Raw genomic sequence first — 57,671 nt, 5'->3', positions numbered from 1 at the left:
GTAGTCAGACTGAAACTTAGTGTGAATATGGAGCGCAAAAGCCGAAGAACTACGCTCATCAGAGGCGCTGGTGGCTTCGCTTTGAGCACATCTTGTTGGACATCGGTTGAAAATTGATTAATGGCATTATTGTAGATTTTTTCGATTTTATCTCTTTTGGTATCATCGCTCGCATCCGGAAAGATTTCTTCGACATCACTTATTTCTTCTAATTTATTTTTTAGCCGGTAAGCTGACTCAATGGGGTTATCCAGTGCTGGAACCTTGGTATCGTTCGGGATGTTATGTTCTTGTCTGTATTGTGCTGCCGCATCTTTGAGTTCCTTAATGGCAGCATCTACCAGACCTTCCAGCGCTGCTACTTTTTGTTTCACTTCTTCCAAAGAGGGTTTAGGCGCAGGTTCTTCCAATGTTTTCATAGTGAATAGAGTTGCCATAATATCCAGAGGAGCAATAATTGTAGAAGTAAACTCCTGAGTTTGGTGATCAATTTCTAATTTACCCGCTTGTCTTAATGATTCACACTGCTTGTATAAATTGAGCAGTGCTGATGAGTCAGTATCACTTTGTATGGCGCTCTCGTGTGTTTTAATCAGCATATCAGCTGCTTTAGGGTCAAATGTAACAGGGTCAATTCTTAATCCTTCCAGTTGTTGAGATGCTAAAGTGGATTTTAACCGATTTCCTGCTTGGAAGAGGTCGTCGCATTGCTTTTGCATGGCTTTCGCTTCGTCCGAAAGAACATAATCTGAAACACGTAACGAGTAACTAACAATTATTGAGGCGGTCATTAATCGTGCAACTTCAGCTTCTTCTTGAGCAAAGCGTTCTTCATCTCCACTTTTGGGAACAACCTTCCCATCAGCGTTAACTTCACCTCCGACAATTTCAGCATAATCTTTAGTTCCAATGGCAGCAATAACATTATCTTGCACACGTGTTTTATCGGGATTCAGCAGTACTTGCGTTATATCGTTTAAAATTGGGCGCATAAATGCATCGATATTTCCTGCTTCGCTAATAGCTTGTCTAAAACTGGTATCATCAAGAACAGGTAGAGGCAATTGATCAAATATTCGTGATAGTTTGGCTATATTGCCTTTTGCTTGCTCTATTAATTCTCTTGGTTGATTTTCTGTGCCTGGAGCAAAATTTGTATTTTTTAAATGAGCGATAAAATTGTTTTTAAACGCTTCAGTATAAGCCGGGTCATAGTTTTTTTGGGTAGGCATAATAGTTAACCATCAAATAATTTAAGAAAATTCTCAGAATACAGTTGTGGTATTAGTGAGCGATTAATTATTCTTTATATATTTATGTATAGACTATGTATCGGTTGTTTATAAATTATTTATTAGTTTTGATTCAATTGAATTCATTATTATTTGTCGCATTAGCCGGTAAGTACTAACACGGTTTGTTGTAATGTAACCAAGTCATAGGGTAGTCTTTATGCTTTACCTTTACTAAAGAAATCAGATCTGTTTATGACACAACTCAGTATATTCTCCGAACTTATCGCTTCAAAATCATGGTTTATTGAAAAGCATGTGTCGAATGTGAATCATCCATTAAAAGATAGTGTAGAACAATTGCTCCTTATTAGTGATTACTCCTGCAGACACATAAAGTTACTTGAACAGTTACTACAAGAAGATGACTGCCATTCGTTACTAGTCCGCGAGGATTACTTTAGTGCCATCAATAAATTAAATATAGAGGCTGCTCAGACAGTCTATTTCAGGGATTTACGTCAGTTTCGTAATACTCATTTTTTACGGTTATTGCTACTTGAGGTGGCTGGAATAGCCAATACTGAAGAGGTAATGCGATCCTGGTCTGATTGTGCTGATGCAATAATTTTACATGCTTTACATTATTGCAGGTACTCATTATCTCTGCGTTATGGTACCCCGCGTAATGAAGGGGGCGATGAAGTTGATTTATTTGCGCTGGCTATGGGAAAACTCGGTGGACGGGAACTGAACTATTCATCGGACATCGATTTAATTTTTGCGTTTGGTGAAGCCGGTTCTACAGATGGTGAAGAGGTCTTATCGAATCAGCAGTTTTTTAGCAAAGTGGTACAACAATTTATTCATATTTTGCAAAATGTCACTGCAGATGGTTTTGTATTCAGGGTCGATTTAAGACTTCGTCCTAATGGGGATAGTGGACCTTTGGTTTCAAGCCTTGCTGCAATGGAAACCTATTATCAGGAGCAGGGTCGGGATTGGGAGCGATACGCTATGGTCAAGGCTCGAGTCATCTCTGAATCCATCAATGAAACTGTTCCCTGGTTTGACCGATTAATCCTTCCTTTTGTTTATAGACGCTATGTTGATTTTAGTGTCATTGAATCCTTGCGTAGTATGAAGTCAATGATAGAGCGAGAGGTGCAGCTTAATCCTCGACTTGATGATATTAAACGAGGGAAGGGCGGCATTAGAGAGGTTGAGTTTATTATACAGAATTTTCAATTGATTCGTGGGGGAAGATTACCCCGTTTACAAGTTCAAAATGCGATGGCGGCCCTTGAGGTATTAAAACAGGAAAAACTGTTGCCGCGGAGTGAAGCGTTAAAACAAGCCTATCTTTTTTTAAGAAAATTGGAAAATGCGCTGCAAAGTCTTGGTGATCAGCAGACTCATTCTCTACCTGATGAACCGATGAAACAAACACAGATTATATTGGCTATGGGGTATGCTCAATGGGATGATTTATTAGCCAAATTACAACAATATCAACGCATCATCTCCAATTCGTTTCATTCAGTCCTGGGGAAGGTAGATGATTATGAAGATGAAAAAAGAGTGTTGGCAAATCAGCTATCCAGTGTTTGGCAGGGACATGTAGAACAGAGTATGGCAATTAATCTGTTGACCAGTTTGGGGTTTGAAAACGCGCAGCATTGCTACCAAATGATTCATGCATTCAGACATGGGCCACGCTGCAGAAGATTATCGCAGGGGGCGCGTATCAGGCTGGATCGATTTATGGTGATGTTGTTGACTGAACTGACTCATTTTATCAATACGGATGAAGTATTATTACAGGTAATGCATTTGCTGGAAAATATTGTAGGCCGTAGCGCTTACCTGGCTTTATTGACAGAAAATCCATTAGCCTTACGTGAGTTATTGTTTTGGTTTGCTAACAGTCCATTCATTACTTCATTATTTGTAAATCAACCGTTTTTGTTGGAAGTTTTGTTGGATCAAGGGGAACATTGGCGTCCAAACTCCCGTCAACAATTAGAGTTGATAATCACTGAACAATTGTCTCACGCAGATGATATTGAACTTCAGGAAGAAATTTTACGGCAATTTAAATTAACGAATTGGTTATTGGCCGCACGTGCAGAGCTTTATGGTTCAAGTAATGCGGTTCGGATTGGCAAGTTTTTGGCTGATGTCGCTCAAGTGATCGTAACTCAGGTGATGAATATTGCCTGTCAGCAATTAAGTCTTCGTAATCCGGAGATGTCTGAAATAAAATCGTCCTTTGCCATTATTGCTTATGGAAAATTAGGCAGTCGGGAAATGAATTACTCTTCTGACCTGGATCTGGTTTTTCTTCATACTGCCAAACCTGCCGAGGAGGCCTTAATCACTCGATTAACTCAGAAAATATTACATATGTTAACTACTCGAACTCAATCCGGTGTTTTGTATTCTGTTGACACGCGGCTTAGACCGTCAGGTTCTGCCGGTTTATTGGTAAGTCCTATCGATGCCTTCGTTGAATATCAAAAATCCCAGGCATGGACCTGGGAGCATCAGGCTTTATTAAGAGCGCGAATTGTGTCTGGAAATCGCAAAATAAAGCACGATTTTATGCAATTAAAAAAAGTGATTTTAATGTTCTCTCGAAAAAAGGCTGCCTTACAGGAAGAGGTATTGGCTATGAGGGCTAAAATTGATCAACATCAAGACCTCGATCCTGTCAAACATGCGCGAGGTGGTTTGTTAGACTTGGAGTTTTTAATTCAGTTTTTAGTGCTCAATGTGGGGGATTCACGATTTGCTCGATATACCCATACCTTGAGTCAACTGGAACAGTTATTTCTTATTCATGTGTTAACAAAGGAACAATTGACCATTTTGAAGAACGCTTATCGACAGTTTCATCATATACAGCATCAAAAAATACTCCAGCCTGGAGTTGATAATAGTGAGGAGATTAATAAATCAGTGATGGCTGTTTGTAAGGAAATTTATAATTAATTGAGCACGTATTAGGGTAGTGATATCCGAGAGCAGGATATAAAACTCTTAATGCATTAATCACTCATTAATCCATTCCTAATGTTCCTCGATACAGCTTCCCCTTACGCTAACTTTTAATGCCATTAAGTTTAGGATTAGCTATTTTCGTAGCCCGTATTAGCGAAGCGTAATACGAGGAAATAATGGAGTGTATTGCCACATCGCTCCTGTATTACGCTTCGCTAATACAGGCTACTAAGATTGTAGAATAATTATTTTCGTAGCCCGTATTAGCGAAGCGTAATACGGGGAAATGTTTGTGTACTGGAATTTAAGCAATTAAGTTAGTCAGGTACCACACAATAGGCATGACTCTGCTTCAATGACGTAGCCCGTATTAGGCGCAGCCGTAATACGGGAGGTTCAAAGCTTCATAGTTCCTGTATTACGTCTGCGCCTAATACAGGGTACGATCCTATACTTGTTATTGTATTTATTTACTGGATCAAATGTGATCTTTTTGGACATAATGTCAACTTAGTGTTATACTGCTGTCCGTTTATAATTTGTCCACCACGGTTGTATTATGCCCAACAAAATTAAAATTTTATCTAAAAGAACTCGAAAATTTCCTAGTAAATTTGAAGATTTTCAGCTTTCATCAACTTTTGATAGAAAAGAAGTTCAAACCAGGACCATAAAAGCTAGCAAAAGAAAGTACACCTCTCAAATGGATGGGCAGACCTTGTTCTCTCATTCTAAAAGAATAACTGCCGTAAAAAAACGAGCTAAGAAGGACGATAAAAAATTATTGAAGATTAAACAATATTTGAGCAATATTGGTATTGATAATATGACTGTGGATGAATATATACCTTCTCCGGCTGATTTATCAGACACCGTTGCAGTTAAAATCGTTGATTTACTTAAAGATATTCCAGGGCGAGGCCTTTTTGCTCATATCGATATCGAAAAAGGTACTTGTATTGGTTTTTACACTGGTGAAGAGTATGCAAGTAATGCAGAGTTTGAGAGATATCTTAGCGAAAATCCAGGCGCAGATAACAGTTATGCTATGACTGTTGGACGTCGAATTATAGATGCTGCAACCAAAGGCAATTTTACCCGATATATTAATTTTTCTGATAGTCAGGATAATGTTGAGTTCAGGGAAACAACACGTAATGGGGTAAAAGTAGTTGAGGTAGTTGCATTAAAAGATATTCGTCAAGGACAACAAATATTGGTTAATTACAATACCTATAATGAAAATGCATCCAAATTGTATTATTTCCTTAATCCTGGCGATGGGTGGCTCTCTGCAAATGAGTTGTATGAGCAAAATAAAGCCAGTTATCATTTATGGACAATGTCTGGTGAGTGTGAAGCATTCAATATTAATAATAATGAAGAGTTTCTTATCAATCGAGTTGCTTCGGCAGTATTTGCAAATCAGTTACTAACTCATTTAAAGGATGTGAATAGAACGGAAATCGATCTTCCTATACTCAAAATGAACTCATTTAAAGAGATTCTTGATTTTAAAGATGCTGACACGTTTACTTCATTAATGATGGCTTGCTATTTGGGTCAGTCAGAAAACGTCAATTGGTTGATACGCCGGGGAGCTAATGTAGATCAACAGCAAAACCTTTCGGGAAAATGTCCCTTGTTCTTTGCCTTATCAGGATACAGTTCGGAACAAGATAATAAAAGTAATTATTTAAGCATCATGAGTTCATTAATTAAAAACAGGGCAAATTTAAGAGTACATGATAGAGCTGATAGAACTTTTTTACATAAGGCTATTGAAATACTCTCTGACAATGATTTTCAAAAAATACTGATTACTATCAAGACTCAAACTGGATCACAGTTTAATGAATTATATAATTATATTGATGAAAATAACTTTGATATCGTTTTGTTTGGTCTTAAAACAAAACAATTGGATAAAGTGCAACTTTTATTAGAGGCTAACCCAGAATATTTTAATCAATATGTTAGTCAGGGAAAAGCCTATCTACGAAATGAAATTGAGTTATTTAAAGCAGCGATACAGGATTATGATCAGGAGGAATTAACTATTCTATATCAAATGCTTGGAGAAGAAGGACTGAATTTACCTAATGATCTGTTGGAACGCTTGATTAACAACTTGCAACTCAACAGGTTTTGCTTGATGTGCTAGATTGGGTTATGAGGTATGGTGGGTGTTGACCATGCCGATAGCGACGTCAAGGTTTGTCTAAGTTTAGGTGTTGCCAGTTTTTAACTGGTTTCACCATAGCCACTTAATTGATTTGGTGGGTCGTGTAGGGATCGAACCTACGACCAAGAGATTAAGAGTCTCCTGCTCTACCAGCTGAGCTAACGACCCGCTTTGGAACCAAGTGCTCTAATAATAGCTATCCTATCAGCTTTTGTCGAGATATGGACCTGAAAATTGTTTCTGCCTGAATCGTTCAATTTGAAATGCATCACATCAGTCTATAGATCCTCGCACTAATTGAACAAGCCCATTGTGCTTTAAGAGATAGAATCAAATGGATTTCTTTATTGAATCAAATGGATAGTTCGCCTGATATTCTTTCCAGGTAATCATGTGGCCTTTGCTTTCGTCGTAGAGTTTTAATGATATTAAAGAATTCATATCCTTAAGTCCAAATTGAGGAGCGGTTTGAAAAATGGGGTTTTCGATATGGCATTTGGGCAAATTATAAAAGGGGATACGGGGTAATAATGTGTGGACGTGATGATACCCAATATTTCCTGTGAGCCATTTGAATGGTTGTGGTAAGGCATAAAAGGTACTGCCTAATAACGCCGAATTTTTTAAAGTCCATTCTTTACCCGGAACAAAATAGCGAGTTTTAAAATTATGCTGGACGTAGAATAAATAAATTCCGATAGCGCCTCCAATCCATTGTGGTACCAGGATGGCTAACAAATAAAATTTTATTCCACATAATGTAATTATCAACCCATAAAGTATCAGAATTCCTATATTGGTCATAATGATACTTCGATGTTCCTTTTTACCAAAACCTGGTCGTTTAATAAAAAATCGCTGTTCAATCATAAAGACATAGATACTTCCTAAAAAGAACATGACCAGGCTATTGCGGTAAAATTTATAGACAATTTGCCGCAGCTTATTTTTTGCCCTGTATTCGTTGACAGTAAGAAGTTGAATGTCTCCTTTCCAGGGACGTTTGTCCGTATTACCTCCACTGGAATGGTGAATGATATGGGCTTTTTTCCAAAAATAGAAAGGCGTTAACAGGAGAATACCGATGAAGATACCTACCCTGTCATTGTATCTTTTGGGTTTAAAAAGATTCCCATGTGCCAAATCATGCAAGATGATGAACAAGCGTGTAAAAAGTAGTCCAAGTGGCAGCGTGAGGAGATATAAAGGCCAATAATTATTGCTTGTGGCCACATACATAATATAAATGCCCAAAATAAGTGGAGTCAGGGTCATTGCCATTTCGACAATGCCACGCCAATTGTTGATTGAATTGTATTTGTAGATATCGAATTGAAGACTTTTCAAGGGATACTTCTTGCTAAACAGAACTCTATATTATTAATTATAGAGGGTATTTTATAACTTACTATAAATAAGAAGAATATAACCGTATTCCTATGGGAATAATGCACCCAGTTCCTTCAATTCGCCATAAGTGCTCTATAATTAGTCAAATGAAGTTGATTTGAGAACGGGAATGAGTTTAATTATTAGAATTAAATGGATATTATTCATATTTTTGTTCATCCTTATGGGACAAAAGGATTTAAATGCCTGTCAATGTTTTAACTCCTATTTTCTTAATTCCATTTTTTACTCGAGTGCAGAAGTGAATTGTTATATTTCACGAGATCATGGTGTAATCATCAATGCCAGAATTTCTGATGGCAGGAATAATGCGGGTTCCTTTTTTTATGGGTGTTCTTTGAATTCCGTAAACAGTAACATTAGCAGGGAATATTTTGACTTATATTCCAACGATAATGAATTATGTATCGATGAAATTATGCATGCCTGCATGATGCTCAAAGCAGAACTTTATTCAGAATGATAAGCAAGGCGCTTATAAAGTCAATGCATCATCCCATGATATAGACCCATATGCTATGCTTTAGTTATGTCTGATAAACCCTTTGAATTCTTCTATGAAAGTGACATTATTCAGAGATGATTACGAATCCATTTCAGAAATAGTAAGAGAGCAACTTCGGCAATTAATGCCTGATAATGAATTTGCTCAAACAGAGTATTTACTTTTTGGGCCTGAGTTCATGGCTCAGCCTTTGCGTATTTCTACTCCATCAACTCGTTTTGATTTTGATCCGGTGCACACAGGGTATATAAACATCCTTAAGGATGAAATTAATTCGAGTGATGACAGCCCAGAAGAGAAGCAATTAAAACAACAACAACTCGAAAGCATTATCCTTTTTGGTCAAATACTTTTTTCTCAGTCCGCAAGTCTTCATTTTTTACAAAAATCTGCGATAGACGCTTCGCTGGAAGAGGATAATCCTATTGCAATTACGATAGAAAGATTAAGATCTTTGGTTCAAAAAGAAGGCATTCAATTTGAGTCTTCCAAATTAGAGGCTTTATCAAGACGAAAGGAGTTTAATGATGAGCTTAATGATCTCAAGCGTACCATAAAGGATTCACCATTAGATGAAGAAAATAAAGCACAATTACTGGATAACTTATCGAAAACTAAAGATTTTTATTATCAAGCGAATGATTTTAATTTTAAGTTTGCAAATAAACCTTCAAGAAGTTATTCAAATTTTGTAAACAACTGTGAGCGTATTGGATCAAAAATAGCACTGGTTGCATCACTTGTAGCAATTGGAGCAACAGCTCTTTCTTTAATTCCGCCTTTTGCCCCAGTGATGATACCTTTAGCGCTCGCAGCCAGTACTATTTCAGTGGTTATAGGATTGCCCTTGGCACTGAAAAAAGTAGGTACAATGTTGTATAACTTAATTAGATTTGGTGCTGCTCCAACCACAGGAGAGTTAATTACAACTGCTTTATTGGGTACCAGTCTGATTATGGCTGGAGTTACTAATGTAATAGGTCAAGCAGTGAATGCAGGTGTTTTATCAAAAACAGCTCAATTGATATCGCAAGCAGTTGCTGCTGTGAGTAATCTGGGAAAAGCCGCAGTGGGAATAGCTGGTCAAAATATGAGTGAAGTGCATTTGGATAAAGTGGAATTCTATAAGTCAGAGCTGGTTCGACTTAAACCCCAAGAGCAAGGTTTAGCACTCAATATGCACAATAGTGAAGTAGTTGACGAAGGTGAAAAAGCTGAACAAGTTGAAGAGGCTGGAGAGATTGAAGAAGTAAACGAATTTAATAAAGTTGAAGAAGTTGAAGATGCTGATTCTGATTTAGATTCTGATGCTCCTGGCATGCAATTGGGTTAATTCGACTGCTGGTAATCACCGGTTTATTAAGGACAAGTCAATCAGTGTTCGCATCTCATTCTATAGTTTTTCTGCTTTGGCAAGCACGCTTTGGGGTTTAATAAATACCTGAACTCTGCATTGTTAATACTCAACTCTCGTGATTATGTTCTTGTTCGTGATCCTGTAATTTATTTCTGCAACAGTTTTATTCATAGAGCAAAATTAATGTTTGAATTTTGTAAGATAAATATGTACTGTAATAAAGCAGGACATTGTTACTAACATACATCAAGAGTTGGTACGTATTCCATGCCAATTCCTTGATTGAGCAATCGAGTCTGTTTAAGGATACAGGACTCTTAATGCGTTTAGTACAACATTGGGACTAATGGCGATTCAAGGAGAGAACCATGATGGGACGAATTAAGTTTGTTAGAATACCCTTGGCAAGAACGAATCCTGATATTTCTGTAACTCCTCGCGCAATTGCTTCAAAATTTCCATCGTCAGCTCTTCCACCTCAGGTCATTCACAACACGTCACAAACGATTAAAACGGAACACCATAACGCGCAAATTGGTGTCGACCGAAAAGCTAAAGTTCCCGACTCGAAATTTTTTAACCAATTAAAATCTGAAGAACATAAACAGTTTTTTAACAGAAGACGGGCTCGTTATAATTATTATGAAAACTACAGCGCCGCTCTTGCGTTACCTTGTTCGAAATATGAATTGGTAAAAAAACGGAATGATCGAAGCGCGCTGCTTGCGCTCTCCAGAAACAGTATCATCGAACACGCAAATCGGCGTGTTGATTTATTTTTTTATACTTTAATTGCTTATTACAAAACAGGCATACTTCCTACAAATGGTCATACCAGTCTACAACATGGACGAGGAAGGACTTTGTTCAGAGAAGATAACGATTCAAATTTAACTCAGGCATGCCATAGTAGTTTTACTCCAGCATTACTCGATAAAACACTTTATCAAAAAAGCCGATTTGGAACACAACATAAATGCTTGCTCTCTGGCACTCACTTGATGGATAGTCTCAACTCAACTGTAGAGTTACCTCCGTTTGTAAATGAGCTGGATGATGTGCTAGAGCATAGGTGCAGACAAAAAACTTTGGAATTAATAGGGCAGGTTTCGCTTGGAATATTAAATCCAATCGAAGGATTGGTAGTTTTTCTTAAAATGATGAGGGACGTACTGACTGAACTCAAACAGTCAGCAGAACAGCGGGAACAATCTGCCTTATTACAGGGTTCTTTTTCAGGGCAGAAAAATATAAATCCAAAATTGATAGATCTGGTTATGAGAGGGACGCTACGTACTACTTTTTTTACTGCCACAGATACTGTTTCTGATGAGTACATTCAATTATTACTCAGGATGAACCCAGAGGAAAAAGCGTTATCTGAACAAAATAATGAGACCAGACAAAAAGTCTATCTGGATAAAATTGCAGACCTGCAAAAAGAAATTCTGGAGACTAAGAGCGAATTAAATTACTCTACTTCCAGATCTAACTGGAACAGATGACAGGGAGTTGACTCATTAACTTGACTGACCCCCATGGAGCTCACTTGATGAATAAAACTTTTCGATTTTCGTATAGGCCTGTTGAACCAGCACAAAAAAAATGGGTATGTGATGGGATAGTACAAAAACATATCAGCGAATGGCTGCATGGTGATGGTTTAAAAAATACGTTTAGAGACTTGGAACAATTTCCAGATGGTGGCTCATGGGGCGTTCATTGGATAGCATATGATAATGAAATTCCCTTTGCCTATTTAATAACGTCGGGGCTTGAAAAACGCTCTCCAGATGATAAAGACACGATTACTCTTGATTTATTTATATGTAATCTGGATTACCTTGGTAAAGGACTTGCAGTTCAGATGATACATGAGTTTTTACTCAGTCAATACGCTTATGTTGACAGGGTGCTTATTGATCCTGAAATAGCAAATAAACGAGCCGTTCATGTTTATGAGAAAGCAGGATTTCGGATTATTGAAGAATTTATTGCTGAATGGCATCCCGTCCCTCATTACAGAATGCAATTAAACATGGAGCATTTAAGAGGCTCGAAAGTAATCCAGGAGCCTGGTAATTGATTTGACTAGTGGTCTTTCATACTCTGTGAAAGAAATCAGGAAGCAAGGATACCCTCTGACTTCAGTAATTTAAGACGTGGGATCAGGGTTTTTCCTGGAAATCATCATTAACGTATGGTCATTGGGTTTTCTTGATATAAAACAAAGAGCAAGAGTAGCCTGGCTAAAAATCAGCAGGTACAATAAATCCCAATAAACTGGTATCAAATGCGCTCCGCCATAATTTCCATAATAGGCAAACAGGCCGAGACCCACAAGATAAATCATAAGCCAGGCCGCATTTGATGCGTCAATGTCATGGCTTGATTTTTTTAAGATACGAGAATAAATCAGGTAAAAAATCAAACAGAGAAAAGTCAGAACCAATACTTTTTCAATACTCAACAGACCAGACCAGTAAACTCCAACAGTACAAATATAAAATCCTGCCGATCCAATGATTCCGCTGAATCGCAGGCGAAAAGGTCTCGGGTGGGACGGTAGTTGTTTACGCAAACAGACCAGACTGATAGGACCAACTGCATAGCTAATCATGAGTACTGCAACTAAAAAAGCAGAAATTTCTTGCCACCCATGCAATAAAAAGGACATTACTGCGGCAAGGCAGAAATTTATTATTAAACTGACCCATGGAACTTGATACTTATTCATTTTGTTCGTGATAGGTGGCGCTGCGCCTGTCGTTCCCATACTGGCTAACATATGTGCTGCAGTGGTGCTGTATACTAAACCGGTTGAAAAGGGCGATATAAAGGCATCAAAATACAGTAAAAAACTCAGCCATATTAATCCCGCAAGTGTCACCAATGCTGCAAAAGGACCAGCATCTCCAGCAAAGGAGAGCTTTGCCCACCCGTGAGTAAGGGCCTGTCCGTTTAAACTGCCAATAAATGACCATTGTAAACCGGTATAGAGTAACGTGGTAAGCACGATGGAACTTACAATAACTAAGGGCACGTACTTACCCGGGTTATCAATTTCTCCCATCAAAATAATGATTTGCCTGAAACCTAAAAGAGAGAACAGTACACCACCACTTGACATTGCAGCCATCACACCTTCCCAACCGTAGGGCATGAACCCTCCGTATTGAGTAAAATTTTCACTATGATAGTTCGTATACACCAATGCAATTATGGTAAGACAAGGGATAAAGAGCTTCCAGAACGTAAAGCCAGCATTGATCCGAGCAAATAATTTAAGCCCAAAATAGTTAAATAAAACGAAACTCATTAACAACACGAGATTAACCAGAGCTCCTATAGAGGTATTATGGTAATGAGTGCCAAAAGGTGTTACCAGACCAGGTATGTAATTACTGGCATACTGGACTAACCCTTGTGTTTCTATAACAGGAATAATTGCCAGGGAAATCCAGCCCATGCCACTAATCATGACGCTGGTTAATCGACCATGTGTATAAAGAGGTAGACTCGCGAGTGCATCTGACTGAGGGAGCATGGTACCAATTTCGGCGTAGGATAAAGAAAGTACCAGTAGTAAAAAGCCTCCAATTGGCCAGGCCAAAATTGCAGCTGGTCCTGCAAATTGCGCAGAATATAAGGTACCAAATAACCATCCAGAACCAATGATGCTGGTAAAGGATATCCATAATAAACCTAAGGGACTCAGTTTTTTATTCATGTATGCGTTCTTGTTGTTTTTAGTTATTGAGTGTTGTTATAAGTTTAGTCTAGCATTGTCCTATCTAATGAAAAACCCCATTTTTTTGTTATTTATAAAGAAGCGTGTTTCAATTCTAAAAGACTCCTGCTCATTGGACTTGATGGAAGCCTCTTATTGTTGTAGATATTCGATCAGGGTATGCTTAATCTAATCTTAAATTCAGAAAGCAGAAACCAATGAACTATGTCCGATTTAATTTACTGTTGATTAGTTTGATTATTGTATTTCCTTTTTCAACGAATTGTTTTTCCCAACCAATGACTCAGGCAGAATCAGATGCCGCCCGAATTTCAATGTTGGAACGCGCTTTGGCTCCTGAAACACCAGATGCGCTGGCAGCGCTCTTTGCTTCAGCGAATAAAAACAGGAACGCAGCGGTGCAGTTTATGTTGTTTTCTGAACCGTTAAAAAATAAATATAAAGACAACTGGCCTTATTGGGTTTCAGGTACTTCAAGTCCATGGATTACTTCGTTCACGATTAAAAAATCAGTGTTAAATAAGCATCAATGGCAATTTCAAATCACTTATCAATGGGCAACTGCTGATGGTCCATTTCAACCTCCAATGGTCCAAAAGATTCTAGTAGAACCCGTTCCAAAAAGTTTGAGTTCTTCACAAAAATTTTGGATTACTCAATTGAGTGAACAATAAAATAAAATAAAAAATAGTTTAAAAACAGATTTGTTCCTAAATTCAGCCTATACTTTAGTTAATTAAATTTAAAGTGTAACTGTATAGGTTGTCACTCCGATGAATAATTTAAAAACTGATCTGATTGTAGTGAGTAAATTGGATTTATTTAACTATTATGGGGACTTTTTTTTATTGCCATTGGTTTGGTGTGGTGATGTATATTATATTTTTCAGTATTCTCAATTTGATGTGTCAGTAGTAATTGCCTTTATCATTGGTTTTATTGTATATGGTGGGGTACTTGAATATGGGTTTCATCGATTTATATATCATGGAAAACTAAAAAGTATTAAAAAAATGCATTTAATACATCATAAATTTCCTAAAGCTTTAGTTTCTTCTCCTCCTTACGTTACTGCAATTTTATTATTGATTTTACATGTGATTTTTTTGAGTATATTGGGATATCAATTAGGTTGCGCCTTTGTAGGAGGAATAGTCTTTGGCTATTTTTGGTATATTACTATCCATCACATGATTCATCATGTAGATAATGATCGTTCAGTAATTTTAAATTACTTCAAAGCGGAACATCTGATTCATCATGAGCATGCAAAAGAGAACTATTGTGTCAGTCAACCATACTGGAATAGCATTTACAGAAAATTCAAATAAATTCAAAATTCATAAAATCTTATAAATTAAGTGATTTTGCATATTTTTGTATCATCTCAATAAACGCCTGAAAACCGTCATCCCGAGTGAAACGAAGGATCTTCTGAATGTGGCAGAAAGTCGAGTTCAATGCCCGTATATGGAGATCCCTCACTGTGTTCGGGATGACGATAAAACCAACCGTCATCCTGAGTGAAACGAAGGATCTTCTGAATGTGGCAGAAAGTCGTGTTCAATGCCCGTATATGGAGATCCCTCACTGTGTTCGGGATGACGATAAAACGTGCAATTTAGTCATGGATGTTATCCGTAAATATTTAATGAATGATGTGTGATCCCCCTCATCCGCCTGTCGGCACCTTCTCCCTGAGGGAGAAGGCGATTCTAGCGAGATCTGGATAACATATGAGATGAAGCATTGCATTCAGGATTGACACAACTCACAGAACTATCGAAAAATGACTCCTGGAATTTACATAAAAACATATCTAACTGCCGCTAGCTTTAAACAGTACTATTCGTAAATTCCGAACAAAGCTGATTCGTATGAGTCAGAATTCTTTTGACTTCATGTAATCGATTTAAAATCATTTCCCCACTATCTGCATAATCAGAATGCAGAATCACCATTTTAGATAGTATTGCCCTATTCACATAGTCAATTGGCGATTTCTTTGTAATATCCCATACTGAAGGATCTGCCCCATTATCCAGCAGCCATTGGACAATTTTAGGCAGAGTCCTTCGGGAAGCTGTATGAAGAGGATAATACTGAGCTTTATCATTTGATGGCTTATTCAAGTCAATTTTCGCTTCAAATAGTTCCTTAATAATCAGCAGCATATCATCCTGTGTATATTCAAGGCATTTAAGTATTGCCCAGTGCAACAAAGTGACTCTTCTAATGGTATGAACATTAAGATCAATTCTTTTCGCTTTTGCTTCCAATACAATCGAGCGCACATGTTCTACATTAATGTCCTGAATTGCACAAAGAAGCTCTTCAATAACAGAATTAGCATCAAAAAACATAATAGTTCAAAAGTTATCCCAATGGGTTCATAATTACATAGTAACATAACAAATTATACCGCAATTCTCTATAGCTATAATTGATACAAAACAACAAGTTAAACTCAAATTAATATTCAATTAAATAATTCTGTTTATTGATTTAATACCCTAGTCATATGATACTCAACCTGAGTCCAATCAAAATTAACTACTCAATAATTATCCGGGAAGATAATTAATTCAGGGGAAAAGCATGTCCATTAAAATAATACAAAAATTTTGGTTATTAACACTTTGTTCGCTGCTATCCTTATACGCCACATCATCAAGTGCATGTACCCGCATACTTATTGCGGATAAAAATACTGCGGTTATGGTAGGTCGTAGCATGGACTGGAATGAAGACATGGGTACTAATTTGATAGTTTACCCAAAAAAAATCAGCCGTTCCGGTCGTGATCCCGACAGTAGTCACCAAGGTAACTGGATGTCATGGATTTCTCAATATGGAAGTATCGTCGCAACTGGTTATGAAGATCTTACTACAGATGGGTTTAATGAAATGGGGCTTGCTGCTCATGTCCTTTGGCTGGAGGAAACCGATTATGGTATTCGTGATCAAGCAAAACCTGGTTTATCCATTACCCAATGGATGCAATACTATCTTGATAACTTTAAAAATGTTGAAGAGGCGGTTCGATTTACCCAATTGAATCCAATCCAGATAACCCCATATTTTCATCCAGCTACGAAACAGTGGGGAAAATTACATCTGGTTCTGGATGATGCATCAGGTGATTCAGCGATTTTCGAATACATCAACGGGATATTACACATCTATCATGATCGGAATAATATTACTGTAACCAATGATCCAACTTATGATAAACAGTTACATAACTTAACTCGATATAAAGTATTTGGTGGAACCAAGCCTTTACCCGGCACTACCAGTTCCACGCATCGATTTGTTCGCGCGCACTTCTATACACAAGTCTTGCCGGAATTCACCTCAACAAAGAAAGAACTGGCGGGGATATTGGGAATACTGAATAATGTGGCTTATCCTTACTCTACTCAAAATACATCATTAACTGTTTGGCGAGTCGTTTCGGACTTAACAAACAAAATTTATTACTTCCAATCTTCTGAAAACCAAAATTTAATCTCTGTACATTTGGATCATTTTGATTTGAACCAAAACGTAATTAAAAAACTGGATCTGGTGAATCATCCTGAATATGCGGGTGATGTATCTGATAAATTTCAGATAATTGGCTAAGGCGTGTTGGCAATTTATCAAATTACTCCTAACGTCCCGCGACGTGTTCGCGGGATCCAGAAAATCAGAATCATAAACGAACATAATGTATTCATCAAGATCGAAATGGATCCCGTGAACACGTCGCGGGACGTCGAAATCGGAATTGTCAACACAACCTAATAACAAATAATTTGAGCATTAAAAAATTCCAGACTTGATTATCTATAGCGCTCCTATGGTTCAATCCATTTTAAACTATTCAGCGGTTGATATAACTGACAAATTATATCAATCATTCTAAAATAATAAAAATTACTGCTGGTAGAAATCCGCTATGACTTTAAATCTTATCCAACTCAGAAATGATACGCCAGGATGTCAAAATGTTCTTCATTTTAATAATGCCGGTGCGTCTCTTCCAACCTTATCGGTCACGGAATCCATTAAAAAACATCTCGATCTTGAAGCCAATATTGGTGGTTATGAAGCGGCTCATTTAGCAGAACAAAAAATCAATAAATTCTATAACAGCGCAGCTCAATTAATTAATTGCAGTGCTGATGAAATTGCCTTTATGGAAAATGCGACCCGGGCCTGGGATATGGCGTTTTATAGCCTGCGTTTAAAAAAAGGAGACAGGATTCTAACGGCCGTTTGTGAATACGCCAGCAATTTTATTGCCCTATTACATAAAGCCCAAACCACAGGAGTGATTATCGATGTGATACCCAATGATGATATGGGTCAATTAGACGTTACTCAATTGGAATCCAAAATAGATGATAAAGTGAAGCTTATTGCAATTACCCATATTCCTACCAATGGGGGATTGATTAACCCCGCTGAACACATTGGAACAATTGCCAGGAAATACGACATACCCTATCTTCTGGACACGACCCAATCCATTGGTCAGATGCCCATTGATGTAAAAGCTATTGGTTGCGACTTTCTTTGTGCAACCGGACGAAAATATTTAAGAGGCCCAAGGGGTACTGGATTTCTATATGCCGGAACCCAGATTATTGATCGCTGTGATCCGCCCTTTCTGGATTTACATTCAGCAAAATGGGTAAATAATAATTCATATGAAATCCTCAAAAATGCGCAACGATTTGAAACCTGGGAACAATACATCGCAGGAAAAATTGGACTCACCGCCGCGATTGATTATGCGTTAAATCTGGATATTAACCTGTGCTGGCAGCGAATTTTAGATTTAGCTGCTTTATTAAGATCGAGGCTTGCCTCCATTCCGGGTATTCAACTGCATGATTTAGGATCGCATCAATGCGGCATCGTAACGTTTACCCATAATACAAAATCAGCTCAGGAAGTTCAGCATTATTTGTCATCACGTAAAATCAATACCTCTGTTTCATTATTGGAATATACCCGTCTGGATATGGCAGGGAGAAATTTATCCGCCCTCGTACGCGCATCAGTACATTATTACAATACCGAAGATGAAATAGAACGGTTTTGTGAAGAAATAGTGCATTTAAAATAATCAGATCTTACGAACTGAACTTAAGATTTATTTTTACCCAGGGTGTGTTGACCATCACAATTTCGACGTTCCACGACGTGTTACTGAGAGAACATCACCTTTTAAAAATGTCTATTAATTAACTCTAATTTGCATATTTTATAAGCTCGTCATCCTCACGAAAGCGGGGATGACGTATAAGAAGATAGGGGCAGTGAGGACTTGTTTACAGGATCCAGAGATTAAGAATCACTAACGAACATAATGTCTTCATCAAGTTCGAACAGGATCCCACGAACGCGTCACGGGATGTAGAGAATAATTTGATGAATTATCAAAACACCCTAAATTTATTCAATTTTAATTTGATTATAATAATGCGGCAGTGTTTCCGCTATCAAAGAATCAATCGCGCGTGCATAGGGAATATTATCCGCGGCTGTTCTTGGATACACCCTGTCATTTACCCAATAACCGGACCAGTGTGTTGTTTTTGTAATGCATTCTTTCGCAAATTGGTGAAGATGATATTTTTTTTCAAGCTCAAAACACCCGGATAAAAAGATATCTATATAAGATTGAGCCAACGGATACTGTGAAGAAGGCGCAGCGTCCCTGGCTAAGGTTGTATAGATCCAATACTGCCCCTGAGGTAGTTCTTCACTGATAAGCGACTGGATTGAATTCCTCGGTACACTCACCCTGCAATAAGTGTCTTCTCTTGAATCATACTTCAGGAGATCTTTGGGGTTGTTTAATTGAAAAACTACTGCATTTATTCGAGCACCCGATTTGGACTTGACGCCTAAATAAGTAGTACCAAATCGAGTATCAGAGCTATGCTCAATCCATCCACGCTCAAACCCGGCAAGATAAACAGGGAGATTCTTTCCTACATCAGCCCCTTCATCCTGCTTGGATTCCTCCTGCATTAATGATCCATAACCAATAATATATTGTGGAGAAGCAAAATCAGGATCAGGGCGACATTGTGTTTCCTCAAGATTTTTTTGAGCCTGAATAGGAACCATTAATGAAAAAAACAACAGGCCAACAATCAATTTGATACAGTTCAAATCATTACTCCACATTAAAGTGTGTTACCAAAATACAACATAAACAACAAGAATGGATAAAATCATAACAAAGTCTCTCACAAAGGCACAAGTTACTGATATAATTAAAACATTCATTCCTGCAAAACAGAATGCCAATTCATCAATCAAACAAAAGAGAGACAGGATTTGCCAAATCACGATAATGAGTTATTTCAACTGGATCAATTCCCTTTATTTGATAAAGAACTGGCTATAAAAAATTGTGGAAACGAATCCATATTACTTGAGCTTTTAACTCTAATGACCTCAAAACAAATACCCGATGATTTAAAACGAATTAAAACTGCATTTGAACATCAGGATTACCCTTTAGTAGAACGAATAGCTCATAAAATCAAAAGTGGCGCGATGTATCTGGGTACAACGCGTATGAAATTTGCCTGCCAATATGTTGAGAGGTATTGGAAATCAGGCGAACGGGAATTATTCAATCAACTCTATTCGCAAGCAGTCCAGGTGATTGAAGAGACCGGTCAATACATTTCTGATTGGTTATCGAAACAGATACCACAATAAATTCACTGTTCCTAAAATATATCAATACAGTTTCAATCTGTTCTGATTTATTCAAATAGGCACGATCAGAACGACAATAAATGCAGGCTAGCCATGAGTACACAGATAATTGAAATAATGAGAAACATTCTGAATTGAAGGTATCTTTGTGCTTTTTGAACGCCATAATTAGCCATTATTCTCAGATGTGCTAATCTCCTTTTTGACATTTTTTTAAAACTTTTTATTTTTAAAGGTCGCCCATTCGTTTTAAATCGGATTGGAGAATACTCTTTAAAATACAAAGTTCCATAATCAACAAGCAGTTGCTCTCCGGGCAAGATATCCCTTGTTGCCAGGTACACAATAAATGATAGACCGTTGATGAAATAGATACTGCCTTTTGAATTGGCAAAAAGTCGTTGTGACGAATCAGCAGATAATGAATTATTATCAAGATTTGGGGCATGATTAATAAATCGCGTAATATTTCCGAAGCCTCGTGCATTCAGAATCATGTTCAAACTATCCCCATCCGGTTTGTATGCAAAATTGAAGCTTTCTGGAGGATTGACTTGTTTCACTCCAGAATATATTCCCAAAACCTCCTCATTCTTTATGAGTGTTTTACTAAAGACACCAAATCCAATTATAGGATTGATATAGCGAAGTTCAAATCGCGATAAATCTACTGGATTTTCAAAAATTTGGAAAAATGGTTCTTCACTGGGATAAAATAAATCCCCATTGACTGATTCAGGAAGATCTTCAACAGTAAATGAATCATTTATGATTAAATCTTCGGAGTATTCATAAGGGTCTCTTAGCAATGCACTGACAATTCTATTGAGTTGATTAATAGAAATAAGTTCCGTGGCTGATTTATTCCCATCAATAGAAAAATACAGTCTTTCAGGCAGCTTATTGTGGTGAAAGTTCAAGGATGGATTTATTTTAAACACACAAAGCTTGGGATTATCTACGTGTAATAATGTTTTATAAACAAAAATAGCTGAATAGAATAATTCTCTGATGTTATTATACTCATAATGATATACATCATCAGATGACGATAAAAAGGGCTCTGATAATAAGGGATGAACAAAATCCACATGCTTGATAAATTGGTGCAGAGGCATTTCTCGGTTATCAGAAAAAAAACAGGCCCCTGTATTCAGGTTAATTGTCACCTTATCATCTTTAGAATCAAAATTATTATTAGTAAGAGTAATAGTAACCAATTTTTCTCCCTGATTATTTCTTTAAGTCCTGGAAACACGAAACAAGGATAAGACAGGACTAACCACAACCAAACAATAGAACCCTCAAATTGAATTTTAATAATCAAATGTCTATATTGATTAATATGAGCTCATAAAAAGCGACATTTGACCATGCCTGATACATCCATAACACTGGATAATGCACGATATGTGTTTACAGCCGGTCCAGATACTTTAAAAAAAATTAGTGGAAATCCATTATATGGAGACAATAACTGTCATGTAAACATCATTGACGACAAGATTTGCCTTGGCTTAAGCATTACTGAATTTGATAATTATTTTCCAAACATTCTCGATGAAGAAAATGTCAGCAGAGTGTATGTCTATGATACTCCTCTAAAAATGCGTCTTGAAGCGGATATCGAAATTATCAAATCCTTTGAATTGAAAAAAGTTCAGCAGGCTCTTATTGATGAAGGAACAATGTACTTTCAAATGAAAACAACGGTTCAACCCAATCGTGACAATCTACCGAAAGTCAGTGACAAAGAACATACAATAATCGCGGAACTATTAAAAAACAATGACGGATTATGTATCGGAGAGATCCATAAAAGCCTCGCATCAAAAAAGTTTCTAATCGATAATATGGCCGAATTAAAAAAACAAGGAGTAACCACTTTATTTCTTGAGCATTTATTTTCAGATACACAAACTTCTTTACTGAATGAGTATTTAGATCCTCTTTGTACTGAAATGCCCCTATTACTATCTCTACATCTGGATCATTTAGACAAAGGTCATGGATTACGAAACATCGTAGACGACAATCCCTACTCATTTAAAGGGTTAATCATGTCGGCCAAAAAACATGGGATGCGAATTATCCCTATTGATACGTCCATAAGTTATGAAAGAGATAAAAATCAAATAGATTCTCAGGATGAACACACCCCTCGTTGTGTGATGATGAATTACATTGCAGCTCAACAGTTTTCAAAATTTAAAATGCAAAGCCCTCATTGTAAGTACGTATTTTTTGTTGGTTCTGCTCATATTAACGCGGTTACCAGCACGATACCGGGAATTGGCGAAATTACGGGATGTCCTACAATTGTTGTTGAAGATGGAACCAGTTACCACTATACCATCGCGACAAAACAACATATTGCAGTACCTGATATTATAATCAAACTCAATGGAAACGAACTCTCTAAAGAAGCTAAAGTGATTCAACAGGAATTAGCAGAAAGTGCACCCAAAACCAGCGAATTAATGCAAAATAATGATACTTATGTTTCAACGAATATAATGGATCCCGCTAAAAGCGATGTAAGAAAATACGAGAATAAACCAAAAGAATCAGATTTTGAAATGATGTCCAAAAATACTTTTTCCAGCGAAAAATACATATCCGCTAAACCGGTAAAAAATGCACAGGTACCCTGTAAGCCTCCACCGGACTCTGATTCATCTGGAGAAGATGAAAACGAAAAGTTCTCATTGAAATCGTCGCGATTTTTTATATCAAGAAAAGACCATGAACAATCACTCAAAAAAGAATCGAAAGACAATAAAGAAAAACCGGAAGACTCTGAAAGTATGGACATGGGCAGTTAACAAACAAATTGGTATTGCTCTATAAAAAAGTCAATGGTTTTAGTGTGGGGACATCGCCTGCCAGAAAGTTAAGAATTATTTATTCGAATTGTTTCATAACTCGTTCCGGCTGTAGATTGGCTATTTTTGTAGCCCATATTAGCAAAGCGTAATACGGGAAAACAATAGAGTTTGTTGCTGCTTCGATCCTGTATTACGCTTCGCTAATACAGGCTACAAATACTTAACTTCATGGCAGGAAAAAATCCCCTCAAAATTAGAACAATGCCCTATTTTTTCCTGGATCCCCGCTTACGCGAGGATGACGTATAAAGTTCAGAAGCAAATTGTGGAACAACAAAATTCGAATGGTCAACAACTCCTAGTAATATCGGATATCACTTTAAACCTGTCAATAATCATGGGAAGAGAACACTACTCACTCTTTAGGCAAAGAAGCAATAAATTCAGTCACTTGTTTTGGTGTTAATTCATAAGTCTGACCTCGAGTCAGATATCTTGGCATAGATAGCATGCCATATCGAACACGAATCAATCGGCTGACCTCGACCCCTTGCGATTCCCATAATCGTCTGACTTCTCGATTTCTTCCTTCATTAAGCGTTACATGATACCAGCTGTTAGTACCCTCTCCACCACGAAATTCAATTTTGGTAAATTGAGCCAGACCATCATCCAGGTTAACGCCTTTTTGTAAATTAACCAATGCCTCAGGGCTTACTTGTCCATGCACTCTCACTGCATACTCTCGTTCCAAACCGTATTTTGGATGCATAAGCTGATTTGCTAATTCTCCATCGTTGGTAAAAATGAGTAAGCCTGAGGTATTTAGATCCAAACGCCCCACCTGAACCCAACGACCATGTCGAAGATGAGGTAAGTTATCAAATACTGTTTTTTCAAATTTAGGATCATGTCGACTGGAGATTTCTCCTACAGGCTTATGATAAAGGAGTATTCGTGTATTTTGCTTGATTTTTAAGGGATTAGGGATAAGTTTTCCCTTAACGGTAATTTTATCAAGTGGTCCAGCCGAGTCACCTAATTTGACGGGTTTCCCATTAACCTGAACCCAACCATTCTCTATCCAACGTTCCATTTCACGACGAGAACCAAGTCCTGCCTGGCTTAATATTTTTTGTAACCTTTCGTTGCTCATTCAGTAATACACTCTTCATTAGGTTGGTTTGCAGTATGCAAAGTCAATGTTTCCAAAACTTCTGGTAAGGATGGAAGTTCATGTAAATAAGTTAAATTAAAATAATTTAAAAATTCTTTAGTTGTAGTATATACGGCCGGCTTCCCAGCGACATCTTTATGACCGGCAATGCGAATCCATTCTCTTTCCATCAAGGTTTTCATAATATGACTGCTCACTGCCACTCCACGAATTTCCTCTATATCTGCTCGTGTCACAGGTTGCTTATAAGCAATTATTGCCAAAGTTTCAAGTAAAGCACGTGAGTATTTACTTGGTTTTTCAATTTGTAATCGAGCAATCCAGGTACTGTATGCGGATTTTGTTTGCACTTGATACCCACCAGCCACCTGAATGAGTTCAAATGAGCGAGTTTCATACTCTTTTTGTAACTGGGTGATCATATTTTTTAATTGAGGCAGAGATGGTCGTTCCCACTCATCAAAGACTTCCGACAATTGCTCGAGCGAAAGAGGCTCATTACAGCTCAACAACAGTGCTTCAATAATATTTTTTAGTTCATTTTCTTCCATATCATGCTGCCTGTAGATGAATGGGAGAAAAAGGTTGATTTTGAGTGATTACAATCAATGATTGTCTTGCCAACTCAAGAATGGCTAACAAAGATACAACTAATCCCATGCGCCCTTCTTCAAGACTAAACAACTGTGTAAATTCCACAACCTTCTGTTCCTGTAACTTAAATAAAACGATACTCATGCGCTCACGAACCGACATTGCTTCTCTCGCAATCTGGTGATGAGTCATTTGCTCTTCTCTCAGTAATAATCCTTTCATAGCCTCAATCAAATCAGCTAATTCCACATCAGGATGAACTTTTATCGTTTCAATTTCATCTGGAGTAATTTGAATGATAAAATTATCTCTGTCTTTTCGGGGAAGCGCATCAAGTAATTGAGCTGCTTCTTTGATCTGTTCATAAGCCTGTAACTTTCTCACCAGAGTCATGCGTGGATCTTCCTCTTCCTCATCTGCAGAATTGGCTGTAACGGGTAATAATAATCGTGATTTTATTTCCGCTAACATCGCTGCCATAAGTAAATAATCAGCGGCCAACTCCAGACGTCGGCATTCCATCAATTGAATGTATTGCAGATATTGTCTCGTAATGCTTACCATTGGAATATCCAATATATCTATATTTTGTTTGCGAATTAAATATAAAAGCAAATCCAAAGGCCCACTGAATGAATCCAGCAGTACCTCCAAAGCATCCGGAGGTATAAACAAGTCATCCGGAACCTGAGTAAGTTCCACGCCATCAACAATGGCTCTTATCTCAGGTTTATTTGATAACTCGACAGTCATTAGTAATCCAGTCCCATGACTTCCCGAACTGTATTTAGATTTTTAATGCCCTCTTCTCGAGCAGCTTCACTTCCTTCGGAGACAATGCGTTTAACAGAACCCAGATCGGATTCATAATCCGCTATGGATTCCTGTATGGGTTGCAATTCCTGATTAATTGCATCAATTACGGGTCGTTTGCAATCGACACACCCGATACCCGCAGTTCTACATCCTGTCTGAACCCAGTTCTTTACATCATCCTTGGAGTAAATTTTATGAAATTGCCATACTGGACATTTTTCAGGCTCACCCGGATCAGTACGTTTAATTCGTGCGGGATCCGTAGGCATGGTTAATACTTTCTTCTCCACTTGTGCCGGTTCTTCCCTCAACATAATCGTATTATGATAGGATTTAGACATCTTTTGACCATCGGTTCCAGGCATTTTGGAGGTTTCAGTCAGCAATGGTTGGGGTTCTGGTAATATTATTTTACCGCTTCCTTCCAGGTAACCCAATAAACGTTCTTTATCACCTATGGAAAGATTTGATTGATCCTCCAAAAGTGCCTGAGCAGTTTTTATTGCTTCATGTACTCCATTTTCCTGAAATTGTCGTCGTAACTCACTGTAAATCTTGCTATTTTTCTTGCCCATTTTCTTTATTGCTTCAATAGCCAATTCTTCAAAATTAGCTTCTTTACCATAAATATGATTAAAGCGGCGGGCAATCTCACGCGTTAATTCAATATGAGCCACCTGATCCTCACCTACAGGAACATAATCAGCGTGATACAATAACACATCGGCGCTTTGCAATAAGGGGTAGCCTAAAAACCCATAGGTAGCCAGATCTTTTTCTTTTAATTTCTCTTGTTGATCTTTATAACTGGGTACCCGTTCTAACCACCCAAGTGGCGTTATCATTGATAAAAGCAAATGAAGTTCGGCATGTTCTGGTACCCAGGATTGAATAAATATTTTAGACAAGCCGGGATTCACACCACAGGCCAACCAATCAATGATCATATCCCAAAGGTGTTTTTCGATAAAACTTGAATGTTCGTATTGTGTAGTCAAGCCATGCCAATCAGCAGCAAAAAAGAAGCAATCGTATTGATGTTGTAATTTAATCCAGTTTTTTAAAACACCATGATAATGTCCAAGATGTAATCTTCCACTGACACGCATTCCAGAAACAACTCGTTTGTTGGAAGTAAATAATGCTGACATCAATATCCTCTTTAGTTGTTGAAAATTATACAAAAACCTGAATTTTCTTAAAAATCTCTGGCATTTTTCGTCATCCTGAACGCAGTGAAGGATCTCCAAATGCAGGCACCGCACCACGTTCAGGAGATCCCTCGTTACACTCGGGATGACGATTGAGTTTCGTCATCCTGAAAGCAGTGAAGGATCTCCAAATGCAGGCACCGCACCACGTTCAAGAGATCCCTCGTTACACTCGGGATGACAATTGAGTTTCGTCATCCTGAACGCAGTGAAGGATCTCCAAATGCAGGCACCGCACCACGTTCAGGAGATTCCTCAGTGCATTCGGGATGACTTTTCTCGTTATTATTCAAACGTCACTTTATCTAAAAGGTTCTGGATCTCCCTTCCCTTCTCTTATAATTACCGGATAATCTCCAGTTAAATCGACTACAGTTGTAGGTTCATGTCCACAGTTACCACCATCAATTATCAAATCAGTCTGATCACCTAAAAGATCTTTGATTGCTTCCGGTTCACTAAGTGGCGCTTGAGCTCCGGGAAGAATCAGAGTAGTACTCATCAAGGGAGCCTCCAGACTCTCCAATAAAGACAAAGTAATTGTATTATCAGGCACTCGAAGACCTAAAGTTCTTCTTTTGGGATGAAGCATCAATCGAGGAACTTCATGTGTTGCGTTAAGAATAAACGTGTAGGATCCTGGTGTAAAAGCTTTTAAAAGTCTGAAAATAGAATTGGATACTTTGGCGTAAGTACCCAATTGAGACAGATCACGACAAACCAGTGTCATGTTGTGATTTTTATCTAACTGTCTCAAACGTCTGATCCGTTCAAGAGCCGATTTATTACCCAAGCTACAGCCTAAGGCATAACCGGAATCAGTTGGATAGACAATTAATCCACCATCTTCAATAATGGATACCGCTTTTCTAACCAAGCGAGCCTGTGGATTATCAGGATGTAATGCATAAAACTGACTCATAAAGTCCCCTGTTAAATGTTCCATTCTTGCCAAATAGGCGTACAGTTTACTGGTAGTTGCTGCTGACGTCCAAGATTTATCCGTGATAATGCATCACTATGAAAATCAGAGCCGGATGAAGCCAACAAATTAAAACGAAGGCATGTTGCTGCCATTTCTTTAATTTGAGTCACGTTCATTTCTCCGGACACTACTTCCATACCTTCTCCACCAGCATCTTTAAACTCATTGATTAACTCATGCAATTTTGAACGCGTCAATCCATATTTAAGCGGATGGGCTATAACAGCCTGTCCTCCTGAATCCGTAATTCCCTTTACTGCTTCTTGAATACTAATCCATGGTGTTGGAATATAAGCAGTTTTACCGCGTCCCAGAAATTGTTTAAACGCGGATTTCATATCCCGGGTCTTACCTTCATTTATTAAAATCTGGGCAAAATGAGGGCGTCCCACTCTTTTATGTCCAGCAAGTTGACACGCTTTTTCATAAGCATTATCTACACCAACCAATTGGAGGGAAGCACCAATTTGTTCAGCACGCGCCACTCGACTGTTGTTCTGATGAGTAATTAAGTGATTTAACTCATTAGTATGATTAATTTGATAACCAAGAATATGAATATCGTATTTTTTCCACCGGGTACTAAACTCAATACCATTGACTATTTTTATGCCAGTATGGAGTGCTGCCTGATTTAAAGCCACATATCCAGCAACTGTATCGTGATCAGTAAGAGACAGACATTTAATCTGATGATTTTGCGCTTTTTGAACTAATTCTTCCGGGCTCAACGCTCCATCAGAAAAATAACTGTGGCAATGAAGATCAATCATAGAGTGGTTAACTACTTTAAAAAACAAAAATTATAGCATATTTAAACGTTTAATTAGACAGAATATGGCTTTTTAATTCACGAAATACCCCACAGGATCCGTGAATTACTTGCAGATCATAGCACTTTTGCACTATTCTTAAAGTACGGTTAGTAATTAAATAAATCACATTGAGTAGTACACTGAACAGCGACATTGTAAAATTACCTATTCTCAGTAACCAGGAACTGGCCAATCTGTGCGGTGTTTTACATAGCAATCTGAAATTTCTTGAAGAACAATTTAATGTAATCATTAAAATCAAACAGCAATCACTTCAACTGTACGGTCAATCAGAACAGCAATTTGAAGAAATTAAAAACATTTTAACGTTACTCTACCCCTTAAGCAAAGAACCCATCAATATTACAACCATCCGTGGTTTAATTCATGAGGATTATCAGACAGCAATGACTCATCATATTAAATTAACTCGCAAATCCATATCGGCACGAAATAATAAACAGGCAACTTTTCTTGATTCCATCGATAGATGTGATATTACCTTTGCTGTTGGACCTGCAGGAACCGGAAAAACCTACCTTGCAGTTTCCAAAGCAATAGAGTGTTTTGAAAAAGGTGAAGTACAAAGACTGATTTTTGTAAGACCCGCAGTGGAAGCAGGAGAAAAGCTGGGATTCCTGCCGGGAGATCTGGTAGAAAAAGTACTTCCTTATCTAAGACCAATTTATGATGCTTTGTATGAGATGATTGGCTTTAAAGAAACCCAGAAAATGATTCAAAGCGATATCATTGAAGTATTGCCTCTCGCCTTTATGAGAGGACGTACCTTGAATGAGTCCTTTATAATTCTGGATGAAGCCCAAAATACAACTGTAATGCAGATGAAAATGTTTTTAACTCGAATGGGGTTTGGTTCTAAAACTGTCATTACTGGAGATATAACTCAGGTGGACCTGCCAAAAGGAATTGAATCAGGACTAGCTCATGCTATACATTTATTCAAATCAATTCCTGATATCAGTATTAATACATTTACCAGCCGTGAAGTTGTCCGCCATCCATTAGTATCCCAAATTATTGATTGTTATGACCACGAGCATTCAGGAAAAAAGAAATGACCTATCACATTGACATACAAAATGCGACAAACGAATCGTTGCCCATTCCAGAAACAGATCTAACTGCTCTGGCGAATTTGGCACTTAGAGATCACCAGAATGATGCCGAATTAACTATTCGACTGGTTGATACTGAAGAAATGACTTATCTGAATAGTACTTACAGAAAGCAAGACAAAACCACCAATGTTCTTGCTTTTCCATCTGTCTTACCCGACGCCATTGAATTAGAATGTCCATTATTAGGTGATATTATCATCTGTCCTCCGGTTTTATTAGAAGAAAGTAAACAATTTGATAAATCGCTGCATGAACACTGGGCCTTGATTGTCATTCATGGTGTCTTGCATTTATTAGGCTATGATCATATTAAAGAAGATGATGCACGGATAATGCAGGATCTTGAGATTAAATTATTAGCTGAATTAGGATATGGTAATCCTTATGACTTAGAGGGAAATGATCTTGAGTAAAGAGGAAGAAAGCGGATCGTGGTTTGTTCGATTGAAACACTTCATACAGGGCGAACCACAAAATCAGGAAGAATTGGTTAGTTTGTTACGAGATGCTCAGATTAGGTCACTAATCAATTCAGAAACCCTGGCGATGATTGAGGGCGCCATTTTGTTTTCGAAAATGCGTGTCCGGGATATCATGCTACCTAAAAATCAAATGGTTTATATTAATCAGGATGATGAATATGCTGAAATTATTAAGGTAGTTACCCAAACCGGTCACTCCCGATTTCCAGTAACCGGTGAAAATACCAATGAAGTCATAGGTATTCTTCATGCAAAAGATCTATTAAGATATCAAATGGAGAACATTGAATCGTTTGATCTGCTTGATATTTGCCGACAGGTTACGTTTGTTCCGGAAAGCAGACGACTCGACAGCTTGCTTAGCGAATTTCGCAGTAACCGGAATCATATGGCCATTGTTGTCGATGAATATGGAGAAGTTTCGGGATTTGTTACTATTGAGGATATAATAGAGCAAATTATCGGTGATATTGAAGATGAGTTCGATATTGATGAAGATGCCTATATCAAAGCACATGATGATCATTGCTACATCATCAAAGCGCACACACCTATAGAAGAGTTCAACGAACAGCTCCACGCTAATTTTAGCGATGAGACATACGATACTATAGGTGGTATAGTTATGAATAATTTTGGTTATTTACCAACTCGTGGTGAAATTATCACTATAGATAATTTTGAATTTAAAATAATTAATGCAGATGCCAGAAGAATTAAATTATTAGAATGCATTGATAAACGGACTTTAGAGAACGCCAATATACCTGTTGAAGGATAACTGATGAATAGTACTATTCTCATAATAGATGATGACGCTGAACTCACTGATTTATTAGCTCAATACCTGGAGCCAGAAGGTTTCAATGTTGTTTGTGTTCATGATGGCGAGAATGGTGTAAAAAAAGCACTGAATCAAGTTTTTGACGCAATAGTACTTGATGTAATGCTTCCTAAACTGAATGGATTTGAGGTATTAAAAGCAATAAGAGAGCATCTGGAGACCCCTGTCCTCATGTTGACTGCGCGAGGTGATGATATCGATCGCATCGTTGGATTGGAGATCGGAGCGGATGATTATTTACCCAAACCATGTAATCCCCGAGAACTGGTTGCACGGCTAAGAGCCATTTTGAGAAGAACCCAAAAAATTCCAACCCCCAAACCTATTATAGAACAACACAATATCGTGGTTGACTGCTCCAAACGACACGTGACCATGGCTGGAAAATATCTTGAATTAACTAATGCTGAATTTAATATTTTAGAAATGTTAATTAAATCACCCGGACAAGCCTTTTCTAAAGAAGAACTCACCGAATACGCTCTGGGACGAAAATATACGGCTTATGATCGCAGTATTGATGTTCATATCAGTAATTTAAGAAATAAACTAGGCGATAACCCGCAAGGCGAACCCATAGTTAAAACTGTACGTGGCTTTGGATATATGTTTAATGCGTAGTTTGTATTGGAAAATATTTGTTTCATTTTGGCTAGCAACAATTTTAATCATTCTCACCACTGCCTGGGTTACAAGTCAAATCGCTCAGAAATCCTCTCAGCCTGCACGAGAAGAGATGTTTATGGACAGTTATGCAAATGCGGCTGTTGCAACGTTTGAATCAGGTCAACAATCTGCTCTAGTGAAATGGCTAAACCAAATTGGCCTGTCTCGCCATATGTCAATTTACCTGTTATCAAATACAGGAGAAATTATTGGAACTCAGACTCCACCTGAAAATGTGAAGATGGTGTCACAAAATCTGATTGATGATCAGTTGCCCAGTGAAGGAATTTTCAAATCAGGGAAGTTAATTGTTAGTCATGAAATATTATCGACCTCAGGAAAATACTATCGACTTGCCGCAGTCAGTGAAAAGCCGATTTCCTATTTTGTTCAGATCCCATGGGCAGGCCTTACTATTCGTCTAACCTTGGCTACGGTAATTAGTGGACTCATATGCTATTTATTATCACTTTATCTGACTCAACCCCTGCGTTCACTAGGTATGGCTGCAAAATCAATAGCGACAGGCAAACTAAGCACCCGAGTAGGTCATTTTAGAGGTCATAATAAAGACGAAATAGCTGAACTCAGCAATGAATTCGACAGAATGGCAGAACGATTAGAGACCTTGATAACCTCAAAGGAGCGGTTACTTCAAGATATTTCACACGAATTGCGATCACCGCTCGCTCGATTAAATATTGCCATTGAGTTGGGTAAAAAGAAAACCAAAAATTTAGCTGATCCAGAATTCAACCGCATGGAAATAGAAAGTTCTCGATTGAATAAATTAATCGGAGAAATATTGGATTTCGCACGATTGGATAAATCCACGACCGATCTGGAAATCACCAAGGTAAATCTGAATGAACTTCTGGCGGATATTGTCAAGGATGCTAATTATGAATTTGAGAAAGAGTCAGTCCATATATCAACCGAAGAGACTGTTCCATGTGAATTATTTATCGACAGACGACTCATTCATAGAGCCATAGAAAATATTGTACGAAATGCCTCACATTATTCTCCCAAAGATCAATTGGTTATTATTTCAACTCATTACACTGATAATAAAGATGAGATATGTATCGAAATTAAAGACAAAGGGCCTGGAGTTCCTGAAGATCAACTGGAAACCATATTTAATCCCTTTTATCGAGTCGATACCTCCAGAACAAAGAAAACAGGAGGCTATGGGTTGGGGCTGGCGATAGCTGCCAGAGCAGTTACTCTGCACCACGGAGTTATTACAGCAAAGAATAATGAAGATGGTGGACTGTTAGTCCGTATTACTCTACCTCTTCAGAATAAAGAAATAGCTACATGATGAACGCTGTGTTAATGCAGTCCATTATTCCATCACTCAGATTTTAAGTTTCGATTGTGTTTGAGTTGATGGAGTATCGCGTTGCATCTGAGACCCCAAAGCCATTTCAACCTGAGATTTTAAATCAGGATCCGCATTTTTTTTATTTAAAAAACCCTTTCCCAGATTAATCAGATCGCTATCGCCTGGATTTTTTTTGATTGCTTCTGCAAGTTCATTGACTTTATCAGCTTTCATATCTGCTTTAAACTGTTTGTATTCATCCCGAGCATAGGCTATATCCTGTCTATCCAACTTACCAAAACCGCCTTTTTTAATTGCCTGTTGACAAAGTAATATACCATGCACATTAGCGCTTGAATTAGCAATGGTGCAGTTATCGACCTTCTGTCCTCTTTGTTTAATGGTATGAATGGGATCTTTACCATCGGTTACCTGCGCAATTTGTCTTTTGATTTCATCATGAGGTGTTCCATTATGAAAACCATTCATCATGTTATTTATAAACTGTGGCGTGGCTTTACTGACGTCGTCCAAGCGATAAATTTGCGACCCATATTCAGCAGGTTTCGCACCTAAACCCTTGTTTGTATACACCAGATAACCAGATTTTGAACCCGGACCATCAGGGACAATTGATAACCCCATAGCATGCCCCTCACAACTTATAGGTATTGTAGTTAGTTTTCCGCTTTGTATGCGATCTGATAACTCTTGACCAGCAGCAGGATTGCGCTGTGAGGTACTATTGGAAAATGCGGCAGATTTATTCGAAAAACTAAAGGCATCAGCCAGCTCTTTAAGATCCTGATTTCCAGGATTTTTTTGAGCGTATTTGTTCACATTATCCGTCACTAATTGGTATGTAGGAGCAATATGCGCATATTGAGAAAAGGTTACACCGTCTTTACTCGTCATTTCTATTCCCAAAAACAAACCAAAATATTTAACAGTATGTAATTTTTCGGATGGAGAAGGCTCAGATAATCCATATTCTCTGGCTGCTTTGCTGTCGCGCGCCAAATCTAAAACCGCCTCCTCAACAGGCCCGAGAGTAGCACCATTATCCATTAATGCTTTGGCACCTGAAAAATCCTGTTTTTGTATTAAATATTGCAGCGGACTTTGTCCTTCTTTATTGAGTATTTTATTTAAAGCGTCTGCCACTCGAGTAAAACCTACCTGAATTGTCGCTTGTTCAAGGTTGCCTTTTACATCTGAAGATCTTAGAGCCTTCATCATCAATTGAAAAAATAAATCATTGATAATTTTTATTTGATTTAAATGGTCTGCTTCAGCAGCCATTGTATTAGCAGCTAATCTATCAGCGGCAAGCTTATCAGCAAAAGCTTTTTCAGAAGCAGCTTTCATTTCATTTATAGGTTCGTCAGATGTATTGTCCGGAGTTTTATCCTTCTTATCACCATACAACTCATCCAACTGTTCGTGTAACGATGAAGGACCATCAGGAAACTTTCCAAACATAAGAACCCTCTAGAATCAACACACTATATATTGATTATATATACATAAGCACGACATGTCTAAATAATAACCATGCATTTATTCGCTACCGCTATAAACACCGGTTAACATTCATCTTATCAAAAACCCTCCCGCCCCTTCATTGACTCCAATGTCCCTGTACTCAGAGTAAATGAATAAGTCCTTTTGTAGCATTAAGAATGGTTTATTTTTAGTGCAAAATAGACTTTTTGCTTCCCATTTCAAATAAAAACAATTACAGTGATATGTAACCAATTATTACAAATTGAGCGATTAGTGTTTCAGTGTTTTTTTGAATTAATCCAGGCCCTGTGGACACTTCATTGACTCAGATTTTTCAGAATCCCAACGTACCGCGTCATATCTGTACAATGCAGCAGATAGAAAGAACGAACAAATCGCGTCACGAAAGGATTTTGGAGCATTTATCAACAGACTCTAATAAACCGATATAAAAATTTATGAAAATTACTCATGAAGCTTTGATGGAGTTAATGAAATTATTCGGTTATAACCAGGACTTTGAAGGTATATGTAATGGCTATACATGGATGTGGATTCAATCTCAATTATTGGATCCTGCTGAATCAGTTCAATTCTATAAACGATTAAAAATCATAGAGGCTCATCAGGATGATCTTGGTAAACTAAAAGATGCCATCGACGAGATAAAAAAAACCATCATTTCTCTTGCAGATCAAACGGAACTGCAAAAAAAACTTCATACAGAACACCAGGATATGTTGGAAGTTCTTTCCTTCTGCGAAGGAATAGAACTTTATCATAATCCAGAGCGTCATAAAGAATTATTCACCAGTAATGAGACTGAAGCGGATAATAAACACCATTCAGACCCCAAAACATCCACTGCAAAATTATACTTTCAACAAAATAACATAAAACTAATTTCACCCATCATCGCATCGGATAGGTTATTGGAAAGAAATAAAAACACAGCAAATCGCTCCCCAGTGAATGCTTTAGTCAATGATTGCTTTATTCTAACTCCAGAGGAATGTACCTCCTATTTTAGTGATCTTCAAGTATGGTTTGATGAACATAGTGAGCAATTTGGTCATCAAACCGTAATCCCGATTAAATTAGGTACTGATAATCATGCTATTGCCTGCGCTTATAATCTGAAGTTAAAAAAATGGCAATTTATGGATATAAATGACTCTGATGAGCAAGAATACGTCAGAGAAATACACAATATTGATGATTTAACCAGTAATATTCAATTAGCATTTTCCGATGATAACTACCTGCTCTTTAACGCCATGCCCATTGTCATCGATCCTTCAACGATTTCAACAGATGCACTGTCTAATTTAAAAAAACTCAATCAAAACCATCAGAATTTATCAAAAGAACGATCGCTACGTGTTAATAGCCGCAATGCATCAATACAATACATCGCTTCAAAAAATGGTGATCTTGAGGTGATTAAAAAATTAGTAGCGCTTGGTGCCGATGTCAATGTAACGAAAATTAATGGTTCTTCGCCACTATGCATTGCTTGTCAAACCAAAGAATACAAAGTAGCTCAATTTTTAGTAACAAACGGGGCCACTGTCAATCACACTAAAAACAATGGAGCAACCCCCCTCTTCTTAGCCGTTCAGGCAGGAGATGTGGATATAGTTAATTTACTGCTGGAAAACAAAGCAAAAGTAGATCAACAGGGCTATCAGAGAATAACCCCATTACTAGCAGCGTGCAGTGAGGAACATATAACGATGGTACAGGTTCTATTGAACCATGGTGCAGATCCTAATCTGGCCAATATGAATGGAGTTACACCTCTCGATTTTGCATTTAAATTCAAGAACATGGAGTTGATTAAGCTATTAATCTCTAATGGTGCTTGCATCGACAAATACTTGCTGAATGGATTTTCTCCTCTCATTAATGCCATTATTTCAGGTGATTATGAGTTAATTAATTATTTATTGAGCAATAGAGCTGATCCGGATCATCCGGATCAGGATGGCATTACCCCGATCTATTGGGCCTGTATGCTCGGGAATGATTTAGCACTTCGTCTTTTATTAGAACACAAAGCACGAACGATTAATTGCATAGGTGAGACTGGACATACTCCATTGTTAGTTTCCTGTTTAAGCGAATACACAAGAAGAAACCAGAATTTATTTCGACTCTTACTTGAATTTGGAGGCGATATTAACGCTAAAAATGATGAAGGAGAGCCATGTCTGGAAATTGCTTTAAAAAGTAATAATTCTGCAGCAATCAAAGTGCTGTTAGCTTATTTCAAAAAACACAGTTTAAAATATGAAAAGTACTTATCCATAGAATCGCGATCCAACCAGGATACTATACGTTATCTGGAACAAGTAAATAACTCAAATGAAATGGATGAGTTTAAAACTTCTTTTGGATTCTTTAATAACTCAGCCCAAGTCAATCAAACTCAATCCCCCACAGCAGAAATGATGAAACATTTATAACATTCTTAATTTATATATATCCCACTGAACACCATCCTATTGCTTGTTTATCTCCATAAAAAGAAATGCTCAAACCCTAGTTTATCTTGAGTGATTCTAATTCATTAAAAGCCTTTTACTTTTGAATATTTTCTCTTAATTCATACGTTTAATAATTCACTGAGCCTCACTTCACGCTGGCTTTATGCTCCTATTTTAAGTATTATGCTCAAAATAATTGTAGATCGGATTAAGCTCAGTGACTCAGGCAAAAAATATAAGTAAAGCCAGTAGTTATTTCTTTTTAATTGGATTTATAGTTTCAAAAATCCAGTATCTTCCTATTGTATTTGTTTCAGTCATCCCCAATGTAATTTCTCTTGGATGTTATTTTATGGCTTATGGTTTGTGGTTTATTTCGAGCCATTTTCAAGACAGCAATAAACCCAATAAAGAAGAATGGTATGGATTTGCCCAATTTAAGGAACAATTTTTATATGCTGCGACCATCGGTATTATCGCTTCACTTATAAGCATCTCCTCTCTATTTCTTCCTGTTCTGATTGTACCGGCAACCTGGTTGTTTTTTACCAGCAATATTCTATGGTCAATTGGAGAATATAATAAATTAAAGCATCCTTCTGAATCTGATGTTAATTTTTCATACAGCTACCAACAAACTTACTTATCCTATGCTCTTACAATGACCGCCATCGCATTCACTACTGCGCTAAGTGCGACATTAATCTTTATGTTTCCACCAATAACCATGCCAATACTCATTATCTCCACGATAACCAGCTCAGGGTTAGGGATATTATCATGTGACTACTGGCTGGATTATACATTCGGAGATCATAAGACAACCTCTCCAGCGAATCAAAGCTACCATCAGATGAACAATTCTTTGGGTTCTGCACTGTCTAATCAAAACAACGACTCACCTGAACCTTATCATGGAGAAGCGCTCTTAAAGTCACCACCTGTAATTCCAGTCAATAATAATGAAGCAAAAGATCCTGATTTATCCATTCAGCCTTGTACACCGAGTCAATAATTTAGTATATTCTGCTCGCCAATAAAGAGATTCATCATGGACAAATTAATTTCACGAATGATTAAGGATGCTCATGAAGCATTGAAGCATGCTTATGCGCCCTATTCTAAATTTAGTGTCGGATGCTCTATCTGTACTATTGATGATAACTTATATACCGGTGTCAATGTAGAGAATAGTTCTTATGGTTTAACTATTTGCGCTGAAGGTTCAGCGATTTGTCAAATGATTACCGCAGGAGATCGTCACATCAAAAGCATTGTCATATTAGCGTCTAATAATTTATTATGCCCGCCTTGTGGGGCCTGCAGACAAAGAATTTATGAGTTCGCTACTCCTGACACGATGATTTACTTATGCAACAAAGATTCGATATTAAAAAAAATGACCATGAATGAACTGATGCCCCTGGCTTTTGATATTAAACCCTGATTGGACAATAGAATGACTCAACATGTACTAAACAAAACACATGCTCACTTAGCAGCAGAGCGAATTCAATCATTACTCCCTTCATTCAAACCCACCGTTGGAGTAATCTTAGGTTCCGGATTAGGCCAGTTTGCGGAAGAACTGGAAGATGCTGTAGTTATCAACTATAAAGATCTGCCTGGATTTCCAAATACTACCGTTCAAGGTCACGGCGGTAAATTAATACTGGGATATTGTGGAGGCATTGCAGTAGTCTGTTTACAGGGACGCGCCCACACTTATGAAGGTCTGGAACATTATGACACAGTAAAAACTTATGTAAGAACTCTGAAACTATTAGGATGCAGTCATTTTATAGCCACAAATGCCTCAGGTTCGCTCCGGGAAGATGTTGGACCAGGTGAGTTAATGCTTATTACCGATCACATTAATTTGCAACCCAGCAATCCTCTGATTGGACCAAATGATGATGATTTTGGCCCCCGATTTTATCCTCTAGATAATGCTTATGATAAGGTGATGCAGAACGATTTATTAAACACAGCTCAAAAACATTCAATTAAGCTGAATCAAGGTGTTTATATCTCTGTATTAGGACCTCATTATGAAACAGCTGCTGAGATACGGGCTTTTAAAATATTGGGAGCTGATGCTGTTGGCATGTCTACTGTTCCTGAAGTATTGGTAGCAAATCATTGCGGCATGAAAGTAGCCGTCATAGCAATGATCACCAATTATGCTACTGGTCTTTCTAAAACAAGCCACAATCACGAGGCTGTAGTTGAAATGGCATCCAGTGCTGCAGTAAAACTCAATACCCTGTTAAAACATTATATTATGGAATTATAGTGACTCTGGAAACACAATTAAATGAACTCTTGGAACAGCTCCTGACTGCGCAAGCAGCAGGAACTGTATCTAAAGAACAATTAATTCATACACTAGATCTAACTTTATTAGAGCCTGATGCCACAACCGAGTCTTTAGCTTTACTGGGAGATCGGGCGAATACGCACCATGTTGCTGCTGTCTGTGTTTTACCAGAACATTTATCACACTTTCACCTTCCTTCTTCACTTAATTTAGCTACGGTGATTAATTTTCCTCACCGGAATGATGAGTTACTGATTTCCCTGGCAGGTATAGATAATGCGATTCAGCTTGGTGCCAATGAAATTGATTTCGTGCTGCCTTACCAGGCTTATCTCACAGGCAACAGTCAAAAAGTGTTAAATCACTGTGATGTCATTATACAGGCATGTAAAAAACACGAAGTGACTATTAAAATTATATTGGAAACAGGTGCCTTTCCAGACATGGAACACATCTACAATGTCAGCAAAGAACTCATTACGATGGGAACTGATTTTATTAAAACCTCCACCGGTACAATATCGCAAGGAGCCACTCTTCCAGCCGTTTTTTCCATTTTAAGCGCTCTTAAGGAAACTGAGGAAACATCATGCGGCATAAAAATATCCGGAGGGGTTAAAACGACGCAACAAGCACTAAATTACGCCTGTCTTGCTGAGCTGATGTTAGGTAAAACGATAAGCAATAATTGGTTCCGAATAGGCGCCAGTTCTCTACTGAACGATTTGCTGAATGGTGCATAAGAAGCGCCCCATCTTTCTTTTATCTCATGCAGACCTATGTGATATTATATTTCTTCATTACTCAGGAGAGTTAATCAATGAAATTATGGATCATGGCGCTTTATCTTATTCTGGTTTTTATTAGCATCCCCACGCAGGCACTTCAAACTGAAAAAACCTCTGTCGCCACATACTGTACTCCTGAGAGCCCATGTTGGCCTAAAGAATCTGAATGGAATGATTTAAAAAACAAAGTGAATGGACATTTATATAAAGGCGTCTCTCCTCTTGCTCCTTGTATCAAAAACAGTAATAGCACTGCATGTCATAAAATTCTAGAGGACGTTAAAAACCCCTTTTATCTTGAATCACACTCCGGGTCAACTCAATCCAATGGATGGATAGATGCCTGGCAGGCAAAAACGAGTTCTTATGTACTAGCTGCTGAAAATGCTCAGGAAATCGCCAATGCGGTTGCTTTTGCTAAAAAGCATCATCTTAAACTTGTCATAAAAGGTACTGGACATGACTACCTGGGGCGTTCTAATGCACCCAACTCATTATTAATTTGGACTCATAAAATGCGAGAGGTGCATGTACACAATGAGTTCATCCCTTCAGGATGCCCGAAAACTCAAAAAGGAATCACTGCTGTAACCGCTGAAGCGGGTACTCGATGGTTGGAAGCATATAAAGAAGTAGTAGTTAACAATGGACGCTACGTTCAGGGAGGAGGATGTACCTCGGTTGGGGTAGCAGGCGGATTCATCCAGGGAGGTGGATTTGGTAGCTTTTCAAAAAAATTTGGAACTGGAGCAGCAGGAATTCTTGAGGCTGAAATTGTCACTGCAGATGGAACCCTATTAACAGTAAATGCCTGTCAGAACTCTGATCTGTATTGGGCCTTGAAAGGAGGCGGTGGTGGGACGTTCGGTATAGTCACTAAGATCACTTTGGAAACACACGCCCTCCCCGCAGTATTCGGTGCTCTGACTGGCACCGTCAGTGCCCGTTCGGATGAAGATTATAAGCAGTTAATAGACTACTTTATCCGCTTTTACCGGGTAAAATTACATAATGAACATTGGGGTGAGCAGGTTATTTTAAATCCGGATAATACAATGCAGCTGGGCCTGGTCTTTCAGGGAATGAGTAAAACAGAAGTTGATAGACTCTGGCAACCATTTAAAGATTGGTTAGCTCTTAAACCAGGACACTACCAATTTACGCTGCATAGTCTAGCCCTTCCGGCAAGAAAATTCTGGGATTATGACTATTTAAGTAAAAATCTGCCAAGTTATATTGTAATTGATAAGAGAAAAAACGCACCCTATGGTGAGTTTTGGTGGACTGGCAATCAGTCAGAAGTATCAATCTATTTAACTCATTATCAATCCGGATACCTTCCTTTTCGCTTATTTGAAGAAGGTCATGCCAGTCAATTATCTGATGCACTCTTCAAGGCATCACGCTTGACAAGTCTTTCGCTCCACTTCAATAAAGGCTTGTCCGGTGCCTCCGCACAAGCTGTGGCTCGGCAAAAAAACACCTCCATGAATCCTGCCGTTCTTGATGCTGCAGCGTTAATTACCATTGCAGGTGGTCAACAGTATACTTACCCAGATATCGCTGGACACAAGCCTAATTTGACCCAGGCAAGAGAATCTGCTTTAAAAGCCAAGCAGGCAATGCAATTAATCCACGATTTAAGTCCTGATGCAGGTACTTACGGTAATGAAGCGGATTATTTTCTAGAGGATTGGCAAAAGGCACTATGGGGTTCTAATTATGAACAATTGCTGCAGATTAAACAGCACTACGATCCCAACAATCTCTTCAATTGCCATCATTGTGTAGGGAGTCAGTAAAAATGGGTTAAAATTTATTGGAAACTCAGCTAGAATGACCAAGCAATTTAATCAATAACTATTGGAGTTTAAATCACTATGAACATAAATGCCGTATTTAAATCCATTTTAGTAGTTCTGTTGGGTCTTGTATTAGCAAGCTGCAATAAAGATCTACCTCCTGGTGAATATGATGCAAATGAGATTGGTAAAATTAAAAAAGTAATACCTGGTACCATTATTTCAAAAAGACCCGTGAATTTACATCGACAAAACACAGACAGCAGCGCTCAATCTAAAAACACTGCTGATGGTGGTTTTATTGATGGCGGTTACAATCAAACTCATGGTGTTGAATACGTAATTAAATTAAATTCAGGAAGTATTATTTCCGTGGTTCAATCTGAAGATTTGAAACTGAAAAACAAACAAAAAATTCTGGTCATCTATGGCAGACATACTCGCGTTGTAGCTGATAACGGCAGTGATGTTTATTAAAATTCAATAGATACAGGGTTTTGTTGCATAGCAGCAAAGCCTTGTTAAACCTCTTTTCCAGGCTATATAAATACGGGAATGAATGAATTGTATAATTATTCTTACTGATTTACCTTGTGATCCTCTCTTAACCTATGTATTAATCATTCGATTTTTTAATACCTGCTATTCATTTTTTAAATGCTAATTTAAGCAAACCTTAAGGTTAACCTTGTAGATTAAACCACTTTATCTATCAATTACTGTCCTCGCTAATCGAATCATAGAGAATTGAAATGCCCAAAAGTTACGTCATCCTAAACAACGATGGATTTACACGCGCTCAAAAAGGATCATATAGAGAAGCTCTATTGAAATTCAATGAAGCAATAAGTCAAAAGAATGATTATTACGATGCCTGGCTAAATAAAATCCGTACGCACATAATACTTAAAGAATATGCAGCAGCTGTAGTCTCTCTTGAGCGTATAGAAAAAATAAAACCTGATTTAAATACAAAAAGAAATATTGAATACCTTTATAAACTTATTTATAGCTCCAAAAGCGAAGAAGACCAGGAGACTCAGAAATTATCATTAGAACAGTTGTTTCGCAAAGACATTTGTAACGAACAATATCTCCTGGAATTGCAACAACTGAAAGGCTCTCATCACGAAGTTTCTAAGTGGGATTATCCTCAAAAAATTAACTGGATTGTACAGTTAATCGAGTTTTGCTTATTTTATTACAACAACCCCTCGAATCCCTTTATTAAAAAAGAATTTTTGAAAGAGGACAAAGATGGGTTTAGCCGGGCTTTTTACACCATGAGCAATAGATGCTCAAGTTATTTAATTGATATAAACCGTCATGGATTTCACACCTTGTATCTGAAGAAGATGACTTCACGTTACATAGAGAATACTCAAAACGACATTTTATCTATGGATGCGATCACCATTTTGCAGATGGTTTTTGAGACTATATACTATCTACCTCGGGAAAAACGAGGTGAATTAGTACCCTTACTTCCATGGGGCCCAAATTCATGGTATCTGTTAGAATTTTGCGGCGCGATCATTAGCAACAAGAACTATGAAAAATTAGTTGGGATACTTTACACGAGTGATTTGGATGAATCCGCAACCAAACAACTCTTTACCTTTCAACAAGTACAAAAAGACAGTACATGCTTAGTAAAAATTGCTCTTCGTGACATTATAAAATGTGATCTTCATATTATGCTTAATTTTTTCTCAAATATTGGCAATCCTTCAGGACCAGTTCGTATGGGTGAATTACCTAATTTAAAAGCCCTGTTATGGAAGCATAAGCATGTATTTAACTTGACACGACTCATTAGTATATTGCCGTTGCGATCAGACCAAACTCCTAAAAAAATTATCAGAGATGATAAGCAAGATTATATAAAGCTCACTCCTTATGCACAATTGGTACTTCTTAATAAACCTGATTTTTCTTTTAGCTTGAAAGGCAGGCTCTCATTGATACGACGTTTACAATTAATTGGAGAAATATTTACCAAAAAACATTTAGGTGATGAACTGGATAAAGTAACCTATATCAATCCGACACAATTGACATCGGTTCGCAATGCCTTATGTCATATCGAAGATCTTTTATCCTATTCTGAGATATACGATTTAGAGCAGAATGCCTTCCGTCTCAATCAGATCTATGATGAACTGTCTCATTTAAACAAAATGATCTATCGTGAAATTATCAAATTTCAAAATCAGTTTCCTGATTGGCCAGATATTCAGAAGGATTATTCTACCTGGAGTAGTCCTGTATCGTTTTATTGGAATAGAGTAAAAGAAGTATATCTTCCGAATAATACATTTGATCACCAAAACTATATTCCAGATACAAAACTTCTGACTGAAGATCAAATTAATTTATTATTAAGCCGTTTAAAAGAAGGTGACCATAAAAATAAGATTCGTCTTATGTTAAATGGCCTCGTTCCGTTTGAAAAAACCGATAATAGGGATCTCTCTTCATTTATAAATGAAGGTATTAAAGCAGATACTGTACGTAAACCATTAGGTGATGCGCATAGAGAATATAATAAATTAAAAAGAGCAGCAGAGCAGAACTGGGCAAAAGAAAATAAAGAGAGAAACCGTGAAATCGAAAGGCTACGAAATGCAGAAATGCAAACGCATTTTCCAATATTGCTTGAATTAAGTAAAAATCTGGGGGCTCATTATCGTCCTAGTCAATTAACGACACAAGTTGAAGCCTTGGAATTATTTAATTGTTTAAAATCACGTATGATAATGCTCAGGGAAGTATTCATTGAGTCAAGTGTTGATTTTACCGATGTAAGTGCTGTTTCCGAAAGCCATATAGCTCAACTACTCATTAACGATGTAGAGTTACTATTCGCCAGCGGGTATTTAATTGGTCAAATTATTGAGATAATAAATAAATTTGTCAGCTTAGGCATAGTTCACGAAATGACTCCTGAAATAGAGCCAAAGATTGATGACTATATTGCTTTAAGAAATGGACTTGAACACAGTAACCCAATCCACGATAGTGAAATGAATTTATATATCCACATGCAAAGTAAAGTGAACATTAAACTTGCAACTGTAGTTATTGATTTAATTGCAACACATTACGATGTGATATTGACACGCGTTCCTCAGAATATACCTGATACACTTATCGAAATTGGACGCAAACAACAGAGTAGCTTTATTGATTTATCTCAAACACCATATATGTCACCAGCCAGAAAAAGTTTTATAAGAAGCAGTGCAGATGAACAGTTCTTCTTCAATAGATTTACTACCCACAGCAGCAAGGGAGATTGTCAGGGTACAGTGAGTTCTGATCCATTTACTAGCAGCAGCTCCAGTTGCACCAGCAGCTCCAGTTGCACCAGCAGCTCCAGTTGCACCAGCAGCTCCAGTTGCACCAGCAGCTCCAGTTACACCAGCAGCTCCAGTTACACCAGCAGCTCCAGTTACACCAGCAGCTCCAGTTACACCAGTGGCTCCAGTTACACCAGCGGCTCCAGTTACACCAGCAGCTCCAGTTACACCAGCGGTTACTGCGACACCAGAAGCTCCGGCGACACCAGAAGCACCAGTGACACCAGAAGCACCAGTGACACCAGAAGCTCCTGGAACACCAGCAGCTCCTGCGACACCATAAGCTCCATGAACTCGAGTAGCTCAAGTAGTTCAACTCGCTCTTCTAGCACTGCCAGATCTTCTGCAACTACTGGCACCTCCAGTTTCACCATATTTAGCCGTTCAAAAAGTTCAAAAAGTACAAAAAAGAGTATGCAGATAAAACCTGGGGGTACATCATCAAAACAGGGGACGAGTAAGAGAAAATCATTCAGTCCAACTGGGTAACTTTTTTTAGGAAGGCATACTGCAGAATTACATACCTCCATGATTAATTAACATTTCTCTGTAGATGACAAGTTATTGGTCAAATACCAAGTTAACATGAATATTATTGAGCTAAATAGTAGTCAAAATTACACCATACTCACACATACAGAAGCCCACATCAGTGCCCCGTAATAACTGCTGACTAAAAAAGCTCTAAAACACTTCTGCGGTTTTCGACTTTGGATGAGCTTCATTTGATAAAATAATACCCCTGCTCCTGCACACCAAAACAAATAAAATCCAAGGTTAGTCTTATTCATTAAAGCCCATAACAACCATAATGAGTGTAAAGCAAACATCAATACACCGATCATAAAACGATCGTAATCAGCAAAATAGATTGCAGTCGATCTCACTCCTATTTTTAAGTCATCTTCTTTATCTGTCATGGCATACATGGTGTCATAGGCGATTATCCAGGCAAAATTAATCAATAACAAAATAAGCAAATCCACATTAATTGGCACAGAGGATGCTACATAGGCCATAGGCATACCCATAGAAAATGCCAACCCCAGAATAATTTGTGGCGCATTTAAAAATCGTTTACAAAAGGGATAAAGAAATGTAATGAATAATGAAACCAAAGCCAAATAAAAACAGTCTTGTGGCAAATTTATTAATACGATTAATGAACAAAAAAGGAGAATAATTAATAGTACAAAAGCGTCTACCAAACTGATTTCACCGGAGGTTAATGGGCGTAATTTAGTTCTCGCGACATGCAAATCAACGTTCCTATCTGCTATGTCATTAATAACACAGCCTGCGGATCGCATGAAAACCGTGCCGATTAGAAATAAAGAGAATAACTTAAAAGATGGGCTCCCTTTATTGGCTATCCACAAAGCCCAGGCCGTTGGGTACCACAATAATAAAATTCCAACCGGTTTATTTAATCTTGCCAGTCGCCAATAAGCACCCCATTTTGTCACGAAACACTCTCTAGTTGTGGTAATAAAATTTCAATCAAATAAAATCGATGCGTCTGTTGAACTGAATATTCAGCCAATCGAACCCAAAGAATCCCTTTAACAGTTTTTACATGGTTTTTAACCCAATGGTACTCGATACAGTCAGAGTCAACTGGATAACAAATCATCTGTACTCTTTGGACTCTGCTTTCGCCAAATATTAAATTTCGAATCGATTCATTTTGCAGTCTATTAAAAAAATCTGGATTAGAATCATAACATCTTTGCGGAATAATGGTTCGAGCGTACCAATACTCGATACCTGTATTTTTCATCAATATTTCCCTTAAGAAAATATGACCATCCTGTATTTGCAGCACATATTGACTCCACCAGTCTGTTTTTATCCAATTTTGAAAAACGAGTTCCAAGTCTGCTGATCCCCGGGACGAAATTAACTTATCAGTTAATGAATCCTCATACTCTCTCCACTCCTTGAGAAATTCGGAGTCTTGAGAATCAGCAATATAAATTGGCTGGCTGTTGATATACATAGGTACTTTTACTTGAATATTATTCAGATGAATAGTACAAAAATAACGGATTGGGAACAAGTAGATTAACTATCCAGTTACTGATAATACCCTTATGACAAAGTCTGATGTTTCATCCTCACTCTGCCCAGTCTGTTTACTATAATCTCTACTTTTTCACGAGTTCGGATATTACTTAATGTAAAGGTTCCATTGCTTATTCCATGTGCCGCGTCATGTGCAAAAGCTATGTTGTTTGTGGAATTAACACCGGACCAATTTACTGTCCAGTGATGATAACTCCATTGCCACTGATGAAGCACTTCATCCTGAGTCAGTTTTTTATTAAATCGAGTAAGAGCAACTCCTTTTGACCAATTGAATGCAGGATCCAAAGGAACAAGATATACAGTATGACCCTGACTAACTGATTGAATTCTGGCGTATTGAACGATGGATCTGATGTCATCGATTAATGTCTGCTTTTCATTTTTACTAATCAATTGAGTCGATGAACTGACACTTAATAAAGTCAAGCCAGTAATCAAAACCAGAACGATCACAAGTTCAATTAATGTAAATCCCGATATTTTCATATGAATTGATTAATTAATTGACTAATGCTTTTATGAAATGAAGCATCTTAAACGCTTCTTTTTTTTCCATGGGATTATCAAGTAAATGTTCTGGTGATACTCCAGATAGGACTGGACACTGGCACTGAGTGGAGTGAAATAATTCACTTAATTCTACCCCTAATACCCATATTACTTTAGGTGATTTATGTTTTGAAAAAGAATATTCTTGTAGTGATTCACTGATTAATACATCTGTAGCATTCAAACCGAGATAAGCTAGCATCTTATTTAACAGAATTTCAGCTTTTTTGCTTAAATGCGGTTTCTTGATAATTATGAGTATCGGTGAAATCTGTTCCGACTCGGATTCCTGACGTTCCAATCCCAGACAAGTCTCTTTATGTACCCAGGGAGTAATGCCTAATTGCTTCAAGTAATAAAGAGTCAGATTGCTATACATATCAATTTTGAATCAAAAAAAACGAGTATATCTTGAAAATTCAGTAGAGTCAGCATCTAAATAATGAAACACCTATGATGCACATCCTAATCTCCCGAGTAATGCATAGAAGTTTGCCAAGATATTAGTACCTGGTTAAATCATTCAACACTCGAGACATAAACTTCATAAACAGAAGACAACAAATTTTTAATTTGCTGGATCATCTGGTTTATGATGAAAATAGGCAGCAAGTGCAGCAGCGATTTTCTTAGGAGATATTGCAGCTAAATTTGCCAAGCTTTTATTCATTACCCCTGGAATGATGTATAATTTTTTTCTCATCAGACCTTTATATGCAATTTTAGCGACTTTTTCAGGAGATAACATGCCTGTATAGCCACGCTCTAACATGGAGTTCTCCATTCCTGCTGATAAAAAGAATGACGTTCTGGTTGCTCCTGGACATAATATCGATAACGATACATTGCTATCCTTCAGTTCATAAGCAATAGCATGAGAAAGTGATGCAAGATAAGACTTACTAGCATAATATGCTGCCATATATGGCCCTGGTTGAAACGCTGCGGTAGAAGATACTTGCAAAATACTTCCTCCATTACGCGCTACAAAATCACCCAGATAACATTGAGTTAACTCACTCGGAGAAACCATATTAATCTGTATTAATTCATCAAGTTTATCGATTCCCATTTCTGCAAAAGAACCCATATATCCGATTCCTGCATTATTAACCAGGCAATTAATTTCAACCCCTCGCGATTCCAATTCATTATATAAATTGACAGCGCTTCCAGATTTGCTCAAATCGCAAACTGTATAGGCGACTTTGACTTGATATTGTTCATGAAATTCATTACAAATCTCTTTTAATCGTGTTTCATCTCGAGCAACAAGCATCAAATCATGGCCATGCTGTGCAAATTCACGCGCCAAGCATAGGCCTATTCCCTTCGATGCTCCCGTCACTAAAGTCATCATAAAAAGCTCCTTTTTTAATTGTTTGCATTGGCTCAGCTTTATCTTTTAGATAGAACAGTAATTGGCTAGCCGCGGCATGTTGTCCATTATTTAACAATTTAAAAACTCTCAAAGTTTGAGGCATCGATAAATCCCATTGATCATAATATTCGGGCTTTAATAATTTAATAGTATTAAACGGGAGTTTTTCGATTTCTTTTAGGGTATCAAACAGAATTTGTTGGGGATTGTCTTTCAATTCTTTTATTAAATTAATAATGATATGAAGAATAATATGTGTTTTGTTTTTAATCTTGGCAAAATGCTCCAGACAGATGAACGGATTGTGAATTTTTAAGGAATGGCGTGCATAACTCAGAGCGTTTTTATCATCACTTGATCGCACCATATCCTGTGTTAATTTGAGAAATATAGGATATAAGGCATGCAAAACATCATGATTTTCTACCCCTAATCCTGAACTGTGATGTTGAGGAACAGCATTACCGAAAAAAGTAAGGGGGCTTTGCTCGGGTTCTTCAAAATTCTTGAGATTAAGTTCATTGTTTTGCTCTTCTTCTTTCAATTCTTCACTTGATCCTTTTGATTTGATATAAAGAGGTGAAAGAGCGCCGAAATATAAAGTTCTTAACTCAAGGGATTGCTTCATTAATGCTGTACGGTTTGGTAATGTGGATTGGGATATCAAATTATTTACAATATCAAACCAGTGTCTATCGCCTCGATAACAACAATACGCGAGCAAATCACCTAGGGAATTAAATGTTGAATACATCATTTCCTGGTTTTTATTAGTGTAATTTACTTTGGTTCCATATCGAGCAGTCAAATAATCCTGCGTTGCTTCATATCCTCTTTGAATCATTTTATTCTGACTTTCTATCTCTACACTAAAGCCTGAAACAGGAATATCATCAACATTAGGAACTATAGTTTGATGCGCATATTGCCTTAATTTCAAACGGTCCTTTACCCAACCACTGGCAGGATCGTTTACACCGGTTATGAAACTGTAGATCCAATTGAGAACCACATTCTCTCGATATACTTTCTGCATGATACGATCTATCGCAGTTCGTTCAGTACCATTATCAAATTGAACCGCTAGCAATTTCAGATTATTTCCATACTCGGACTCCAGTAACGTTGAGTGGTCATCAGAAAAAACTTCAGTTGGAAAATTACTTAAAATGCCACCATCATTATGAGCTTCACCATCGATCAGTTCTGCCTTATACACAATAGGAAATTTAGCAGAAACTTCCACTGATTTGGTAAACTCCATATCAGGTGATCTGGCTAATGAAAAATAGGTCGTTTTACCTTGCTTTTTATTGGTTGCAGTAACCGTTATTTCGTCACCTAAACCACAACCTGGACATTGTTTCTTTATATTATCCAAAGTTCTGAATGTAATAACGCCTTGCGGATAGGCGATATTATATTTTGCGACAATTTCCTTCAGCTTGTTGGTCACCGCATAATCCAGCGCCGCTTTTAAAGAATCAGAACCCGATAAACCATCAAAATCAATATCATAATGGACTAGATGTTCTTGTTTGAAATTTCTAAAAAGGACCGCTATTTCATCAGCAGAATAACCCAGGTAACACAACATGGCCATAATCGCGCCGGCTGAACTTCCTGCAAAACGGGTTGGCCTGATATTCGCTTCATTCAATGCTTTCCAAACACCTACGTGCGCAAAAATTTTTGCGCCGCCACCGCAAAAGACAAGATTTTCTATATCCGGTTTTTTCTCTCGTACTATAATTTCTTTAGTTACTGTACGCTGAAAAATCTTTATCGTATCCGTTTCATATAATAAAGATAAATTATTATTAGGCACGCTCTGCTCAATAGGTACGTAATCGGTCGCAAACCAGGAATAAATCCAATTCCATAACCTGATATACCAGGCCTCATAGGCATTTAAATTATGAGTTTTTCTGTATGAACTCATTTCCTCAAAACGCGCTGCTGGATTTATTATATCAATTGCTTGAGGATGAGCGCGCTTGCAGATGGATTCAGGTCTGATGCTTTTGAAATTTTCCTTTATTAATTGGTCAACCAATTGATCCGTTATTATGACTCTTTTCGTATTGCCTAGTGGTTCTCTTTGAGAACTATCAGGATCTTTATATTTTGTACCTGTTGGAGGAACAAGGAATTGATTGAAACCAATTAAAATACCTTTATCTCCATGATTGATTTCAATTCCAGTCAACTGGTAATTAAGAGATAACTCCAAATCAGTAATTTTCCAATAATCAGATTTATTATTTTTAAACCAATTGCTTAATGTATTCCACCAGCTTAACCGTTGTTCTGCTGTGTAACCTCGATACTCATTTACATTAACACTACTAAAATAAACACTCTGTTTTTCATTTTGATGTGGCGCAAGCAGCCATTGAAGAAAGACCTCTATTTTATCTTCACTTAATCTGGAAAAATCGAACATCATTCGTTCGTTATCGAACAAGTAATTACCAAGGGCTATCTTATTATCAGGAGCCAATCCGTTAACTCTAAGTCGACCAAGATAAGCAGTTATGATAATTTTTTTTAAAAGTTCTAAATTTTTAGGGTATTTTGTGTCAGATTCCAGCAGCTGACTTATTATGTGCTGTGGGGTCATCACTTCATCCTTAAGTCTGAAAATCCGTTAAAAAAAACATCTGGAGTAATGCTGGTCTTTTTAAAATATTTATTAAAAATCATTATTACAATTATCATAAATTATCACGGATTAAAATAGAACAAAGTTAATTCACTCAGGAGTGGTCATATATTATACCATATGACCAATGCATTAGATAGGTGCGTTAAGATATATCAGTTAGAATTGTAGCAATAACTTCTGAAGGACGAGCTGATTGAGTAATTGGTCTACCGATAACTAAAAAATTGGTTCCTTCAGTAATGGCCTGTTTTGGGGTCATAATACGAGATTGATCATCATTTGAATCAGCCGTTAATCTAATTCCGGGGGTTACTGTTATAAAATCATCTCCACACTCGTGTTTAATTGTTCGAACTTCATGAGCTGAACTAACGACACCATCAAGCCCGGCTTCCTGGGCAAGCCGAGCCAGCATTGTTACTTCATTAGTTAATGGATTCGTAATTCCTATATCACTCAATTCATGTTCTGTATGACTGGTAAGTACTGTTACAGCAATGAGTATAGGCCTATCCTTACCCAAACCCTTTAATGCTTCATTTGCTGCTTTCATCATATTAATGCCACCAAGAGCATGAACATTCATCATCCAAACACCCAAATCTGCAGCAGCTTTACATGCATGAGCTACAGTGTTTGGGATGTCATGAAACTTTAAATCCAAAAAGACATTAAATGTTCTTGAAACCAATTGCCTTACAAACTGCGCACCAAAACGGGTAAAGAGCTCGCTACCGACTTTTAATCCACAGGTTGCAGGATCTATCGAATCTATCAGATTTAAAGCCTGACGTTCATTATCAAAATCCAGTGCGACAATTAACTTTGAAGTCATTTAAACAACAGCCTTTTCTTGAGTTAATAAAGCTTCTTTTACAGCGGCTACAACATGCCTTTGTTCTTCTATCTGTAAATATGGGTGCATTGGTAAACTAATTACTCGATTACTTGCCAGTTCTGCATGAGGAAAATCACCCGTACGATAATTCAAATAACTTAATGCTTTTTGATGATGCATGGCAACAGGGTAATGAACTGCTGTTGGAATACCTGCTGCTTGCATTGATTTTTGGAACTCATCTCTATCATCTACTTCAATAGTATATTGGGCATAAACACTGGTATTGTGGCTTTTTACAAATGGAACCTTAACCAAAGACCCCAGCATTTCATTATATCGTTGTGCTACTTTTTGACGCATAATGATTTCATCAGGAAAAATTTTCATTTTTTCAATCAAAACAGCAGCCTGAATAGTATCCATGCGCCCATTAATTCCAACACGACTATGACAATAGCGTGCATTTTGGCCGTGTATTCTGATTTCAATTAATCGTTGTGCCAGAACATCATCATTAGTAAAACAGGCTCCTGAATCCCCATAACCGCCCAACGGTTTTGATGGGAAAAAACTCGTACAGCCAATAGTAGTTAAAGCACAGGAATATTTATCTTTATAGGTAGCACCAAAACTTTGAGCGGCATCTTCAATCACTGGAATGCCATACTGATTAGCTATAGCATTGATTTCATCATAATCAGCACATTGACCGTATAGACCTACAGGCATTATTGCTTTTGTCTTTTTGGTAATAGCAGCTTCCAGTTTAGCCGGATCAAGATTATAGGTCATAGGATCTATGTCTACAAAAACCGGTTTGGCATGACACAGACTTATTACTTCAGCTGTTGCGAAGAAACTGAATGGACTGGTAATAACCTCGTCACCCGGTTGAATTTCCAAAGCCATCAACGCCATTAATAGAGCGTCAGTACCGCTGGAATTAACAATGGCATGCTTTACTCCAATAAAAGATGCCAGTTGCTTTTCAAGCTCAGCAATCTCTGGACCCATAATATATTGGCCGTGATTTAATACATTTTTTATACTATTAAGTATGTCATTTTCGATCAAGGAATATTGTTTTTTTAAGTCAATAAATTGCATTATAGTCTCATAATTTTTATATAATATATTTTATTATCAATAGGTTATTAACATCTAACGAAATTCAAACCCAACCTATTCTAATCACCCTCTAAACCATGAATTGGTTTCATTCTACCCCACTGTTTACAACTTGGACAATGCCAGTGCAAATGCTTACCACCAAAACCGCAATGACCGCATCGATAAACAGGTTTATTGTCTAAAAATTTGCTCGTAATATCATAGAGCATCTGTAATTTATCACGCACTTTGCCATGAGCGGACTCAAGATGCCAATATATCAATCGATTCAAGCCTCGAATTGAAGGATGCTTACTCAACTTATCTGCTACAAAATCAATAGCGGTATCCATATTTTTATTCTGGCGTAAATATTCAGCAATGACGAAAATTACTGAGGCTCTGGGATGATCAACCAGAGTTTGTTCCAGATAATGAATACAGTCCGCCATTGTATCGAGTTCCTTATGACAGAACACCAGAGGCTCAATAATTTCAGTTAAGAATTCAGCATCCTGAAGGGGGACTCTTTTTAAAGAACGTATAGCTTGTTTGTATCGCCCTTCTTTCATTTCGATACTTGCATTCATTAAACTGGCTCTAACAGATTGTGAGTCAACATTCATTGCCTGTTTGATACAATATACTGCCCTATCCAGAGCGTTCACTTTCAATGCTTGGCTCGCCATTTCACAATAATAATGAGCAGCTTGATTATGCAAACTATTCCCTGTTGAAATTTCCAGTTTTTTAATTACATCAAGAGCTTTTTCCCATGCTTTTTCCTGCTGATATATAGCCAATAAGCCTTGTAAACTACTGGTTTCTTTACTTCCACCTAATTCGACAACTTCAAGGAATATACGCTCAGCTCGATCAAAAACTCCTGCGCTCATATAATCTTGACCTAAAGCCATTAATGCTTCTTTTCGCTGTAATATACTCAGCTGTGGTCTTGCAATTAAATTCTGGTGGATTCGGATGGCTCTATCGACCTCTCCACGCCGTCGAAACAAACTGCCTAAGGCTAAATGTGTTTCAACAGTATCACTATCCACTTCCAGTAATTTGATAAAGATATCTACAGCTTTATCCGATTGTTCGTTTAATAAATAATTTAATCCAACAACATATTCGCGTGATAAACGATTGGTTACATGAGTATTTTTATCGGAATTACTGCGATGTGCGACCCACCATCCTGACCAAGCGGCAGCAGGCAACAGTAGTGGCCATAAATTAATCATTTATTAATTTCCCTCTCTTTGCATACCGAGTTCCTGATAATAAAAGAATTAATGTTGATCCTGTAAAGGAATTGAACGTAAATTTTTAATTTCTTTTTCAGTGAGTTTCAATTGATTTTTCATTCTATGACATTCAATTTTTAAACGCCAATATCTGCTGATAAACAGTATAAATCCAACAAATATACCGACACCAAGCATCACTGTCATCAGTACGGATATAGGCATGGAAACTGTTTTAAAATAAAAGTTAACAGCTACAGAAGATGCATTTAAAGCAGCAAAACTAACACCAATAATAATCAGTAAAATATAAGTAACCAGCATTAATATGCGCATTCAGGATTCCTTGTATCTTTAAACTGTCCCATCATAACATGATCAATCCAGATAAGTCAGTTGAAATGAGCTTTAAAAAAAATGGAGTTATCACCTAATTCATAGATGCGAATTCAAACTAAAAGGACTCAATTTAAAATAATAAAATTGAATTCAAATAATGAACTAACATTTGTCAGATTCAGCATCATCTTTTTTTTAATAATAAAAAAAGCGTAGTTAAAACTACGCTTTTTTATGTTTGGGCCGTTTAGAGACTATTCGCCTTCTTTACTTGCCATTTTTTCTTTCAATAAATCACCCAGAGTAGTTGAGGTTCCTTCAGCTCTTGAGTATTTCTTAATTGCATCAGCTTCATCTTGTGCATCTTTAGCTTTAACAGAAAGAGTTATTGAACGATTTTTTCTGTCAACATTGATGATTTTGGCTTCAATTTCATCACCCTCTTTAACAAGAGTGGTTGCATCATCAACGCGTTCATCAGAAAGCTCACTGGCACGTATAGTACCGGTAATATCGTCTGCTAATGCTACAGTTACTGACTTGGCATCTACTGCTGTTACAGTACCTTTAACAATTGCACCTTTAGTGTATGAATCAGCGAAACTTGTAAAGTTATCCCCTTCAAGTTGCTTCAATCCTAAAGAAATACGCTCACGCTCTGGATCAATAGCCAGGATGACTGCTTCCAGCTCTTGACCTTTCTTAAACTGTTTTACTGCTTCTTCACCAGGAACAGTCCAGGAAATATCAGATAAGTGAACCAGACCGTCAATTTCTCCATCCAAACCAATAAAGATACCAAAATCAGTGATTGAACGAATCTTTCCACTAACTTTTTGACCTTTACTATGAGATGCAGCAAATTGTTGCCATGGATTACCAACACATTGTTTCATACCCAGAGAGATACGACGTCTGTCTTCGTCAATTTCAAGAACCATTACGTCAACAACATCACCCATAGATACTACTTTGCTTGGATGAACATTTTTGTTAGTCCAATCCATTTCAGACATGTGTACCAGACCTTCCACGCCTTCTTCAATTTCAACAAAGCAACCGTAATCAGTAATATTGGTTACTTTACCTTGTAAGCGCTTGGTCAGAGGATAACGCTCTACCAAATCAACCCAAGGATCATTACCTAATTGTTTCATACCTAGAGAAACACGGTTTCTTTCGCTATCAAAACTCAATACTTTTACTTTTACATCTTGGCCAACTGACAATAATTCACTTGGATGTTTAACACGTTTCCAGGAAATATCAGTGATATGTAACAGGCCATCAATGCCACCCAGGTCGATAAATGCACCGTAATCGGTAAGGTTTTTAACGATACCATGAAGCTCTTGACCATCATGCAGCGACTCAAGAAGAGCCTGTCTGTCAGCACTGCTTTCCTCTTCGACAACTGCGCGACGAGAAACAACAATATTATTACGCTTCAGATCCATCTTGATTACTTTGAATTCAAGTTCTTTACCTTCAAGGTAAGAAGGATCTCTTACAGGTCTTACATCTACTAACGAACCAGGTAAAAATGCACGTATGGTTCCAATTTCAACAGTAAAGCCACCTTTGACTTTGCCAGAAATGAGACCAGTAACTGTTTCATTATTTTCATGGGATTTAGATAATTTACGCCAGGCTTCCTGACGTTTGGCTTTTTCTCTTGAAAGCAGCGTTTCGCCGTGGCCATCTTCAACTGAATCTAATGCCACTTCGACAGTATCACCTAGGCTAATTTCCAGTGCGCCATCTTTGTCATAAAATTCTTCTACGGCAACAATACCTTCAGATTTTAATCCAGCATTTAAAGTGACGTAGTCATCATCTATACCAATAACTTTGGCAGTAATAATCGCACCAGGATAAAATTGAGCGCCGATAATACTTTGCTCAAATAGTTCTTTGAAACTTTCAGACATGTTAATAAACTCTTTAGTAAAAAAATGAAAGAATGAGATCCACTCACCTTCCCCCCAACAAACAACACTCTATAAACTATTCAATTGCTTATCCAATAATTTTAATACATTATTGAACACTTGTACAATTGATAATCCAGTTGTATCGATCCGTACTGCATCCTCGGCCGGTTTTAGCGGAGCAT

Annotated in this window: 51 protein-coding genes and 1 tRNA gene (2 of these 52 only partly in view); 26 read left to right on the top strand and 26 right to left on the bottom strand. The window is 37.6% G+C overall.

Annotated elements, in window-relative coordinates; all coding sequences use genetic code 11:
* Nucleotides 1-1,232, bottom strand: partial view of a hypothetical protein gene (locus tag IZU94_RS09475; protein WP_203110125.1) — the 5' portion only. It extends 193 nt beyond the left edge of the window; 1,232 of the gene's 1,425 nt are visible here — the first part of the coding sequence; its start codon is at nt 1,230-1,232; its stop codon lies beyond the left edge, outside the window.
* A gap of 255 nt (nt 1,233-1,487) precedes the next feature.
* Here IZU94_RS09475 and glnE point away from each other — a divergent pair, with 255 nt between their 5' ends.
* Both glnE and ankI read left to right on the top strand, forming a co-directional pair.
* The gene (glnE, locus tag IZU94_RS09470; protein ID WP_203110124.1) at nt 1,488-4,226 is read left to right on the top strand and encodes a bifunctional [glutamate--ammonia ligase]-adenylyl-L-tyrosine phosphorylase/[glutamate--ammonia-ligase] adenylyltransferase; all 2,739 of its coding nucleotides are present in this window, start codon (nt 1,488-1,490) and stop codon (nt 4,224-4,226) included.
* A gap of 568 nt (nt 4,227-4,794) precedes the next feature.
* A complete protein-coding gene (gene ankI / locus IZU94_RS09465; RefSeq protein ID WP_203110123.1) occupies nt 4,795-6,399 on the top strand; it encodes a Dot/Icm T4SS effector AnkI/LegAS4 in 1,605 nt (534 codons plus the stop codon).
* Nucleotides 6,400-6,512: 113 nt separating this feature from the next.
* Here ankI and IZU94_RS09460 read toward each other — a convergent pair.
* Both IZU94_RS09460 and IZU94_RS09455 read right to left on the bottom strand, forming a co-directional pair.
* Nucleotides 6,513-6,588 (bottom strand) — tRNA-Lys (locus tag IZU94_RS09460).
* A 162-nt stretch (nt 6,589-6,750) separates the two neighbouring features.
* On the bottom strand, nt 6,751-7,767 hold the full coding sequence (locus tag IZU94_RS09455; RefSeq protein ID WP_203110122.1) for a fatty acid desaturase family protein: 1,017 nt from the start codon (nt 7,765-7,767) through the stop codon (nt 6,751-6,753).
* A 226-nt stretch (nt 7,768-7,993) separates the two neighbouring features.
* On the opposite strand from IZU94_RS09455, the gene IZU94_RS09450 reads away from it, so the two are divergent.
* From IZU94_RS09450 to IZU94_RS09435, 4 genes are all read left to right on the top strand, one after another.
* On the top strand, nt 7,994-8,293 hold the full coding sequence (locus tag IZU94_RS09450; protein WP_203110121.1) for a hypothetical protein: 300 nt from the start codon (nt 7,994-7,996) through the stop codon (nt 8,291-8,293).
* Between the two features lie 94 nt (nt 8,294-8,387).
* Nucleotides 8,388-9,668, top strand: coding sequence for a hypothetical protein (locus tag IZU94_RS09445; RefSeq protein WP_203110119.1), 1,281 nt, complete (start codon nt 8,388-8,390; stop codon nt 9,666-9,668).
* 392 nt (nt 9,669-10,060) lie between these two features.
* On the top strand, nt 10,061-11,197 hold the full coding sequence (locus IZU94_RS09440; protein WP_203110118.1) for a hypothetical protein: 1,137 nt from the start codon (nt 10,061-10,063) through the stop codon (nt 11,195-11,197).
* Nucleotides 11,198-11,244: 47 nt separating this feature from the next.
* The gene (locus IZU94_RS09435; protein ID WP_203110117.1) at nt 11,245-11,778 is read left to right on the top strand and encodes a GNAT family N-acetyltransferase; all 534 of its coding nucleotides are present in this window, start codon (nt 11,245-11,247) and stop codon (nt 11,776-11,778) included.
* Between the two features lie 69 nt (nt 11,779-11,847).
* Here IZU94_RS09435 and IZU94_RS09430 read toward each other — a convergent pair whose 3' ends face one another.
* Entirely contained in the window at nt 11,848-13,422 is a 1,575-nt protein-coding gene (locus IZU94_RS09430) for an APC family permease (protein ID WP_203110116.1), read from the bottom strand.
* Nucleotides 13,423-13,640: 218 nt separating this feature from the next.
* Here IZU94_RS09430 and IZU94_RS09425 point away from each other — a divergent pair, with 218 nt between their 5' ends.
* The 3 genes from IZU94_RS09425 (at nt 13,641) to IZU94_RS09415 (ending at nt 15,109) form a co-directional block, all read left to right on the top strand.
* The gene (locus tag IZU94_RS09425; protein ID WP_238400435.1) at nt 13,641-14,117 is read left to right on the top strand and encodes a hypothetical protein; all 477 of its coding nucleotides are present in this window, start codon (nt 13,641-13,643) and stop codon (nt 14,115-14,117) included.
* A 99-nt stretch (nt 14,118-14,216) separates the two neighbouring features.
* Entirely contained in the window at nt 14,217-14,774 is a 558-nt protein-coding gene (locus IZU94_RS09420) for a sterol desaturase family protein (RefSeq protein ID WP_203110115.1), read from the top strand.
* 107 nt (nt 14,775-14,881) lie between these two features.
* Entirely contained in the window at nt 14,882-15,109 is a 228-nt protein-coding gene (locus tag IZU94_RS09415) for a hypothetical protein (protein WP_203110114.1), read from the top strand.
* A 169-nt stretch (nt 15,110-15,278) separates the two neighbouring features.
* On the opposite strand, the gene IZU94_RS09410 is transcribed toward IZU94_RS09415, so the two are convergent.
* On the bottom strand, nt 15,279-15,806 hold the full coding sequence (locus IZU94_RS09410) for an ankyrin repeat domain-containing protein (protein ID WP_203110113.1): 528 nt from the start codon (nt 15,804-15,806) through the stop codon (nt 15,279-15,281).
* Between the two features lie 235 nt (nt 15,807-16,041).
* Between IZU94_RS09410 and IZU94_RS09405 the strand changes: the two genes are divergently transcribed.
* Together IZU94_RS09405 and IZU94_RS09400 are read left to right on the top strand one after the other, a co-directional pair.
* Nucleotides 16,042-17,070, top strand: coding sequence for a linear amide C-N hydrolase (locus IZU94_RS09405; protein WP_203110111.1), 1,029 nt, complete (start codon nt 16,042-16,044; stop codon nt 17,068-17,070).
* Nucleotides 17,071-17,386: 316 nt separating this feature from the next.
* Entirely contained in the window at nt 17,387-18,562 is a 1,176-nt protein-coding gene (locus tag IZU94_RS09400) for an aminotransferase class V-fold PLP-dependent enzyme (protein ID WP_203110109.1), read from the top strand.
* Between the two features lie 329 nt (nt 18,563-18,891).
* Here the strand turns inward: IZU94_RS09400 and IZU94_RS09395 are convergent, their stop codons facing one another.
* Complete coding sequence (locus tag IZU94_RS09395) at nt 18,892-19,617, bottom strand: gamma-glutamylcyclotransferase family protein (RefSeq protein WP_203110107.1); 726 nt, start codon at nt 19,615-19,617, stop codon at nt 18,892-18,894.
* A gap of 168 nt (nt 19,618-19,785) precedes the next feature.
* On the opposite strand from IZU94_RS09395, the gene IZU94_RS09390 reads away from it, so the two are divergent.
* Nucleotides 19,786-20,175: an Hpt domain-containing protein gene (locus tag IZU94_RS09390; RefSeq protein ID WP_203110106.1), complete on the top strand. Its 390-nt coding sequence runs from the start codon at nt 19,786-19,788 to the stop codon at nt 20,173-20,175.
* 65 nt (nt 20,176-20,240) lie between these two features.
* Here the strand turns inward: IZU94_RS09390 and IZU94_RS09385 are convergent, their stop codons facing one another.
* A complete protein-coding gene (locus IZU94_RS09385; protein ID WP_203110105.1) occupies nt 20,241-21,395 on the bottom strand; it encodes an SET domain-containing protein-lysine N-methyltransferase in 1,155 nt (384 codons plus the stop codon).
* Nucleotides 21,396-21,548: 153 nt separating this feature from the next.
* Between IZU94_RS09385 and IZU94_RS09380 the strand changes: the two genes are divergently transcribed.
* Nucleotides 21,549-23,000, top strand: a complete 1,452-nt coding sequence (locus tag IZU94_RS09380) for a membrane-targeted effector domain-containing toxin (protein WP_203110104.1) — start codon at nt 21,549-21,551, stop codon at nt 22,998-23,000.
* Between the two features lie 418 nt (nt 23,001-23,418).
* Here IZU94_RS09380 and rluB read toward each other — a convergent pair whose 3' ends face one another.
* From rluB to IZU94_RS09350, 6 genes are all read right to left on the bottom strand, one after another.
* A complete protein-coding gene (gene rluB, locus IZU94_RS09375; protein ID WP_203110103.1) occupies nt 23,419-24,159 on the bottom strand; it encodes a 23S rRNA pseudouridine(2605) synthase RluB in 741 nt (246 codons plus the stop codon).
* Nucleotides 24,156-24,731 carry an SMC-Scp complex subunit ScpB gene (gene scpB / locus IZU94_RS09370; RefSeq protein WP_203110102.1) on the bottom strand — a complete coding sequence of 192 codons (576 nt, stop codon included), beginning with the start codon at nt 24,729-24,731 and terminating at the stop codon, nt 24,156-24,158. The genes rluB and scpB overlap by 4 nt, the downstream gene beginning before the upstream one ends.
* 1 nt (nt 24,732) lies before the next feature.
* Nucleotides 24,733-25,527 carry a segregation and condensation protein A gene (locus IZU94_RS09365; RefSeq protein ID WP_203110100.1) on the bottom strand — a complete coding sequence of 265 codons (795 nt, stop codon included), beginning with the start codon at nt 25,525-25,527 and terminating at the stop codon, nt 24,733-24,735.
* The gene (locus IZU94_RS09360) at nt 25,527-26,741 is read right to left on the bottom strand and encodes a tryptophan--tRNA ligase (protein WP_203110098.1); all 1,215 of its coding nucleotides are present in this window, start codon (nt 26,739-26,741) and stop codon (nt 25,527-25,529) included. The genes IZU94_RS09365 and IZU94_RS09360 overlap by 1 nt, the downstream gene beginning before the upstream one ends.
* Before the next feature lie 361 nt (nt 26,742-27,102).
* Nucleotides 27,103-27,723 carry an L-threonylcarbamoyladenylate synthase gene (locus IZU94_RS09355; RefSeq protein ID WP_203110096.1) on the bottom strand — a complete coding sequence of 207 codons (621 nt, stop codon included), beginning with the start codon at nt 27,721-27,723 and terminating at the stop codon, nt 27,103-27,105.
* A gap of 11 nt (nt 27,724-27,734) precedes the next feature.
* Complete coding sequence (locus IZU94_RS09350) at nt 27,735-28,559, bottom strand: PHP domain-containing protein (protein ID WP_203110094.1); 825 nt, start codon at nt 28,557-28,559, stop codon at nt 27,735-27,737.
* Between the two features lie 170 nt (nt 28,560-28,729).
* Here IZU94_RS09350 and IZU94_RS09345 point away from each other — a divergent pair, with 170 nt between their 5' ends.
* Genes IZU94_RS09345 through cpxA form a run of 5 tightly spaced genes read left to right on the top strand, consistent with a single transcriptional unit; the run spans nt 28,730 to nt 33,059 of the window.
* Entirely contained in the window at nt 28,730-29,680 is a 951-nt protein-coding gene (locus tag IZU94_RS09345) for a PhoH family protein (protein WP_203110092.1), read from the top strand.
* Entirely contained in the window at nt 29,677-30,153 is a 477-nt protein-coding gene (gene ybeY, locus IZU94_RS09340) for an rRNA maturation RNase YbeY (RefSeq protein ID WP_203110090.1), read from the top strand. The genes IZU94_RS09345 and ybeY overlap by 4 nt, the downstream gene beginning before the upstream one ends.
* Nucleotides 30,140-31,003, top strand: a complete 864-nt coding sequence (locus IZU94_RS09335; protein WP_203110088.1) for a CorC family transporter — start codon at nt 30,140-30,142, stop codon at nt 31,001-31,003. Before ybeY ends, IZU94_RS09335 begins: the two co-directional genes overlap by 14 nt.
* 3 nt (nt 31,004-31,006) lie before the next feature.
* Complete coding sequence (gene cpxR, locus IZU94_RS09330; RefSeq protein WP_203110086.1) at nt 31,007-31,687, top strand: two-component system response regulator CpxR; 681 nt, start codon at nt 31,007-31,009, stop codon at nt 31,685-31,687.
* Nucleotides 31,680-33,059 carry a two-component system sensor histidine kinase CpxA gene (gene cpxA / locus IZU94_RS09325; protein ID WP_203110084.1) on the top strand — a complete coding sequence of 460 codons (1,380 nt, stop codon included), beginning with the start codon at nt 31,680-31,682 and terminating at the stop codon, nt 33,057-33,059. Before cpxR ends, cpxA begins: the two co-directional genes overlap by 8 nt.
* Nucleotides 33,060-33,095: 36 nt before the next feature.
* Here cpxA and ankD read toward each other — a convergent pair whose 3' ends face one another.
* A complete protein-coding gene (gene ankD / locus IZU94_RS09320) occupies nt 33,096-34,544 on the bottom strand; it encodes a Dot/Icm T4SS effector AnkD/LegA15 (RefSeq protein ID WP_203110082.1) in 1,449 nt (482 codons plus the stop codon).
* 482 nt (nt 34,545-35,026) lie between these two features.
* Between ankD and IZU94_RS09315 the strand changes: the two genes are divergently transcribed.
* The 8 genes from IZU94_RS09315 to IZU94_RS18220 all read left to right on the top strand — a co-directional run bounded on the left by IZU94_RS09315 (nt 35,027) and on the right by IZU94_RS18220 (nt 45,818).
* Nucleotides 35,027-37,036 carry an ankyrin repeat domain-containing protein gene (locus IZU94_RS09315; protein ID WP_203110080.1) on the top strand — a complete coding sequence of 670 codons (2,010 nt, stop codon included), beginning with the start codon at nt 35,027-35,029 and terminating at the stop codon, nt 37,034-37,036.
* A 238-nt stretch (nt 37,037-37,274) separates the two neighbouring features.
* Nucleotides 37,275-38,072: a hypothetical protein gene (locus tag IZU94_RS09310; RefSeq protein WP_203110079.1), complete on the top strand. Its 798-nt coding sequence runs from the start codon at nt 37,275-37,277 to the stop codon at nt 38,070-38,072.
* Nucleotides 38,073-38,108: 36 nt separating this feature from the next.
* Nucleotides 38,109-38,504, top strand: a complete 396-nt coding sequence (gene cdd / locus IZU94_RS09305) for a cytidine deaminase (RefSeq protein ID WP_203110077.1) — start codon at nt 38,109-38,111, stop codon at nt 38,502-38,504.
* A 12-nt stretch (nt 38,505-38,516) separates the two neighbouring features.
* The gene (locus IZU94_RS09300) at nt 38,517-39,353 is read left to right on the top strand and encodes a purine-nucleoside phosphorylase (protein ID WP_203110075.1); all 837 of its coding nucleotides are present in this window, start codon (nt 38,517-38,519) and stop codon (nt 39,351-39,353) included.
* Nucleotides 39,353-40,120: a deoxyribose-phosphate aldolase gene (gene deoC / locus IZU94_RS09295; RefSeq protein WP_203110072.1), complete on the top strand. Its 768-nt coding sequence runs from the start codon at nt 39,353-39,355 to the stop codon at nt 40,118-40,120. The genes IZU94_RS09300 and deoC overlap by 1 nt, the downstream gene beginning before the upstream one ends.
* Nucleotides 40,121-40,197: 77 nt before the next feature.
* The gene (locus IZU94_RS09290) at nt 40,198-41,967 is read left to right on the top strand and encodes an FAD-binding oxidoreductase (protein WP_203110070.1); all 1,770 of its coding nucleotides are present in this window, start codon (nt 40,198-40,200) and stop codon (nt 41,965-41,967) included.
* A 78-nt stretch (nt 41,968-42,045) separates the two neighbouring features.
* A complete protein-coding gene (locus tag IZU94_RS09285; protein ID WP_203110069.1) occupies nt 42,046-42,444 on the top strand; it encodes a hypothetical protein in 399 nt (132 codons plus the stop codon).
* A 275-nt stretch (nt 42,445-42,719) separates the two neighbouring features.
* Complete coding sequence (locus tag IZU94_RS18220) at nt 42,720-45,818, top strand: tetratricopeptide repeat protein (protein ID WP_238400293.1); 3,099 nt, start codon at nt 42,720-42,722, stop codon at nt 45,816-45,818.
* Nucleotides 45,819-45,946: 128 nt separating this feature from the next.
* On the opposite strand, the gene ubiA is transcribed toward IZU94_RS18220, so the two are convergent.
* The 12 genes from ubiA to cmk all read right to left on the bottom strand — a co-directional run.
* Complete coding sequence (ubiA, locus tag IZU94_RS09275; RefSeq protein WP_203110068.1) at nt 45,947-46,795, bottom strand: 4-hydroxybenzoate octaprenyltransferase; 849 nt, start codon at nt 46,793-46,795, stop codon at nt 45,947-45,949.
* Nucleotides 46,792-47,328 (bottom strand): chorismate--pyruvate lyase family protein, encoded by a 537-nt coding sequence (locus IZU94_RS09270; RefSeq protein WP_203110067.1) that lies wholly within the window; start codon nt 47,326-47,328, stop codon nt 46,792-46,794. The genes ubiA and IZU94_RS09270 overlap by 4 nt, the downstream gene beginning before the upstream one ends.
* Nucleotides 47,329-47,420: 92 nt before the next feature.
* Nucleotides 47,421-47,903: a GspH/FimT family pseudopilin gene (locus IZU94_RS09265; RefSeq protein WP_203110066.1), complete on the bottom strand. Its 483-nt coding sequence runs from the start codon at nt 47,901-47,903 to the stop codon at nt 47,421-47,423.
* 13 nt (nt 47,904-47,916) lie between these two features.
* Entirely contained in the window at nt 47,917-48,345 is a 429-nt protein-coding gene (locus tag IZU94_RS09260; protein ID WP_203110064.1) for a DNA polymerase III subunit psi, read from the bottom strand.
* A gap of 189 nt (nt 48,346-48,534) precedes the next feature.
* Nucleotides 48,535-49,326 (bottom strand): SDR family NAD(P)-dependent oxidoreductase, encoded by a 792-nt coding sequence (locus tag IZU94_RS09255; protein WP_203110063.1) that lies wholly within the window; start codon nt 49,324-49,326, stop codon nt 48,535-48,537.
* The gene (gene vpdC, locus IZU94_RS09250; protein WP_238400294.1) at nt 49,271-51,970 is read right to left on the bottom strand and encodes a Dot/Icm T4SS effector VpdC; all 2,700 of its coding nucleotides are present in this window, start codon (nt 51,968-51,970) and stop codon (nt 49,271-49,273) included. Before vpdC ends, IZU94_RS09255 begins: the two co-directional genes overlap by 56 nt.
* A 187-nt stretch (nt 51,971-52,157) precedes the next feature.
* Nucleotides 52,158-52,850 (bottom strand): orotidine-5'-phosphate decarboxylase, encoded by a 693-nt coding sequence (gene pyrF / locus IZU94_RS09245; protein ID WP_203110061.1) that lies wholly within the window; start codon nt 52,848-52,850, stop codon nt 52,158-52,160.
* The gene (locus IZU94_RS09240) at nt 52,851-53,963 is read right to left on the bottom strand and encodes a DegT/DnrJ/EryC1/StrS family aminotransferase (protein ID WP_203110060.1); all 1,113 of its coding nucleotides are present in this window, start codon (nt 53,961-53,963) and stop codon (nt 52,851-52,853) included.
* A gap of 80 nt (nt 53,964-54,043) precedes the next feature.
* The gene (lapB, locus tag IZU94_RS09235; protein ID WP_203110059.1) at nt 54,044-55,213 is read right to left on the bottom strand and encodes a lipopolysaccharide assembly protein LapB; all 1,170 of its coding nucleotides are present in this window, start codon (nt 55,211-55,213) and stop codon (nt 54,044-54,046) included.
* 48 nt (nt 55,214-55,261) lie between these two features.
* The gene (locus tag IZU94_RS09230) at nt 55,262-55,552 is read right to left on the bottom strand and encodes a LapA family protein (protein ID WP_203110058.1); all 291 of its coding nucleotides are present in this window, start codon (nt 55,550-55,552) and stop codon (nt 55,262-55,264) included.
* A gap of 257 nt (nt 55,553-55,809) precedes the next feature.
* On the bottom strand, nt 55,810-57,486 hold the full coding sequence (gene rpsA / locus IZU94_RS09225) for a 30S ribosomal protein S1 (protein ID WP_058473200.1): 1,677 nt from the start codon (nt 57,484-57,486) through the stop codon (nt 55,810-55,812).
* Between the two features lie 69 nt (nt 57,487-57,555).
* A protein-coding gene (gene cmk / locus IZU94_RS09220; protein ID WP_203110056.1) for a (d)CMP kinase crosses the window boundary here: on the bottom strand, nt 57,556-57,671 show its 3' portion. It continues 574 nt past the right edge of the window; 116 of the gene's 690 nt are visible here — the last part of the coding sequence; its start codon lies off the right edge, out of view — the gene reads right to left on this strand; the stop codon is at nt 57,556-57,558.

Origin of the sequence: Legionella bononiensis (assembly GCF_016786215.1) — a bacterium.
In the GTDB taxonomy this organism is placed as follows: domain Bacteria; phylum Pseudomonadota; class Gammaproteobacteria; order Legionellales; family Legionellaceae; genus Legionella; species Legionella bononiensis.
This window is presented reverse-complemented; position numbering and strand designations above follow the sequence as displayed.

Coding starts and splice junctions, on each gene's coding strand:
- IZU94_RS09420 (WP_203110115.1), top strand. CDS start 14,217: ATGAATAATTTAAAAACTGATCTGATTGTAGTGAGTAAATTGGATTTA.
- cdd (WP_203110077.1), top strand. CDS start 38,109: ATGGACAAATTAATTTCACGAATGATTAAGGATGCTCATGAAGCATTG.
- IZU94_RS09265 (WP_203110066.1), bottom strand. CDS start 47,903: ATGAAAATATCGGGATTTACATTAATTGAACTTGTGATCGTTCTGGTT.
- IZU94_RS09255 (WP_203110063.1), bottom strand. CDS start 49,326: ATGATGACTTTAGTGACGGGAGCATCGAAGGGAATAGGCCTATGCTTG.
- IZU94_RS09350 (WP_203110094.1), bottom strand. CDS start 28,559: ATGATTGATCTTCATTGCCACAGTTATTTTTCTGATGGAGCGTTGAGC.
- scpB (WP_203110102.1), bottom strand. CDS start 24,731: ATGGAAGAAAATGAACTAAAAAATATTATTGAAGCACTGTTGTTGAGC.
- IZU94_RS09410 (WP_203110113.1), bottom strand. CDS start 15,806: ATGTTTTTTGATGCTAATTCTGTTATTGAAGAGCTTCTTTGTGCAATT.
- lapB (WP_203110059.1), bottom strand. CDS start 55,213: ATGATTAATTTATGGCCACTACTGTTGCCTGCTGCCGCTTGGTCAGGA.
- IZU94_RS09425 (WP_238400435.1), top strand. CDS start 13,641: ATGAACTATGTCCGATTTAATTTACTGTTGATTAGTTTGATTATTGTA.
- IZU94_RS09355 (WP_203110096.1), bottom strand. CDS start 27,723: ATGAGTCAGTTTTATGCATTACATCCTGATAATCCACAGGCTCGCTTG.
- IZU94_RS09335 (WP_203110088.1), top strand. CDS start 30,140: ATGATCTTGAGTAAAGAGGAAGAAAGCGGATCGTGGTTTGTTCGATTG.
- IZU94_RS09450 (WP_203110121.1), top strand. CDS start 7,994: ATGGGACAAAAGGATTTAAATGCCTGTCAATGTTTTAACTCCTATTTT.
- ankI (WP_203110123.1), top strand. CDS start 4,795: ATGCCCAACAAAATTAAAATTTTATCTAAAAGAACTCGAAAATTTCCT.
- IZU94_RS09360 (WP_203110098.1), bottom strand. CDS start 26,741: ATGTCAGCATTATTTACTTCCAACAAACGAGTTGTTTCTGGAATGCGT.
- pyrF (WP_203110061.1), bottom strand. CDS start 52,850: ATGACTTCAAAGTTAATTGTCGCACTGGATTTTGATAATGAACGTCAG.
- IZU94_RS09315 (WP_203110080.1), top strand. CDS start 35,027: ATGAAAATTACTCATGAAGCTTTGATGGAGTTAATGAAATTATTCGGT.
- ankD (WP_203110082.1), bottom strand. CDS start 34,544: ATGTTTGGAAAGTTTCCTGATGGTCCTTCATCGTTACACGAACAGTTG.
- IZU94_RS09260 (WP_203110064.1), bottom strand. CDS start 48,345: ATGTATAGCAATCTGACTCTTTATTACTTGAAGCAATTAGGCATTACT.
- IZU94_RS09290 (WP_203110070.1), top strand. CDS start 40,198: ATGAAATTATGGATCATGGCGCTTTATCTTATTCTGGTTTTTATTAGC.
- IZU94_RS09240 (WP_203110060.1), bottom strand. CDS start 53,963: ATGCAATTTATTGACTTAAAAAAACAATATTCCTTGATCGAAAATGAC.
- IZU94_RS18220 (WP_238400293.1), top strand. CDS start 42,720: ATGCCCAAAAGTTACGTCATCCTAAACAACGATGGATTTACACGCGCT.
- IZU94_RS09300 (WP_203110075.1), top strand. CDS start 38,517: ATGACTCAACATGTACTAAACAAAACACATGCTCACTTAGCAGCAGAG.
- IZU94_RS09270 (WP_203110067.1), bottom strand. CDS start 47,328: ATGTATATCAACAGCCAGCCAATTTATATTGCTGATTCTCAAGACTCC.
- IZU94_RS09435 (WP_203110117.1), top strand. CDS start 11,245: ATGAATAAAACTTTTCGATTTTCGTATAGGCCTGTTGAACCAGCACAA.
- vpdC (WP_238400294.1), bottom strand. CDS start 51,970: ATGACCCCACAGCACATAATAAGTCAGCTGCTGGAATCTGACACAAAA.
- cpxA (WP_203110084.1), top strand. CDS start 31,680: ATGCGTAGTTTGTATTGGAAAATATTTGTTTCATTTTGGCTAGCAACA.
- ybeY (WP_203110090.1), top strand. CDS start 29,677: ATGACCTATCACATTGACATACAAAATGCGACAAACGAATCGTTGCCC.
- IZU94_RS09380 (WP_203110104.1), top strand. CDS start 21,549: ATGCCTGATACATCCATAACACTGGATAATGCACGATATGTGTTTACA.
- rpsA (WP_058473200.1), bottom strand. CDS start 57,486: ATGTCTGAAAGTTTCAAAGAACTATTTGAGCAAAGTATTATCGGCGCT.
- IZU94_RS09430 (WP_203110116.1), bottom strand. CDS start 13,422: ATGAATAAAAAACTGAGTCCCTTAGGTTTATTATGGATATCCTTTACC.
- IZU94_RS09440 (WP_203110118.1), top strand. CDS start 10,061: ATGATGGGACGAATTAAGTTTGTTAGAATACCCTTGGCAAGAACGAAT.
- IZU94_RS09405 (WP_203110111.1), top strand. CDS start 16,042: ATGTCCATTAAAATAATACAAAAATTTTGGTTATTAACACTTTGTTCG.
- IZU94_RS09445 (WP_203110119.1), top strand. CDS start 8,388: ATGAAAGTGACATTATTCAGAGATGATTACGAATCCATTTCAGAAATA.
- IZU94_RS09365 (WP_203110100.1), bottom strand. CDS start 25,527: ATGACTGTCGAGTTATCAAATAAACCTGAGATAAGAGCCATTGTTGAT.
- IZU94_RS09400 (WP_203110109.1), top strand. CDS start 17,387: ATGACTTTAAATCTTATCCAACTCAGAAATGATACGCCAGGATGTCAA.
- rluB (WP_203110103.1), bottom strand. CDS start 24,159: ATGAGCAACGAAAGGTTACAAAAAATATTAAGCCAGGCAGGACTTGGT.
- cpxR (WP_203110086.1), top strand. CDS start 31,007: ATGAATAGTACTATTCTCATAATAGATGATGACGCTGAACTCACTGAT.
- IZU94_RS09230 (WP_203110058.1), bottom strand. CDS start 55,552: ATGCGCATATTAATGCTGGTTACTTATATTTTACTGATTATTATTGGT.
- glnE (WP_203110124.1), top strand. CDS start 1,488: ATGACACAACTCAGTATATTCTCCGAACTTATCGCTTCAAAATCATGG.
- IZU94_RS09415 (WP_203110114.1), top strand. CDS start 14,882: ATGTGGCAGAAAGTCGAGTTCAATGCCCGTATATGGAGATCCCTCACT.
- IZU94_RS09285 (WP_203110069.1), top strand. CDS start 42,046: ATGAACATAAATGCCGTATTTAAATCCATTTTAGTAGTTCTGTTGGGT.